Annotated in this window: 52 protein-coding genes and 2 pseudogenes (2 of these 54 running past the window's edge); 19 read left to right on the top strand and 35 right to left on the bottom strand. The window is 44.8% G+C overall.

The window, feature by feature from the left end; translation table 11 throughout:
- A protein-coding gene (locus HFELIS_RS07015) for an MFS transporter (protein WP_013469851.1) crosses the window boundary here: on the top strand, positions 1 to 515 show its final stretch. The gene continues 742 nt to the left of window position 1, outside the view; only the last 515 of its 1257 coding nucleotides appear in the window; the start codon falls outside the window, past its left edge; it ends in the stop codon at positions 513 to 515.
- On the opposite strand, the gene murA is transcribed toward HFELIS_RS07015, so the two are convergent.
- The 10 genes and pseudogenes from murA to HFELIS_RS06955 all read right to left on the bottom strand — a co-directional run.
- On the bottom strand, positions 504 to 1781 hold the full coding sequence (gene murA, locus HFELIS_RS07010; protein WP_013469850.1) for a UDP-N-acetylglucosamine 1-carboxyvinyltransferase: 1278 nt from the start codon (positions 1779 to 1781) through the stop codon (positions 504 to 506). The genes HFELIS_RS07015 and murA overlap by 12 nt on opposite strands.
- A gap of 8 nt (positions 1782 to 1789) precedes the next feature.
- Positions 1790 to 2188 (bottom strand): hypothetical protein, encoded by a 399-nt coding sequence (locus HFELIS_RS07005; RefSeq protein ID WP_013469849.1) that lies wholly within the window; start codon positions 2186 to 2188, stop codon positions 1790 to 1792.
- Positions 2188 to 3009 (bottom strand): UTP--glucose-1-phosphate uridylyltransferase GalU, encoded by an 822-nt coding sequence (galU, locus tag HFELIS_RS07000; RefSeq protein WP_013469848.1) that lies wholly within the window; start codon positions 3007 to 3009, stop codon positions 2188 to 2190. Before galU ends, HFELIS_RS07005 begins: the two co-directional genes overlap by 1 nt.
- 2 nt (positions 3010 to 3011) lie before the next feature.
- On the bottom strand, positions 3012 to 4649 hold the full coding sequence (locus tag HFELIS_RS06995; RefSeq protein ID WP_013469847.1) for a lytic transglycosylase domain-containing protein: 1638 nt from the start codon (positions 4647 to 4649) through the stop codon (positions 3012 to 3014).
- Positions 4650 to 4651: 2 nt separating this feature from the next.
- Complete coding sequence (locus HFELIS_RS06990; protein ID WP_013469846.1) at positions 4652 to 4945, bottom strand: YggT family protein; 294 nt, start codon at positions 4943 to 4945, stop codon at positions 4652 to 4654.
- The gene (gene gltX, locus HFELIS_RS06985) at positions 4945 to 6282 is read right to left on the bottom strand and encodes a glutamate--tRNA ligase (RefSeq protein WP_013469845.1); all 1338 of its coding nucleotides are present in this window, start codon (positions 6280 to 6282) and stop codon (positions 4945 to 4947) included. Before gltX ends, HFELIS_RS06990 begins: the two co-directional genes overlap by 1 nt.
- 726 nt (positions 6283 to 7008) lie before the next feature.
- Complete coding sequence (locus tag HFELIS_RS06970) at positions 7009 to 7218, bottom strand: hypothetical protein (protein WP_041302877.1); 210 nt, start codon at positions 7216 to 7218, stop codon at positions 7009 to 7011.
- A gap of 50 nt (positions 7219 to 7268) precedes the next feature.
- Complete coding sequence (locus HFELIS_RS06965; RefSeq protein ID WP_041302875.1) at positions 7269 to 8027, bottom strand: DNA-methyltransferase; 759 nt, start codon at positions 8025 to 8027, stop codon at positions 7269 to 7271.
- 132 nt (positions 8028 to 8159) lie between these two features.
- Positions 8160 to 11615 (bottom strand): hypothetical protein, encoded by a 3456-nt coding sequence (locus tag HFELIS_RS09240; RefSeq protein ID WP_049776965.1) that lies wholly within the window; start codon positions 11613 to 11615, stop codon positions 8160 to 8162.
- A gap of 323 nt (positions 11616 to 11938) precedes the next feature.
- A pseudogene (locus HFELIS_RS06955) lies at positions 11939 to 12676 on the bottom strand (hypothetical protein); the annotation flags it as partial.
- A 213-nt stretch (positions 12677 to 12889) separates the two neighbouring features.
- Here HFELIS_RS06955 and glaH point away from each other — a divergent pair.
- Positions 12890 to 13849 (top strand): glutarate dioxygenase GlaH, encoded by a 960-nt coding sequence (gene glaH, locus HFELIS_RS06950; protein ID WP_013469840.1) that lies wholly within the window; start codon positions 12890 to 12892, stop codon positions 13847 to 13849.
- Between the two features lies 1 nt (position 13850).
- Positions 13851 to 15053, top strand: a complete 1203-nt coding sequence (lhgO, locus tag HFELIS_RS06945) for an L-2-hydroxyglutarate oxidase (protein WP_013469839.1) — start codon at positions 13851 to 13853, stop codon at positions 15051 to 15053.
- Between the two features lie 18 nt (positions 15054 to 15071).
- On the opposite strand, the gene fliY is transcribed toward lhgO, so the two are convergent.
- The 14 genes and pseudogenes from fliY to fliI all read right to left on the bottom strand — a co-directional run bounded on the left by fliY (position 15072) and on the right by fliI (position 28355).
- Complete coding sequence (fliY, locus tag HFELIS_RS06940; protein WP_013469838.1) at positions 15072 to 15950, bottom strand: flagellar motor switch protein FliY; 879 nt, start codon at positions 15948 to 15950, stop codon at positions 15072 to 15074.
- On the bottom strand, positions 15947 to 17008 hold the full coding sequence (gene fliM / locus HFELIS_RS06935; protein ID WP_013469837.1) for a flagellar motor switch protein FliM: 1062 nt from the start codon (positions 17006 to 17008) through the stop codon (positions 15947 to 15949). Before fliM ends, fliY begins: the two co-directional genes overlap by 4 nt.
- Positions 17001 to 17714 (bottom strand): RNA polymerase sigma factor FliA, encoded by a 714-nt coding sequence (locus tag HFELIS_RS06930; protein WP_231844162.1) that lies wholly within the window; start codon positions 17712 to 17714, stop codon positions 17001 to 17003. Before HFELIS_RS06930 ends, fliM begins: the two co-directional genes overlap by 8 nt.
- A complete protein-coding gene (locus HFELIS_RS06925) occupies positions 17701 to 18012 on the bottom strand; it encodes a hypothetical protein (protein ID WP_013469835.1) in 312 nt (103 codons plus the stop codon). Before HFELIS_RS06925 ends, HFELIS_RS06930 begins: the two co-directional genes overlap by 14 nt.
- A gap of 10 nt (positions 18013 to 18022) precedes the next feature.
- Entirely contained in the window at positions 18023 to 18895 is an 873-nt protein-coding gene (locus HFELIS_RS06920; RefSeq protein WP_013469834.1) for a P-loop NTPase, read from the bottom strand.
- Positions 18892 to 20235 carry a flagellar biosynthesis protein FlhF gene (gene flhF, locus HFELIS_RS06915; protein WP_013469833.1) on the bottom strand — a complete coding sequence of 448 codons (1344 nt, stop codon included), beginning with the start codon at positions 20233 to 20235 and terminating at the stop codon, positions 18892 to 18894. The genes HFELIS_RS06920 and flhF overlap by 4 nt, the downstream gene beginning before the upstream one ends.
- On the bottom strand, positions 20232 to 20621 hold the full coding sequence (gene folK, locus HFELIS_RS06910; RefSeq protein WP_231844161.1) for a 2-amino-4-hydroxy-6-hydroxymethyldihydropteridine diphosphokinase: 390 nt from the start codon (positions 20619 to 20621) through the stop codon (positions 20232 to 20234). The genes flhF and folK overlap by 4 nt, the downstream gene beginning before the upstream one ends.
- Positions 20622 to 20718: 97 nt before the next feature.
- Positions 20719 to 21744: an aminopeptidase P family protein gene (locus HFELIS_RS06905; protein ID WP_013469831.1), complete on the bottom strand. Its 1026-nt coding sequence runs from the start codon at positions 21742 to 21744 to the stop codon at positions 20719 to 20721.
- A 3-nt stretch (positions 21745 to 21747) separates the two neighbouring features.
- Positions 21748 to 22236, bottom strand: a complete 489-nt coding sequence (gene aroQ / locus HFELIS_RS06900) for a type II 3-dehydroquinate dehydratase (protein ID WP_013469830.1) — start codon at positions 22234 to 22236, stop codon at positions 21748 to 21750.
- A gap of 47 nt (positions 22237 to 22283) precedes the next feature.
- Positions 22284 to 23921, bottom strand: a complete 1638-nt coding sequence (locus tag HFELIS_RS06895; RefSeq protein WP_013469829.1) for a methyl-accepting chemotaxis protein — start codon at positions 23919 to 23921, stop codon at positions 22284 to 22286.
- 26 nt (positions 23922 to 23947) lie between these two features.
- Entirely contained in the window at positions 23948 to 24721 is a 774-nt protein-coding gene (locus HFELIS_RS06890; RefSeq protein WP_013469828.1) for an HpaA family protein, read from the bottom strand.
- Between the two features lie 75 nt (positions 24722 to 24796).
- Positions 24797 to 25776, bottom strand: a pseudogene (locus HFELIS_RS06885) (iron-sulfur cluster assembly scaffold protein).
- Between the two features lie 14 nt (positions 25777 to 25790).
- A complete protein-coding gene (locus tag HFELIS_RS06880) occupies positions 25791 to 26960 on the bottom strand; it encodes a NifS family cysteine desulfurase (RefSeq protein WP_104578002.1) in 1170 nt (389 codons plus the stop codon).
- 84 nt (positions 26961 to 27044) lie between these two features.
- A complete protein-coding gene (gene fliI, locus HFELIS_RS06875) occupies positions 27045 to 28355 on the bottom strand; it encodes a flagellar protein export ATPase FliI (RefSeq protein WP_013469825.1) in 1311 nt (436 codons plus the stop codon).
- Positions 28356 to 28438: 83 nt separating this feature from the next.
- On the opposite strand from fliI, the gene tig reads away from it, so the two are divergent.
- The 8 genes from tig to HFELIS_RS06835 are packed head-to-tail and all read left to right on the top strand — an operon-like array spanning position 28439 to position 39273.
- Positions 28439 to 29746: a trigger factor gene (gene tig, locus HFELIS_RS06870; RefSeq protein WP_013469824.1), complete on the top strand. Its 1308-nt coding sequence runs from the start codon at positions 28439 to 28441 to the stop codon at positions 29744 to 29746.
- Positions 29743 to 30336, top strand: coding sequence for an ATP-dependent Clp endopeptidase proteolytic subunit ClpP (gene clpP / locus HFELIS_RS06865; RefSeq protein ID WP_013469823.1), 594 nt, complete (start codon positions 29743 to 29745; stop codon positions 30334 to 30336). The genes tig and clpP overlap by 4 nt, the downstream gene beginning before the upstream one ends.
- A gap of 1 nt (position 30337) precedes the next feature.
- Entirely contained in the window at positions 30338 to 30859 is a 522-nt protein-coding gene (gene def / locus HFELIS_RS06860) for a peptide deformylase (RefSeq protein WP_013469822.1), read from the top strand.
- On the top strand, positions 30859 to 32382 hold the full coding sequence (locus HFELIS_RS06855; RefSeq protein ID WP_013469821.1) for a YifB family Mg chelatase-like AAA ATPase: 1524 nt from the start codon (positions 30859 to 30861) through the stop codon (positions 32380 to 32382). The genes def and HFELIS_RS06855 overlap by 1 nt, the downstream gene beginning before the upstream one ends.
- A gap of 3 nt (positions 32383 to 32385) precedes the next feature.
- Complete coding sequence (locus HFELIS_RS06850) at positions 32386 to 34431, top strand: heavy metal translocating P-type ATPase (protein ID WP_013469820.1); 2046 nt, start codon at positions 32386 to 32388, stop codon at positions 34429 to 34431.
- Between the two features lie 9 nt (positions 34432 to 34440).
- Positions 34441 to 35736, top strand: coding sequence for a chromosomal replication initiator protein DnaA (dnaA, locus tag HFELIS_RS06845; RefSeq protein WP_013469819.1), 1296 nt, complete (start codon positions 34441 to 34443; stop codon positions 35734 to 35736).
- Positions 35737 to 35786: 50 nt separating this feature from the next.
- Complete coding sequence (gyrB, locus tag HFELIS_RS06840) at positions 35787 to 38087, top strand: DNA topoisomerase (ATP-hydrolyzing) subunit B (RefSeq protein WP_013469818.1); 2301 nt, start codon at positions 35787 to 35789, stop codon at positions 38085 to 38087.
- Positions 38080 to 39273 (top strand): epoxyqueuosine reductase QueH, encoded by a 1194-nt coding sequence (locus HFELIS_RS06835; protein ID WP_013469817.1) that lies wholly within the window; start codon positions 38080 to 38082, stop codon positions 39271 to 39273. The genes gyrB and HFELIS_RS06835 overlap by 8 nt, the downstream gene beginning before the upstream one ends.
- A 27-nt stretch (positions 39274 to 39300) precedes the next feature.
- Here HFELIS_RS06835 and HFELIS_RS06830 read toward each other — a convergent pair whose 3' ends face one another.
- Positions 39301 to 40014 carry a DUF2470 domain-containing protein gene (locus HFELIS_RS06830; RefSeq protein ID WP_013469816.1) on the bottom strand — a complete coding sequence of 238 codons (714 nt, stop codon included), beginning with the start codon at positions 40012 to 40014 and terminating at the stop codon, positions 39301 to 39303.
- 361 nt (positions 40015 to 40375) lie between these two features.
- Here HFELIS_RS06830 and HFELIS_RS06825 point away from each other — a divergent pair, with 361 nt between their 5' ends.
- From HFELIS_RS06825 to HFELIS_RS06810, 4 genes are all read left to right on the top strand, one after another.
- Complete coding sequence (locus HFELIS_RS06825; protein ID WP_013469815.1) at positions 40376 to 41392, top strand: branched-chain amino acid aminotransferase; 1017 nt, start codon at positions 40376 to 40378, stop codon at positions 41390 to 41392.
- A 25-nt stretch (positions 41393 to 41417) separates the two neighbouring features.
- Positions 41418 to 42452, top strand: a complete 1035-nt coding sequence (locus tag HFELIS_RS06820; RefSeq protein ID WP_013469814.1) for a PTS sugar transporter subunit IIC — start codon at positions 41418 to 41420, stop codon at positions 42450 to 42452.
- Between the two features lie 81 nt (positions 42453 to 42533).
- Entirely contained in the window at positions 42534 to 42761 is a 228-nt protein-coding gene (zapB, locus tag HFELIS_RS06815) for a cell division protein ZapB (RefSeq protein ID WP_013469813.1), read from the top strand.
- Positions 42758 to 42985 (top strand): hypothetical protein, encoded by a 228-nt coding sequence (locus HFELIS_RS06810; protein WP_013469812.1) that lies wholly within the window; start codon positions 42758 to 42760, stop codon positions 42983 to 42985. The genes zapB and HFELIS_RS06810 overlap by 4 nt, the downstream gene beginning before the upstream one ends.
- On the opposite strand, the gene HFELIS_RS06805 is transcribed toward HFELIS_RS06810, so the two are convergent.
- From HFELIS_RS06805 to HFELIS_RS06795, 3 genes are read right to left on the bottom strand one after another with little or no spacing between them, the layout of a single operon-like run.
- Positions 42986 to 43507: a DUF3972 domain-containing protein gene (locus tag HFELIS_RS06805; RefSeq protein WP_013469811.1), complete on the bottom strand. Its 522-nt coding sequence runs from the start codon at positions 43505 to 43507 to the stop codon at positions 42986 to 42988. It lies immediately after the preceding gene.
- Between the two features lies 1 nt (position 43508).
- Positions 43509 to 44897 carry an aminotransferase class V-fold PLP-dependent enzyme gene (locus tag HFELIS_RS06800; protein ID WP_013469810.1) on the bottom strand — a complete coding sequence of 463 codons (1389 nt, stop codon included), beginning with the start codon at positions 44895 to 44897 and terminating at the stop codon, positions 43509 to 43511.
- A complete protein-coding gene (locus HFELIS_RS06795; RefSeq protein WP_013469809.1) occupies positions 44879 to 45220 on the bottom strand; it encodes a histidine triad nucleotide-binding protein in 342 nt (113 codons plus the stop codon). Before HFELIS_RS06795 ends, HFELIS_RS06800 begins: the two co-directional genes overlap by 19 nt.
- Before the next feature lie 73 nt (positions 45221 to 45293).
- Here HFELIS_RS06795 and HFELIS_RS06790 point away from each other — a divergent pair, with 73 nt between their 5' ends.
- Together HFELIS_RS06790 and HFELIS_RS06785 are read left to right on the top strand one after the other, a co-directional pair.
- Positions 45294 to 45665: a hypothetical protein gene (locus tag HFELIS_RS06790; protein ID WP_013469808.1), complete on the top strand. Its 372-nt coding sequence runs from the start codon at positions 45294 to 45296 to the stop codon at positions 45663 to 45665.
- A 152-nt stretch (positions 45666 to 45817) separates the two neighbouring features.
- A complete protein-coding gene (locus HFELIS_RS06785) occupies positions 45818 to 46159 on the top strand; it encodes a hypothetical protein (protein WP_013469807.1) in 342 nt (113 codons plus the stop codon).
- On the opposite strand, the gene HFELIS_RS06780 is transcribed toward HFELIS_RS06785, so the two are convergent.
- The 3 genes from HFELIS_RS06780 to ureA form a co-directional block, all read right to left on the bottom strand.
- Complete coding sequence (locus HFELIS_RS06780) at positions 46156 to 48483, bottom strand: TonB-dependent receptor family protein (RefSeq protein WP_013469806.1); 2328 nt, start codon at positions 48481 to 48483, stop codon at positions 46156 to 46158. The genes HFELIS_RS06785 and HFELIS_RS06780 overlap by 4 nt on opposite strands.
- Before the next feature lie 184 nt (positions 48484 to 48667).
- A complete protein-coding gene (gene ureB / locus HFELIS_RS06775; protein WP_013469805.1) occupies positions 48668 to 50374 on the bottom strand; it encodes an urease subunit beta in 1707 nt (568 codons plus the stop codon).
- Positions 50375 to 50384: 10 nt separating this feature from the next.
- Complete coding sequence (ureA, locus tag HFELIS_RS06770) at positions 50385 to 51065, bottom strand: urease subunit alpha (RefSeq protein WP_013469804.1); 681 nt, start codon at positions 51063 to 51065, stop codon at positions 50385 to 50387.
- Positions 51066 to 51278: 213 nt separating this feature from the next.
- Between ureA and traF (HFELIS_RS09380) the strand changes: the two genes are divergently transcribed.
- Together traF (HFELIS_RS09380) and traF (HFELIS_RS06760) are read left to right on the top strand one after the other, a co-directional pair.
- Positions 51279 to 52454 (top strand): conjugal transfer protein TraF, encoded by a 1176-nt coding sequence (gene traF / locus HFELIS_RS09380; protein ID WP_013469803.1) that lies wholly within the window; start codon positions 51279 to 51281, stop codon positions 52452 to 52454.
- 47 nt (positions 52455 to 52501) lie between these two features.
- A complete protein-coding gene (gene traF / locus HFELIS_RS06760) occupies positions 52502 to 53902 on the top strand; it encodes a conjugal transfer protein TraF (RefSeq protein ID WP_013469802.1) in 1401 nt (466 codons plus the stop codon).
- Between the two features lie 32 nt (positions 53903 to 53934).
- On the opposite strand, the gene HFELIS_RS06755 is transcribed toward traF (HFELIS_RS06760), so the two are convergent.
- The 4 genes from HFELIS_RS06755 to HFELIS_RS06740 all read right to left on the bottom strand — a co-directional run.
- On the bottom strand, positions 53935 to 54657 hold the full coding sequence (locus HFELIS_RS06755) for an HpaA family protein (RefSeq protein WP_013469801.1): 723 nt from the start codon (positions 54655 to 54657) through the stop codon (positions 53935 to 53937).
- A gap of 174 nt (positions 54658 to 54831) precedes the next feature.
- Positions 54832 to 56271 (bottom strand): type I glutamate--ammonia ligase, encoded by a 1440-nt coding sequence (gene glnA / locus HFELIS_RS06750; protein WP_013469799.1) that lies wholly within the window; start codon positions 56269 to 56271, stop codon positions 54832 to 54834.
- A 62-nt stretch (positions 56272 to 56333) separates the two neighbouring features.
- Positions 56334 to 57041: a 1-acylglycerol-3-phosphate O-acyltransferase gene (locus HFELIS_RS06745; RefSeq protein WP_013469798.1), complete on the bottom strand. Its 708-nt coding sequence runs from the start codon at positions 57039 to 57041 to the stop codon at positions 56334 to 56336.
- On the bottom strand, positions 57031 to 57671 hold the 3' portion of the coding sequence (locus HFELIS_RS06740; protein ID WP_231844160.1) for an SH3 domain-containing protein. It continues 448 nt past the right edge of the window; 641 of the gene's 1089 nt are visible here — the last part of the coding sequence; its start codon lies off the right edge, out of view — the gene reads right to left on this strand; the stop codon is at positions 57031 to 57033. Before HFELIS_RS06740 ends, HFELIS_RS06745 begins: the two co-directional genes overlap by 11 nt.

Raw genomic sequence — 57671 nt, 5'->3', positions numbered from 1 at the left:
CCATCACCACTTACGCTAAAACTTTTTTAGAAAATGCGGGGATGTCCAAGGTAGGGGTGAACAATCTCTTCTTGATTGCCCTAGCGATCTTGATGCTGATCCAACCCTTTTTTGGCTATTTGAGCGATAAAATCGGCTATAAGCGATCTATCACTCTTTACACTCTCTTAGCACTCATAGGGATTTATCCCTTATTCCAAGCGATGGCATTTTATACGAGTCATCCGGGGCTTGTCTTTATTTTAGTTTTATGCCTGTTTGTGATTTTGAGTTTTTACACTTCCATCTCTGGGATTGTTAAAGCCCAACTTTTCCCCCAACATGTGCGCGCGCTGGGCACAGGTCTTAGCTTTGCAATCGCTAATGCCATTTTCGGAGGTAGCACGCCCTATGTCGCCTTGAAGTTCAAAAGCGCACATATTGAGAATGGGTTTTTTATCTATGTGGCTGTGATCATGGGGCTTGCGCTCGTGTGCGCCCTGTGTTTGCCTAAAGATAAAGATTTAGGATTTTAGGCGTTTGATTTTAGCCCCTAAGGCATGCATTTTACCCTCCAAGTTTTCATAACCGCGATCAAGATGGTAAATGCGGTGGATACGGGTTTTACCCTTAGCCACTAGGGCTGCCAAGACTAAGGCTGAAGAGGCTCTTAAATCAGTAGCCATCACATCTGCCCCCACGAGCGCGCTCTCTCCTTTAATGCGCGCTAGCGCGCCTTTGAGCGCAATATGCGCCCCCATGCGTTGCAATTCACAGACATGCATAAAGCGGTTTTCAAAAAGGCGTTCTTCAATCAGGCTTTCCCCCTCACATTGTGTGGCCAAAGCCATAAATTGGGCTTGCAAATCCGTGGGAAATCCCGGATATTCCGCTGTATTGATCTCAAAAGAGGTCCGTTTAGAGGCGGGTTTTAAAGAGATCGCATGCCCTAGAGAATCCATCTCTTCAAAAGTTACATAAAAGCCAATTTCACTTAACTTTGCTAACACCATTTCTAAGTGATGGGCGTTGGCATGGATACAAGTTAAGGGGGAATTTGTGATCGCAGCCGCGCATAAATAAGTCCCGCATTCAATGCGATCAGGAATGATGTTAAGAGGTTTGAAATTTAGGGTTTCTCCATCCGTTCCTCTGATATTGAGTTCGGCACTTCCAACCCCATCTATCTCCACCCCCGCTGCTTGCAAAAACTCGCAGAGTTGCACCACTTCGGGTTCTCTAGCCGCATTGATGATTCTGCTCTCTCCACGAGCCAAGCTTGCTGCCATCAAGATATTTTCCGTGCCTGTAACACTGATCTTGTCAAAAACAAGATCGCAACCCTTAAGTCCTTTTTTAGCTTTGGCCACGATATAGCCTTGATCGATGTGTATTTGTGCCCCCATCTTTTCTAGGGCTTTGAGGTGTAAATCCACAGGGCGCGCGCCAATGGCACAACCTCCGGGCAAACTCACTTTGCAACGCCCTAAGCGCGCCAAAAGAGGCCCTAATACCAAGATAGAGGCGCGCATTTTACGCACAATCTCATAGGGCGCGTCCATGTGGGTGATTTGGCTCGCGTCTAAATGAATTTCATGAGGGTTTTGCCACTCAAGTTGCACGCCCAAATGTGTTAAAAGAGTAGCCATAGCCTGCACATCAGCGACAGCGGGCAGATTAGAGATGTGTGCCGCATGCCCTAAAAGCGTGCAAGCCAAAATGGGCAAGGCAGCGTTTTTAGCTCCTGAGATGGGGATCTGTCCCTTTAAACTCTGCTGACCCTTAATCTCTAAATAATCCATGATAACCCTTAATCTTTTTTCTTATGTTTGAGGGCTAGGCCTACCGTATTTGCAATATTTTTTTGCAATTTTGGATTGTCTCCCTCAAGATCATGCCCGAATTTGATCGTCGAATCGATGTCTATATATTCACTTTCAGCAATCTCTTCTATAAGACTTAGCCAGTCTCCCTCTTTGGCATTTTTAGGCAGAATAGAATAATGCTGGGTGAAAGTCTGAAAGAGGGTGTCAAAATCCTCCTGTGTCTGTAGATTTTTGACCCTATCGCTGAGTTCCCTAATGGAAGGTATTTGAGCGCGAGGAGCAGGAGGTTGAAAATAAGTGTAGATAAGCCCGATGATAAAAATAGGAAAAGCTAAGAAAAAACCCACGCTCCAATAGATCGCATAAAACCAAATATCGCCCATCAATCCCTCATAAGTTGATAAAAATCGTTGGTGGCTTGTATGAATCCATCCATACTGCCACAATCATAGCGTTTACCTTGAAATTTATAAGCCAAAACTTGTTTATGCTGGGCCTGTTCTAAGAGCGCGTCTGTGATTTGAATCTCTTGATTTTTCCCCGGTTTGGTGTGTTTGAGCACGCTAAAAATATCAGGTGTGAGGATATAACGCCCAATGATGGCCAAATTACTAGGGGCTTGCTCTGGCTTGGGTTTTTCCACCATATCGATGACTTGATAAACTCCATTGGCAATTTCTTGCCCCTTGATCACACCATATTTGTGCACTTCCTCCATGGGCACTTCCTCGATAGCCACAATGCAACATTGATACTTGCCATAGAGCTCCACCATCTGTTTAAGCACGCCCGGGCCTTGATTAAGGCAAAGATCGTCAGCCAAAACTACACAGAAAGGTTCATTGCCAATGAGAGTTTGAGCGGTGTAGATGGCATGCCCTAAACCCTTCATTTCATTTTGACGGGTATAGGAAAAACTGCAGGTTTGCATAATGGCGCGGATACTCTCAAGGTATTGTTCTTTATTTGTGCCGCTAATTTGATGTTCTAGCTCATAACTAATATCAAAATGATCCTCAATGGCGCGCTTGCCCCTTCCTGTAACAATAGCCATGGCTTGACACCCTGCCTCTATCGCCTCCTCAACACCATATTGAATTAAGGGTTTATTGACAATGGGCAACATCTCCTTTGGCATCGCTTTTGTGGCCGGCAGGAAGCGCGTTCCATAACCTGCCGCAGGGAAGAGGCATTTTTTAATCATTTTTATCTCCTTGTTTGCAATGTGGCATTAAAAAAACTATCAATATCAAAAGGCTGAGTCTTAGAACCTAAAATCCACTGGTAAAGAATGTAATTCGCCATAACTTTTTGCCCATAAAGACGGGTTTCTTCATAGGGAATGCGCTCCATGCTCAACCAAGGTTCAAGGTGTCCGCGCCTAAAAAAATGTCGTTCATACAAAAGACGCCTAAAGAATCCGGGACCAGCGTTGTAACAATAGGCGATAAAAAGAGGGTGTTTAAATTCCTGTTTGAGAAAATTAAGGTAGTGATTGCCAAAAGGAAGGGCAATTTTTGGGTTAAACATGTCTGTCAATTTAGTAGGTCCTACTCCCATTTGTTGGGCAAAATGATCCACATTGAAAGGCATGATCTGCATTAACCCCAAAGCATAAGAGCGCGAAATGAGTGCGGGTAATAACAAGCTTTCTTGGCGCGCGATAGCATAAGCCAACGATCTTTCTTGTAAAGAGCTCCATGAAATGATATTTTCATAAGGGGTTAAAAAATAATATTGATTGCTATGTGAACGGCTGAGAAAATAAGCTAGATGTGGGAGAGTTGCTGGGGTTTTAAGACTCTCTAATCTTTGGCGCAGTTTGTCTTTGTTTTTGAGCGCGAGGGTTTTATCCCTAAAAATTTGCCAAGCGAAGGGATCTGTAATGTCAAAAGGGGGGGTTTTGTGAGAAATGGGCAAGGAAGTAACCAGTCTATAGTCTAGTTTTTTCTTAAGACTAAGCCGTGCATACAGACTAAAAAGATTGGGATCAGGGCTTTGGCTTAGGGTTTCAAGAGTAGCTTTATCCTGACTGACCAAGTATTGCCAAAAAAGGGCTTTGTCTCTGAGAAAAACACTAGAAGCCTGATAGGCAGCGCGTTTAAAATAATCAAGGGCTTTTTCGTATTTTTTATGCATCACGGCGTTTAGTCCGAGCGCAAAAAAAGTTTTATCATCGCTATTGACAATGTTGGCCCGTGCCAAAGACTTCTTGAAGTGCAAAAAACGGCTATCATAAATGATGCGTTGGATGATTTGATTGAGAGTGGAATTATTTTGATTGAGGGATTTTTCTAAGAGTTTTGGATTGATATGGTGATCTAGAAGTTGGAGGCGTTGTTCATAGGGGAGGGCTTTGTAAATGAAGGCTAAGGTTGAGGCCGTGGTGCTAAAGAGTGCTTTGGGGAGGTCATGGCTGAGTAAAATCCCTATAGAAGTGCTAAGTTTGGCATGTTCTTTGGTGAGTTTGGCGCGCATGGTTTCTAAGAGGGCTCGCTTAGAATGATGTTTGGCCGCTTCAAAGATTCTAGTTATCTTGAGACCTAGGGCAATACAAGAAGCGTCCCTAAGGGCGAGTTCTTTTAAGGGAAGGTGTGTGCAGAGATCAGTTGGGCCTAGAGGGAGCGCTTTTTTAGCGCGCATGGCCTCTTGAATCGCCGTGTTATTGTACCGCACGAGCGGGTAAACAGCTTTAGCATCTTGAGTGGTGGTTTTAGGGTCTTTGAGAAAAAGCCAGATATAAAAATCCCGCGCGATGCCCGGGGGCTTACTTTTAAGAAAAGCCAAATTGATCTCTTGTGCTCCTAGAGCACACACCAAACCCAATAAACATAAAAGACGCACTATCAACCTTGTGCGTAAACAAAGAGGAGTTTTACTAAGGTCATATCTATGAATTGTAGGGCAATAACGATTGCTAAGGGTGAGAGATCGATGCCATTAAAGACTAAAAAGGGCAACCAAGCGCGCGCTTTAGCAAAAAGAGGTTCTGTGAGGCGGTAGAGCATTTGCACAATAACATTATTAGGGTCAGGGCGCAAGAAACTTAATAAAGAGGCGATGATAATAACCCACATATAAGTGGTGATGAGACCATGTAAAATAGTCGCAAAAGCTGAGAGAATCGTGCCCATAATCATTAGAGGCCTTTTAAAGTGAGAATATCTTGGGCGAAATGGCGCACAAAGGGATAAAGTTTATTGAGTTCAACTCCTTGTGTTGTGCCGGTGAATAAGATTCGTAGGGACTTGAAAAAATCCTTGCCCTTGAGTTGACTCTTTTGCATGGCTAATTTTTTAAACTCCGTAAAATCCTCTAGGGCTTCTAGGGGCAGACTCTGCAATGTGGCGTGCAGGCGCAAACAGCGGTCGTAGAAATTTTCATTTTCGTAGTCTTTATGAATATCCTTAGGAGCTAGCATGGCTTCTAATTTGACGCGCAATTCGTTTAAGGTGCTAGATTCCTCTAAGAAAATTTGAGCGAGTTGGGCTTTTTGTGGCGAATCTAAGCCCAAAAGTTCTTGAAGCTGATGAATCTCTAAAGCTTGGAGGTGCGCATGGTTGAGGTGGCGCAAATAAGAGAGGTTAAAGCGTGCGGGCGCAGCACTGAGTTTGTGCAAATCAAACCATGCACAACTTTCTTCTAGGCTAAACACCTCGCTAGGAGGCGCATATCCTAAAGAAATCAGATAATTGGCAATGCTCTTAGCTAAAAATCCCTCTTTTAAAAGCCACACCACACTAGAAGCTGCGTCCCGCTTGCTCATTTTTTTACCACTCTCTTGATCAAGAATAATAGGCAAATGGGCGTAAGCTATGGGTTTGAATGGTTGATCAAGCACCTTAGCTAGGGCTTGTTGGATAAGAATTTGTTTAGGAGTGTTGCTTACATGATCTTCGCCACGAATAATGTAGCTGATCTTGTAAGTGAAGTCATCACACGCGCAAGCAAAGTTATAGGTAGGGGTTTTATTGGATCGCAAAATCACAAAACTATCAAGTTCATGGGGTTCAAAATGGATTTTTCCCTTAATGGTGTCTTCAAAGAAAAGACTTACAGAGCTCCCTCTCAAGCGCACCACCGGATGAGGGTTACTCTTTTCTTGCAAACGCGCCCAAGCATCGTGGTAACGAAAAGGGCGTTTTTCACGCAGAGCTTGCTGTTTTTGTTCCTCTAAAAATTCAGGGGTGCAATGGCAATAAAAAGCAAACCCTTGATCTAAGAGTTTCTGCGCATATTCTTGGTGTGTGGGCAGATTTGCGCTTTGATAAACTAGCTGATCCCAAGAAATCCCCACCTTGCGCAAAAGATCTAAGATTTCGCGATCTTTATTGGGAATATTGCGTTCAGTATCTGTATCTTCAATGCGTAGCATGAGGGGTTGATCTAATTGTTTGGCCACGAGCGCGTTGAGCAACGCCACGCGTAAATTTCCAATATGCATATCCCCAGTGGGTGAAGGGGCAAAACGAAGCATCTTAAAAAAGCCTTTTTATATGTAAAATAACAGCATTATACTAAAATCCCCCTGTAAGGGGCAAATTATGCATTTGCAAAGCAAAACACGGCACAAGCTTGTTCACTAATTTGCCACTCAAATGCCATGGGGCTTAAAGTTGTTTGAGCCGTAGAATGTTCTAGGATTGTTTTGGAGGTGTAAGTGTATGGTGTTTGATTTAGTCGGCGGTTGTAGGGGATTTGAGCGTGGTGTTTGTCTATCCACTTTTGCAACTCTTGCGTATTCTTGAAAACATGCACGAAACACCAGGGATATTTTGATTTAGAATGACCGAAACAAGACATGATTTTTTCCATGGAATTTTAAAATAAAATAAGTTTTATATAAAAAAGTGAAAGGGATAAGACAAAAAAATCGTTTTTTGAGGTTTGACATAGGTTTTCACATATATTATAAGCGGATGCCTCCTCTTTAAAATCGCTTAAGAGGGCTTGAAGCTATATACACGCTTCACTTGCAAGCAACAAAACATGCACCTTATATCCCACAGCTAAAGCTAGGGGCTTTACGACGCGAGTAGGGTAAAGTTTGTTCCACCGCGCCCATAAATCCACCTTGTACATTTTAGTGTGCCCTTCTTGCTCAAAGTCTATCTTATGGGTTTTAAGATACTCGCGCTTTTGCAGAGTGTAGGCCATATCCAAATAAAGTGTTGGGACTTGTGGTTAACTTTTCTGGGCTTAGCTAGGGAGCTTTTGTGCAAAACTCTAAATCCTTTTCTAACTCCTCTGTGTAGGCTAATAGCTCTCTTAAATACTCCAACACCTCTAAATCTTTGCTAGGTCTAGCAGGCCTGACAATCTGGCACTTGGTAGGAATGTAAACCTCCTTATACACCACGCGCGGCGTGCAACCTAAGCAAAACACGCCCAAAACCACCACAAGAACACGCATGAACACCCTTTTTAGGGCATTAAAACCATAATGCGCGCTTGAAACAAGGGTTAAACCACAGCATCAAACAAAGAAGCTTTATTTTTAAAAGCCCTTTGTAAATTCTCTTGAGCGATTTGAGCATATTGGGCGGACTTTTCTACACCGATAAAATCTAGCCCCATTTGCGCACACGCCACTCCTGTACTCCCTGAACCACAAAAACAATCTAACACTATCCCGCCCTTAGGCACAATCTCTAAACAATGTTTTAAAATCTCTAAGGGCTTTTGCGTGGCGTGTTGTTTGGTATTGGGGTGGATTTTGGCCTCCTTGTAGCCGTAGCCGTAAAACTCTTGGGGTTCTAGCACCCCCTTAGTGCCCCAAACAATAAACTCACATTGTTGCCTAAAGCCATTAGCAAAGGGTCTAGCAGAGCGTCCCTTATCCCACACAATCGCACCTCGCCAAGCCAGATCGGCTAATTGCACGGCATCGCTGAGTGCGGGCAGCATGCGCCAATCAATGAAACTAAAGAAGTAACTATTAGGCTTTAACACGCGCTCAATTTGGGCAAAGATAAAGCCCATCCACATGGTGTAAGCCCGTTGGTCTTTGCCATCGCCTATAAATTCGGGGTAAACTTTTCCATCTTTGCGCGTTATCAAATATTTGTCATTGGTGCTTTTGCGCCGATCTGACAAAGACTTCACACCCCCACTACAATAAGGCGGGTCAATCAAAACACAATCTATAGAGTTTTCAGGCAAGCCCTGCATAAACTCTAAAGCGTCAGCATGAAAGATTTGGTTAAGATAGGGGGTTAGCAACTGCTCTCCTTTTTTGTGGATTTAACGCCTTAAACACAAAGAAAAGTTTTCTTCATTTTCAAGCCTTGTTTTAGGTTTAAGCCACTTTTAAGACTGGTTAAAGTAGCCTAGCAATGCAGGCCACTCAACGATTTATCGTTTTTGGTTGCTCGGCGGAATGAAAGAGTGGATAATGTCCGCATGTTGTATCCGTCCTCTGACATATCCTTTTTTAGCATCTACGATCCCAGTGATCAAAAGCGCATCATCATCCTTAGTAACCAACAAATAGACTAGGTCTTTTTTACCCTCTTGTCTAAATGTTTTGACATACTCTTTTTTTGCGGGTGCTTTAAAGATAAGTTCAATATCTGGATTCTTTAATGTAGGCTCTACTAAGTACAAGTATTCTAAACGCCTTTGCCCATCGGTACGGCTTGCCAAATGCTCAATAAAGTTTTTATGATTTTTAACGCCCTCTAATGTCTTTAAAAACCCTTCCACATCTAAACTTACAGGTATAGGCGTAGCATGCGCGCTCAAATCAAGGCTTTTAATAAATGCCTCTTTGTCCTCTGCTTTTTCAATGACAGCAATGGGTTTAATCTCCCCATCACCATCTCTATTGGACTTCCCTCCTCCTTTATTAGGTTCTGCGCTAGAAGGACTAGGCTCCTCTTTTAGTGGCATTCCTCCCCCTCCATCATCCGGTGGTAATCCCCCCTCAATCTCTCTAATAAGGGCTTTGGTGGCGTTGTCAAACTCCACGCGTTGGCCTAGAGCGCGTAGGTGTTGTTTAAAATCTCCTACGCTAACACTCTTATTCAGCGCGGCTTTGATGTGGTATCTTAGGGCCGCTTGGCTGACCTTGCTATTGATGCTCTTAGCAAAAGGAATATGAAACATTGTGCGCACTACAAGCCCAAAGAGTGCCTTTGTAACTTGGTATTGTACAGCCCCTGAAACACTGGTGGCAATCGAAGAGCCTACTTGCTCGCCCGTGTTGGCTTTTAGGGCGGCGGCAATCTTAGCATCTTGGTTAAAAAGGCGGTTAAACCCGCTGGCAATATCGATAAAGTCCTTAGAAGCTTGGCTAGAAAAAGTCCCCTCTTTAAGCCCCTCTAATCTTTTAAAAAAGGCTTGACTATCAAAAACCCTTAGCCCGTCATTTTCAAACAAAGAGCTTTTAAAAAGCCGATCTAGCATGTTGAGCTCTAGCACTTCTCTATTAGCTGGGCTTAAGCCCTTGCTTAGGCGCGTGAGGTTATCTAGCCCTGCTTCTCCCTGTCCTTGTGCGTATTTGAGCAAGCCCTCTAAGGCCTTTGCCTCGCTGCGTTTGGCATCTCTTAGCTTTAATCCTCCCCCATCCACCATCTTGAGCGTTTCTTTCATGGTGGCGTAGTCTTTGAGAGTGGTGTGATAGAGTTCTTGGTATTTTTTCCCTATTTCTGTAGGGAGCTGGCTAAAAAGGTCATCAATGCCCTCTTTAATGTCATGACGGAAAATATTTTGCGTGGTGTTGCGGATATAATCCTTTAGCCCCGGATTGCTGGCGTGTTTGGCGTGGCTATTGAGCGTTTTAAGCGCGTTGTTAAGCTGGGTGAAGCTTACCCCCTCTGGATTGTAGATATTGTTCTCAATGTGCTTTAAAAAGGGACGGGCTTCTAGCATAAGTCCCTGTTCTTCTAGCTCCTTGTAGATGTTTTTGACTTTGCTAGGCTCAAGTGTGGTCTTAAAGCCCTCTAACACCTCGGGGATAATGCGCTCTGTAGCCTCTGCATAACTCTGCCTAGTGCCCTTGTCTAAATCCTCAAAGATAGTCTTAATGTCTGCGGGGTTTAAGTGCAGTTGCTCTAATTGGGCTTCTAGGTTGCGCGTGGTTTTGTTTAAAATGCCTTTGAGCGTGTTGTGCGCGCGCGGGCTAGAGTTAGCCGCCTCGCTCATAAAGGCCAATAGAGTCCCACTATCATCCGCGCGTATGGCTCTAATAAAGGCCTCTTGTTGCTCGCTCTGCTTGCTTAGTCTAAAAATATCCTCTATGGTTTGGTAAGCCTTGTAGGTCTTGGAATCCTCCCCAAAGGCGTTTTTGACTTTTTGGGCTAAAGGGGTGCTTTTGGCATCAATAGATAGCTCTCCACCGAAGTTTTTAGCAAATTCTTTTAACGCTTGTTCTTGCTCTGGGGTATAAACCTCTGCTAGCACCTTTTGGGCGGCTTTGACATTGCCATTTAGAAACCTTTGAGCCATTCCAATGCCCGGAATGTAGCCTGCCACAGCACTCACTCCACGCGTGATGCCATCGGCGTGTTTGCCCAGTGTAGCAATAGCCTTAGCCCCTCCTAAAAAAAGCGCATCGCCTACGACATTTAATGCCCCTTGTTCGATCATATGACGCGCCATATCGCTAAAATTTTGCTCGCGATTAAGGGTGTAATTACTCAGCGCGTGATCTAATCCTGCGCCTAGTCCTGCCCCTAGTGCTCCTCCAATAATGGCCCCGGGTATCCCTCTGGTTGCCCCCTGTGCTGCGCCTACAATAGAGCCGGCTAAAGTCCCCGCATTGCCCAATATATGCGTTTGGAAGTTGTCAAAAAAGTTGTCATTGATGCGGTAGGTTTTATCTCCTTTAGTCCCGTAAATGTGTCCATCTTTAAAAGCTGCGCCCTCAAAGCCTGCAGCTTGTAACACATTCTTCACCGCATTCTCATAACGCTCTTTTTCTTTAGGGTCGCTAGCTTTAAAAAGACTAAAAAAGCTTTTATGCGCGTCAATGTTATTGAGTAGGGTGATATCCCTTGAGGCTTTGGCAGCGATTTGACGGCTTTCTAAAAGCTCTTGGTATTCTTCTAGGTCCTGCTGTGGCTTTAAAAAAAGGCTATTGCTTAGGGTCGTCCACAGATTGCGGTCTTTGTAGATTTGACTCTTTTGGGCATCTGTGAGCTCTTTGGGGTCTTTGAGCTTTAAGATGCTTTGGCGTATGGCTTGGGCTTTGTATTCGCTCTCCCCGGGGGGTTTGAGCGTGTCTATGGGGTGTAAGAACAGATCAAGGGTTCCGGTTTCTCTTTGGCGCTTTTCTGCCAAGAAGGTTTTAACATTGGAAGGCAGTTTAGCATAGGGGACATTTGCCTCTAGGGCCTTGTTGATGAGCTCTGTGTAGTCAGCCCTGCGCGCGCTCTCTGCCTTGTCCAAATAGTTAAAATTTTCTAAGAACTCCCCTAGTCCTCTTTTAAAAAAATTAGGGTCTTGTTTTTCTAGCTCTTTGGCCTCTAGCTCAATTTCGCCTAGCTTCTGCTCAAAACTCTTAGGGGGCGTGCTTAAAGGCGTGCTAGGCGTGTTTTCTTGTGTAGGGGTGTTGGAAATAGGGGCGTTAAAAATAGGGCGCGCTTGCTCTTTTAGGGCTTCTTGCGGGCGCTTAAAGCTAAAGCCCTGCATGTTGGAGAGATCGTAATAGAGGGCGCGCTCTACTTGCTCCTCATTAAAGCCATTGTCCTTGTAATACTTGCTCAAAGCTTCAAGGTTAAAATTATGCTCCGTGCCTTTGACAAAGTTTAACACTTCTTTGGGTTGCACGCCTTGCTGGGCTAATTTCTCAAAATCTAGGGTTGCCATAGAGCTAGATTAGCTTTTTGGGGGGTGTAAAACAAGGGTTAAAGAAACTTGAAGCGAGGTTAAGGAATAATAGCGTTAGTGTTTAGGGCGGGTTGCCCCGCCTATGATCTAGTTAAGCCGCGTGACCAACACAGCCAAGATCACTAACACTATCATCAATCTCTGCATGGTGTCCTCCTTTCTGGAGTATCACCCGCTACACTCCCAACCCCTAGATCAAAAGCCTAGTTCTCCAAATTGCGGTCAAAAGGAAATCACCATGTCCTTGACAAGATTATAGGTGTTTTTCGCTGTATAAGAATTAAAGGCGCAAACTAGCCGCCCTAAATCCTCCAAGTCCTTTTAGCAAACCTGTTTCTGTAGTTGTGGTTCTGTGTGTTTGGCGGAGCTTTGTAGGGGGGTTTGACCTCAGGGTGGTTGATGCAACTAGCCAGCGCGTCAATACAATCATCTTGTTTAAAAGGTCTATCGGGGTTAAAACTAAAAAGTTCTTTTTTAAGCTGTTTGAGATTTTGGCAGGCGTGAGAAAAGAGCAAAAAACCCGTATTGTAAAAAGGGCGCATGGCCTTAATTTTGGTAACCTTGCTAACTTTTCGGCTAGGCGTGTAGCAATAGATCGCATCGCTCAAAGGCTCTTTATAGGCCTCTTTGGCTCTTTGGTTGTATTTGGCCAATTCTACCATTAAAAGGCGGTGTAAGACTAATCCACCGCCTTCACTCTCAATATAAGTCTTAGCCTCTGTGTATTGCGCCTTAGCCTGTAAAATGTGCTTGATGGTGTCCTCCTCGCTCCAAATCCCACAATAGCAATCTAGCACGATATAGCGCGCGTTTTGCTGGTAGTCTTCTACCCCCACTACAATGAGCGCGCGGTTGTCCGCGCTCTCTTTGAGGCTTAGGGCGTTATCCACAAAGATATAGGTGTTGAGTTGGCCTAATTCGTGCGTAAAGATTTGCTTATAGTATTGGGGTTCAAAGTAACCCCCGCTGCTAGCTAGGGGTTCTTGTTGGTATTGCGCGCTAAATTCGTCATTACCCATCTGCGCGCGTAGGTTTTCTAACCAAAACTGGTCGGCCCACCATTAGTAAGGACTATTTTATTAATATGTATCTCTAAGAGAAGTGTTAGATTATTCTAAAGTGGCTAGATTATGCTAAGATTATTGCGAGTGGATTTGTAAAGTTCGCCTTTTTTGTTGTAGATTTGTTGGCGGCTTTAGCTTCCATTCTAAAGCGTTTTAAGTGGCCTTAAAATTTAAGCACAAGGAGAACAAATGGCTTACAATATTCAAACGGACGCTTTTAGTGTGAAACCAACCCCTTATTCCAACAGACTTTTGCAGGTTACTATCCATGAAGCGACTATGACTCAGTTTTTAAAAGATATTGCGATTTATCCCGTGCAGGCGTTGGAATACAAATCTTTCTTGCGTTTTAGAGTGGCTCAAGTCTTAGACAATCTTTGTGAGCGCAAACTCAAACCTTTTTTAGAAAAAGCCTTGGGCGATCGCAATACGGGGGCGTTGTTAGTGAATCCAGAGGGGGTTAATCGGGCTGAACAGGGCGATGAAATGGTCAAGATCGCGACAGCGTTTGTGCATTTAATTGGGCGTTCAAACTTTGATCAAATGACGGGGCAGTTTTACGCCCGCTGGGCGGTGCTCAATACCGACAACTCGGATAGTTATTTAAGAAAACCTGATAAACCCTTAGAATTGCACAATGATGGGACTTTTGTCAATGAGGTTACAGACTATGTGTTGATGTATAAGATCGATGAGCAGAACATGCAAGGGGGCGATTCGCAACTTTTGCACCTTGATGATTGGGAGGAATTAGACAAGTTTTATAACCACCATTTGGCTAAAAGGGTGATGCGCTGGGCAGCCCCTCCTAGCAAAAAAGTTACTAGCGATGTCTATCATCCCGTTTTTGAGGCCGATAGCCACGCTAACCCTGTGATGCTCTACATCGATCAATTTGCCCAGCCTAAAGACTATGAAGAGGGCGTGTATTTGGCAGATTTGGGCGATTCGCTAGAAAACTCGAAGGCTAAGCTGTCCTTCCCTGTGCCAGTGGGGCAGTTCTTGCTCATCAATAATCTCTTTTGGCTACATGGGCGGGATAAATTCCAGCCCCATGAGGGTTTGCGCCGCGAGTTGATGCGCCAAAGGGGTTATTTCTCCTTTAGCACGAATCCCTTTAGCCGCTATAAAGACTTCAAAAACTTTTAGTATGGCTGTCATTTACGATTTTATTATTATAGGTGGGGGGATTTTGGGGCATTCTGTCGCGATGCAATTATTGGACAAATACCCAGATGCCAAAATTGCCCTTTTAGAAAAGGAACCCAGCAGTGCCCTACACCAAACCGGGCGCAATAGCGGGGTGATTCACGCTGGGGTTTATTACACCCCAGGCACTCTCAAGGCTAATTTTTGCTACGAGGGCAATAGGGCGACAAAGGCTTTTTGTGAAGATAATGGCATTGTGTATGAGCAGTGTGGGAAATTATTGGTCGCTAGCAATGCGCTAGAACTCCAGCGCATGGAGAATCTGTGGGAGCGCACTAAGGAAAATGGTTTAGAGAGGGTGCGTTTGAACGCCCAAGAACTCCAAGAGATGGAAAAAAACATTGTGGGCTTAGGGGGAATCTTTTTCCCTACTAGCGCGATTGTGAGCTATGTAGAAGTTACTAGGGCGATGGCTAAGCGTTTTCAAGAAAAGGGAGGGGAGATTTTTTATAACACCCAAGTGGTCGCGCTCAGCGAACATGCTAGGGGGGTGAAGATCCTTAGTAAAAACGGGGTTTTTGAGACAAATTACCTCATCACTTGTTGTGGCTTGCACAGCGATCGCATTGTGAAGATGTTAGGGATCATGCCCAAATTCACCATCTGTCCTTTTAGAGGCGAGTATTTTAAACTTGCTGGGCACTGTAATAAAATTGTCAAGCACCTTATTTACCCCATTCCTGACCCACAAGTGCCCTTTTTAGGCGTGCATTTAACGCGCATGATCGATGGGAGTGTTACCGTGGGGCCCAATGCGGTTTTGGCTTTTAAAAGAGAGGGGTATGCTAAAAGCGATGTGAGTTGGGGCGATCTCAAAGAAATGTTGATACACAAGGGGGTAAGGCAAGTGATCAAAACCCACTTTAAAACGGGTTGCTCCGAGTTTAGACATTCCTTTTGTAAAAAAAGTTATCTCTCTTTGGTGCAAAAATACTGCCCTTCTTTAAAATTAGAAGACTTGAGAGCGCACCCTGCAGGGGTGCGCGCACAGGCAGTGAGCGAGAATGGAGAATTGATAGAGGATTTTCTCTTTTGTAATACAGAGCGGAGTGTGAATGTGTGCAACGCCCCCAGCCCAGCTGCCACCTCAGCCCTGCCCATAGGTAGACATATTCTTGAACGCTTGGAAAATATTTTAAAGTAAAATTATGAGAAGAGAGACTTAGCTATCCTTAAGTTGTTCTAGGCGATCTCTTTTACTCCCAATGTCGGTAATTTGAATCCCAAAGTTACCATCTACGATCACCACTTCACCCTTAGCAATGACTTTATCATCTACAAGTATCTCTAAGGGGTCATTGACCATTTGATTGAGTTCGATCACGCTCCCAATATCCATAGAAACCACATCTTTTAAAATCATTTTTTTCTGTCCAATGCGCACCCTTACATTGAGCTTAATATCCAAAAGCATGTTGATATTGCGCGCTTCTAGCTGCTCCAAGTGGCCATCGCTCTCAGTGCGTTCTGTAGGCACTACAGGAAGATTAGGCATAGAGGGCGCGTTTCTAGGTTTAGAAGTGTTTTGCGGAGCGACTTTTTTCTTAAATAGATCAATGAAAACTCCCCCACAGAAAATAAAGAAGCTCGATTTGACCTGTTCAAGCTCAAAGCCAAATTCATACCCATCGCTATAAGGATCTAATAAAGAAGCGTCCTGAGCGTCCACCGCCTCACTGACCTCAAAAGAGAGTTTGGGGATGACCTCTTGAGCCTGCAGGGCTGTCGTAAGGGCTCCAAAAATATTAGAGCCGATTTCTTTAATGGCATCTAGGTCATCTTTTTCCAGAGTTTGTTTGCTCGTACCTTCTCCGCCCACCATCAAATCCGCTAGAGCGGTCGCCATAGGCACGGGAACGGCTAAAGTGATGGTTACATTGGTTTGAGGTTTAACCTGCACCACCACAGAAGCATGTTCGATAAAAATAAAATCCCCCACAGAAATTTCATTTTTAAGTTCGATGGCAGGAGTTTTGCCTAGCAAGCCCCCCAAAGTTGAAGTGCATTCTTGGACAAAAAGTTTTAAAAAATCCTCAATCATTCTTCTTCTTCCTTGATATTGCCAATTTTAAGTTTGCGTTGGTTTTCTAGGACTTCCAACACTTCTTTGACGCGATCTTTTTCAGTGTGGATCACCTCTTTAATCTTAATGGTTTTGCGATAACCTTGATAGCCTACGGTGGCTAAATAGCGTTCTTTTTTATCAATATTGACAACCACCGTGTCATTAGCCACTTTGTTAAGACGAATGGTATCTCCCACTACTAAATCTAACACCTCTTTTAAGGTGAGGCGCACACTCCCCAAAAAGGCCGACACATCCACACTAGCCCCACCTACTAAGGCCTGCAATTCTTTATTACGGCTTTTCTTAGAGCTAGTTTCTGTGAGCATCACATCGCGATTGCCCATTTTGGATAAAATCCCTTCAATAGAGATCACAGGGTAGCATAGATTCATCATGCCTCGAGAATGCCCGATCACAATCTCCATCACCACCATGATCACAATCTCATTTTGCGCTACAATTTGCACAACATTCGCGCTCGATTCCTTAGCGTCAATGGTGGGGAAAAACTCAGTTACCGGATTCCAAATATCTTTGAGAATCTGCATGACTTGCTTTAAAATGGTGTCTAGTAAATTGAGTTCAATATCGCTAAATTCGCGGGTTTGATCGTAGGAACTGCCTTTGCCCCCTAGCAGGCGATCGATCATGGGAAAAACGATACTAGGATTGACCTCCAAAACCCCCGTGCCTCCTACAGGTTTCATGGAAAAGACATTAAAACTTGTGGGGCTAGGCAAGCTCATCAAAAATTCCCCATAGGTCATTTGATCCACGCTGTGTAATTGAATTTCTACGATGCTGCGCATGATTGCTGAAATTTGACTAGAGAGGCTACGCGCCATTTTGTCATGGATACTTCTAAAGGATCGTAATTGTTCTTTGCTAACCCGATTGGGGCGTTTGAAATCATAAAGCGTGATCTGCTTTTGGGGCATGATCTCGCGTTTTTGAAGGGTGTTGACATCCTCAGACTCATCCACCACCTCTAAGAGGGCATCGATCTCTTCTTGACTTAAAATATCAGCCATGTAAACCCCCTAGATTGATACGGATTTTTTTAATCACCTCCTTGATGATCTGAGAAATCCGCGATTCTGTAACCCCCAAAATCTCCCGAATTTCACTCAAATTCAGCTCTTCAAAAAAATAAAGCTGGATGATGAGTTGTTCGCGCTCAGACATGGTTTTAAGAATGGCATGGATGTGGGCGATAAGCTCTTCAAATTCAAGTTTTGCGTTGATATTGCGCTGTTCAATGGCATTAAACTGCTCATCAATGGGCACACTCGCATAAATGTCCGAAGCCATCTTAGCATCGCGGATTTTAGAAATGTCTTCTCCAAGCACTTCAGCCAAATAGGCATCATCGGGTTCTTGACCATGCTCGTTATAATATTTAGAAACCTCGTGATCGATCTTTTTGATCAATTTTCTAGACGCGCGCGACACGACATCTAAGGAGCGCAAATAATCTAACATCGCTCCGTTCACACGGGTTTTAGCATACCCCCAAAACGAATCGTTCAAAGAAGTGTCATAGCGGCGCGCTAATTTGATAAGCTCTTCTGTGCCTACAGAAATTAGATCGTTAAAATCCACACAACTAGGGAGCCGCTCTTTGAGGCGAAAAGCCATTGCACGCACGGCAGGGAGGTATTGGATCGCCAAAGCGTCCTGAGAGCTCTGAATTTGGGCATCGTAACTAGATTTTTTGAGCACTCTATTTCTCGTCAAATTCGTAATTATGCACATACTTTAACAACGCCTCTACCTCGCGCTCTCTTTCTACAAATTCCTTATTAAAATGGGTAAGACGGCGTTCTAAATCCGCTTTATTGAGGAATTTTTTGCGTGGATAGATAAAGTTCATAAAGATGGAAGCAAAAAGAAGCATGATCATATAAAAGCCAGCCGTAGAAACTAAAGTTCCAAAGAGAACATACTCCGGCTCATCAAACTTGATGAGAGACAAAATCAAGCCGATAAAAAACCCCCCCACGATGGAAAAGTTTACAAAATTCTCAACTTTCATGGTGGCCACCTCACAGATATTTTAGTAAACGCTTAAAAAATCCAATGAAATTGTCCTTAGGTGTTTCTAACACATTGTGTTCCATTTTCATGGTTAAAATCTTCGCCACTTGCTCCATAGTGAAAGAAAAAGTGTTAAAGGGTTCGCTTTTACAAAGAAGCTTGCGGTTTTTAATCGCCTGTCTGAGCGCATTGCTATTTTGGATATAGCCCAAGTAATTCAAGGTCATATGTGGAATATTTTCTTTAGCTACGCGTTGGATACCTGAGAAAATTTGTTTGCTTTTATCGGCGGAATCAACCATATTGACCAAAACAAAGACATCATTTTTGGTTTTAGAATTGATTTTAATCGTGGTGTAGGCATCTGTGATAGCTGCTGGATCGGAAGTTGTGATCACCACCACACAATCACTCGCGCGCAAAAAAGCTTGTGTAAATTCCCCAATGCCAGCCCCCGTATCAATGATCATGTAATCAAGGTCGTCTAAGACATTCTCTTCATCTACAAAGCTATCTAGGATTTCTTGACTGACATACTTAAAAATTTCCTCTCCACTATCCCCGGGCACTAGGTAAAAATCTTTTTCAATAGGATAGATCACATCGCTAAAGCGCACCTCACCTCGCAAAGCGTGTAAAATATTTTTATTGGTTTTGATACCAAAAATAATATCCAAGTTAGCTAGGCCAATGTCTGCATCCAACACACCAACTTTATAGCCAGATTTAAAAAGGCTATAGCCCAAATTCGCGCTAATGGTGCTTTTACCCACTCCGCCCTTACCGCTTGTAATGGCAATAAACTTCGTTTTACCTTTTTTGCTAAAAATGCTTCTAGGCTCCATGATATGTTCCAAGCCACTTGCCTGATTTTGAGTCATGTCTGTGTCCTATCTGGGTGGGTGAATCCATCTAACATACAATCTACTAGGTAGTCATTACTAGCCACTAGCAGATCCATAGGCACTTCCTGCCCAATACAAAGGTAGCTAATAGGCTTTTTGCTCTCATAAACCAAAGAAAAGAGATTGCCAAATCCCTGACTCTCATCTAACTTAGTAAAAATCAAGCTATCTATATCTAGGGGGCTAAAGGCGTTGTAAATATCCTTCAAATCCTCGTATTTTGTAGTCAAAGAGAGCACTAGGGTTGTGTCAATTTTGTAGCCATTTTGTGTAAATTTCTTTAGGGCTTCAATTTTCTTTTTATCGCGTTGGGAATGCCCCGTTGTGTCAATCAGCACCACATCGCAGTATTCTAAGGCTTTCATCTCCTTAGTAAAATCCTCAGAATCCATCACAGTTTCAATGCTAATTTTCATTTTTTTGGCATACCAATTAAGTTGCTCCACGGCCCCGATGCGGTAAGTGTCCAAGGTTAAGATGCCTACTTTATATTTTCTGTCCAATAACTTAGAATAGCGTGCGGCTAATTTTGCTAATGTGGTGGTTTTGCCCACTCCAGTAGGCCCTACTAGCATTAAAATTTTCTTGTAGTTGGGGTCTAAATTTTCATGACGGCAATAGATCATCTTGCGCAAAACCTCTCTAAAATAACGCTTCACGGTTACGGAGTTTTCACGCATTTTAACAGGCATGAGCTCTAAGCTCAAGCGCATAATTTCATCTAGGTGTATTTTGTGCATCCCGCTATTTTTAGCCAAACGATAAATTTCGGCAAATTCATGCGGGATGACAAAATTTTGCCCCTTTTCCTCGCTCCAAACCATGTTTTGGATGAGCTTGAGATTGTCATTAATTTTATTGAGCTCTCCTTTAAGAGAGTGTAAACCTACATCCTTCTCTTTTTTATCTTTTTTGATAGGAGGGGGCTCTTTGAGATTATCCTCTAGCTCGTGCACCTGTGTGGGTAGAGGGGGAGGGGGAGGGGGGGGAGGAGGTGGTGCAGACACCCCGGCAAGTTTGCGCATTTCTTCAAGGGTTTTAGAGAGTTCAATACTCACCTCTTCTTTGAGAGGGGGAGGGGGTTCAGGCGTGCGTGCTTGCCGTGCACTATCTAGGCGTTCTTGCATATTATTACTTTTTTTAGGCTCTTCTGGGGGTTTGTCTACGGCCACAACCACCTCATAAAGACCGGGCTCTGTGAGACTCTTCTTGCGAATCTCTTGGGCTTTTACAACCAAAGCATTGTGCCCATGTTCACTTTGGGCTCTTTTTAAGGCTTCGGCCGTTGTTTCTCCACTATAAGTATAAAGTTTCATGCTGGCCCCCAAATGGCATGTTGCAAGCTTAAAGGAATCAATACAGAGGCGCGTTGATTCCATTGTGGATGGGGCAAAGTGAGATAATCTTGTCTATAAACCATGCGATTAAAAAAGAGCAGATCGATGTCAAGAGTTCTAGGGGCATTTTTAAAAGGGCGTTTGCGCTCCCTGCCCCAACGGCGTTCTAAGTAAAAAAGCATGCTAAAGAGTTGCCCAACACTCAAAGGCGTTTGGAAAGAGAGGGTTGCATTTGTGAAATCCCTTTGATTTGTGTAGCCAAAAGCAGGGTTGATATAAAGAGGTGAAGAGCATAATCTTGAAACTAACCGGTGGCGTGCCAACCATCCCCACAAGGCCCGAAAAACCTTTTTAGAATCGCCCACATTACTCCCTATTCCTAAAGTTACTGCATTTTTAAATGCATGGCTACGCCCACACCACCCCGGAAAACAAGAGGTGTAAACAAGCTTGCCCCGATCTTCATAACACTGTGGCTTTAGAATTTTGCACCACCACAAGGTCTTCGATGCGCACTCCATACTTGCCCGGAATATAAATCCCCGGTTCAATAGAAAACACCATGCCATCCTCAATCACTGTTTCACTGCGCGCAGAAATAAAGGGCAGTTCATGGATATCTAACCCAATGCCATGTCCAGTGCTGTGAGAAAAAAATTCTCCATAGCCACTCTCAGTAATCACTCCCCGTGCGATCGCATCAATTTGCTTGCCAGTCATACCAGCTCTAAGACGCTCAATAGTGGTCTCCTGAGCCTTGCGCACGACATCATAAATTTTTTGCAACTCTTTGTCTTTAAAGTGCTGATCTTTGCTAAAATTAAAACCCGTATCTGCAAAAAAGGCTGTGCGGGTGCGATCGGCGCAATAACGCTTATATTTAATCCCCATATCAGCCAAGAACAAATCCCCGTGTTTGAGATGCACACTTGGACTAGGCAGAGCGTGCGGTTTAGCCGCATTAGCATTGATCGCCACAATAGGCTTAAAGCTTAAATCCAACTCCCCAAGTCGCGTCAAAAATTCCTTGCTCTTGAATTGCAAATAGCGTTCGCTCTGTCCCTCTGCGCCAACAAGGTATTTAGCAAAATCATCAAAAGCGTTCACATTAAGTTGTTGGGCACGCTTGAGCAAAGCGATCTCCTCCTCACTTTTAACTAGGCGTTTTTTTCTATGATAGTCTGCTACGCCTACCAATTTTGTTTCTGGCAAGCCTGCTACAAGCCGTTCATACACTTGCACGCTAATTTGATTTTTATCAAAATAAAGTTGTGAAGTCTTGCGCGCTAGGGCGAGCACGCTTGCCCATAAATCAGAGGACTCTAACACCTCCACCTCCGCACGCACATTCTGGCGCGCCTCCACGGTGTAACGGGCATCGGTGATAAAAAACGCCCGATCTTCTAATTGCAAAAAGATACCGTGATCGCAACTGTAACCACACTCAAAATATTGAGCGTTTTCGTCTGTGGTGAAGTGTGTTTCCACGCCTTAGCCCTGATCTTGAGAAATAGCTTGGGCCTGATTTTCTTTAATCATTTTGAGTTCGGCTAAAATCTGCATCATCGCAATTAAGGCCACATGGTAACCAAAAGCCCCAAAACCTGTGATCACGCCCGCGCTCACAGCCCCCGTATAGCTAGTCTTCCTAAACTCTTCGCGGGCAAGAATATTGCTCAAATGCACTTCAATTACAGGCATATCTGCAAGCATAATCGCATCGGCAATTGCGATAGAAGTGTGGGAAAACGCCCCGGGATTAATGATAATACCCTCAAAATCACTCCCTACGCATTCTTGAATGCGATCGATGATCTCGCCCTCAAAATTTGTCTGAAAAAATTCTAACTCGAGATTGTTTTGTTTGGCAAAGGTTTCCATGTTTTCATGGATTTGATCGAGGGTAATAGGTCCATAAAGTCTAGGATCCCTATGCCCTAGCATGTTCAAATTAGGCCCTTGAATGACCAAAATTTTCATTAAAACTCCTTATAGTAACTTGTAGCGGATGGTAGATTATAGCACAATTAGAGTCTGAAATTATGCACGATCTTTTGGAGGTTTTGCGCCGTGAGCTTAAGGGTGCTGATTTCTTGGCTATTTGAGCTCATAGAAGCGACCACTTCTTTAGCAATGTGTGCGATGTGATCGATCTCACTAGCAATACGGGCGATGTCCTGATACTGACTTTTTGAGTGCACCACAACGCTTTTAGCATCCTCTAAAGAACTGGCCGCTTTGTTGTAGATAGCCTCTAAGGCACAAGAAGCTTGGTTAGCGTATTCTTGGCTTTTATCAATTTCAGAACCCATGCTCTCTATGCTAGAGACCGATTTTCGTGTTTCATCCTGAATGAGCTTGATCACTTGATCGATCTCTTTGGTTGCGTTGCTAGTGTGCTCGGCCAATTTGCGAATTTCATCGGCCACCACTGCAAAGCCTCGTCCATGCTCGCCTGCGCGTGCCGCCTCGATGGCCGCATTCAAGGCCAAAAGATTAGTTTGATCGGCGATACCTTGTATGAGTTCAGCACTATGACCGATGTTTTGTGCATGTTTGTCTAAGAAGTGAATCTGCTCCGCACTCTCAGATGCCCGTTGACTAATGAGTGCCATTCCTTGAGCCGTATTTTGCACAGCTTCTTTACCTTTTTGACTCAAATCCACGCTCTGCAAAGAGTTTTCCTCTGTCTGAGCAATAATGGTGTTCACACCCTCAATACTTCCCTGCAAATGCTCCATTGTCGTGATGAGCTCGGCTGTCATGTTTTCTTGTTTGGCGGCATTTTCTTGAGAAATGCGAGATAGTTCTGAGGCTTGGGTAGATTTGTGGTAAATATCCATAGAAGATTGGCGGATTTCTTGAATAATAGTTACCATAGACGCTTGCATGTGTTGGATCGCATCCAAAGCACTGTTTTTAAACTTAGTGCGTATTTGATTAGAAAGATCGCCCTTAGCAATCGTGCTAATGATTTCTTTAATAAAGACAGGTTCAGACCCCAAAGAAGCTCCTACATCGCGCACCACTGCAAAGGCGATTCCTAAGCCAATTACAAGCGCAATGAGAGTTAAACTCACCATCAAATAGCTAAAATCTCTAGTGATGTTCCTAGCTTTGGTGGTGAGGCGTTTATTAAGCTTCTCTTCATGATCGATGAAAGCATTGATAGAGGCGAGCCACCTTACAATATTCTGTGCTAAACCTTGTTGTAAAAAGGTTGCAACATTGGTGTTGCCAGCAAGTTTGAGGTCAATAAGTTTATTGATTTGAGGGAGAGCTATGGCTTCGATACCATTGATGGTCGCATAAAGTGTCCGCTCTTCATCACTAATATGGTTAGGAAAATGCGTGAACATTGTCTCCATCAATTTCTTAGCTTCCTGGTAATCCCCATGAAGTTTGCGAATTAGGGCGATTTGCACCCCTAACATCTCTTTATCCTGCGCGATCACCACATCGCGCACGGCAATAGCACGATCGTGCACACTGCCACGCATATTGATGGTATAGCGTTGTTTTACCGCGTTGTAGTCGGTGATCTCTGTAAGAGTTTGGTTAATGGTATGCACACGAATCACTCCCACAACACTTAAGATCACCATCAAAATGATGACAATTCCAAAGCCCCCATAAAGCTTTTGGGACATCCTCAATCTATGCATTCCACCACCTTAAGCGCCACAGACAATTATTTCTTAATTTTTTCTATAGCGTCTCTATAGCGATTAATATTGGCATCAGTGAGTTCTGCAACAAGCTTCTTCATGACCTTGACATACATTTTATTTAGAATTCTACGGATCGCATCGTCTTTATCCTTGAGCAACTGCTTGGGATCAACCTGAGGCGCGCGATCTCCATGATAACTATAAGTGTGTGTCGTGGCCTGATCACCGCCCACATCTATGCCAAAATTGTGAATAACACGCCCTGTTTCAGGTTCAAAGAAATTAAACCACACCGATCCAGAGCTCTGATCCACCATCACATCTAAGTCCTGTTTGGCCGGATCGCTGGTGTTCATCTTCACATCTTCTAAAACCCCCACCCAACCGCTCAAATTCAAAACCGCCCAAGTCTTGCGTTTCTCTTCAGCTGTAAGAGCATCCTTGCTCGTGAAGCGCAGAACTTGATAACCGCGTTTTTGAAAAATCTCTTGTATTTGGTTCAACAAGGCGTCTTGGAATTTTTGCACATAGGACTTGAGATTGTCGCTCACTTGCATATGCGGGGCAAGCAGACCCACAAAGCGATTATTAATGGGTTCTTGGACAATATTAATAGGATAGCTAAAATCTAAGATTGTATCACCTACAATAGGTTTGGGTTTCTTTTGAGCAGTAGAGTTAGGAGTTTGAGGAGTTTGAGGAGTTTGAGGAGTTTGAGTGCTCGAATCGGCCACTAAAACCCCAAAACCCCCTAACAACATCCATGACAGCCAAATTCTTAGTTTTTTACCCAAAATAAACTCCTAAAAAATAGTGCGCAATTATAGCATGGGAATCCAAATACCCTCCCCCAAATTCTCATCTTTAAACTAAATTGGCAAAACGCGGATATGCTCATCTAAATGTTCTTGTAACACTCCTTCGATAGCGTATAAAGTTCCCGTACTCGCGCTCGCGCACCCATCGCATGCGCCCATGTAACGGATATACACATCTACAAACCCCCCCCCTCTTTAATGTCTAGGATTTCTAAATTCCCTCCATCCATCATGAGCATAGGGCGGATATGCACATCGATAGTTTGATCGATCGCCTTGACTTTTTGCACCATCGTCATATCTACAAAGGCTAGATTCCCACTCAAAGATTTTTGCGCCTTTTCTTTGAGCTGTTGTTCTTCCATCTCGGCGCGCACATCTCTGAGAATATCTACTAGGTAATATTCTCTAGCTTCATGCCCACCGGGTTTTACACAGCTTTTACAAAAGCCCCCCGCTTTGGTGTATTGGGTGATTTCTTCCACACTTTTAAGATCGTTGAGTTTAATCACCTCCTTAATTGTGCCCAAACTCACCCGCGCGCACTCGCACACGATGATCTCGCTCTCAAAATCCTCGGGGTTTTTGCCCAAATACTGCGCAGCGGCTTGCTTGATCACATCATAAGCCATCACCGAGCAGTGCATTTTTTGCCCGGGCACAGCGGGCACATCGGGGTGATCTCTTAGGCTGTGTTCTACATCTAAGTTTGTGATTTTAACCGCATCTTGCACCCGCTTACCCAAACAGAGTTCAACCATCATGTCCGAGCTAGCGATCGCGGTCCCACACCCAAAACTCTTAAACTTCGCATCAATGATTGTATCTGTCTTGGGATCAACCAACCAATAAAGGCGCACCGCATCCCCACACGCCTCCGCGCCATAATCTGCCACAATGAGCTTAGCCCCCCTAGCCTGCGCCTCTTCCTCCGTAATGACTCCTAAATGGGTGGGGTTGTCCATGCGTCTGCTCACCTCTTTAGAATACGCATCCCAAAGAGCCCCGCCTAATAAATTATGCTTTGCCATGCTATCTCCTTTCTTTAAAAGCCATAAGAGCTAGAAATATTGCGCAAGCGTTTCACGGCTTTATTGAACACTTCAATCGTATAATCGATTTCTTCTGCCTTATTAAAACGGCTTAGAGAAAAGCGGATCGCCGTGTGGGCAAGTTCCTTATCTGCCCCAATGGCGACCATCACCGGGTTAGCCTCTAAATCCTCGCTTGCGCACGCGCTCCCCGTAGAAGCAGCGATGTTAGCGCGGTTCAAATCCCAAAGCATCGCCTCGCCCTCGATTCCACGCACGCTCACTAAAGTCGTGTTAGGCACGCGATGCACGCGATCCCCAATCACAAAGACATCTTGGATATTGAGCAACGCGTCCTCTAGTTTGTCGCGCAATTCCCCTACGACCTTTTTTTCATATTCTAAATGTTCCTGAGCCAAGCGCATCGCCTCGCCCATGCCCACAATGTAGGGCACATTCAAAGTTCCGCTACGCCGTCCGCGCATGTGCTCTCCCCCGTGTAAAAGTGGGGTCAATTCCACCCCTGAGCGGATATACAACCCCCCCACGCCTTTAGGTCCATGAAATTTATGTGCTGAAAAAGAGAGGAAATCCACATTAGCCCGTTGCACATCGACCGGGATTTTCCCAATCGCCTGCACTCCATCGCTGTGCAAGAGAACCCCCCTCTCCTTGCACACCGCCCCGATCTCTTCAATGGGGAAGATCAAGCCTGTTTCGTTATTCGCCCACATCACGCTGACTAAAGCGGTTTTATCTGTGATCGCCTCTTTAACTTGGTCTGCGCTAATCGTGCCCTGCGCGTTGATGGGTAGATAAGTTACCTCCATCCCCACGCTCTCTAAAAACTGACAAGTAGCATGCACAGCCGGGTGCTCTACTTCGGTCGTGATGATGTGATTCTTGCCGTGTTTGAGATAGGCATCAAAATACATGGACTTGAGCACCCAGTTATTGCTCTCAGTCGCGCAGGAGGTGATGATAATATCGTCCTCATTGCGCGCGCCCACGCCCGCATAGAGTTTATCCAGTGCCTCTAGGATCGCTGGGTGGGTTTCTGTGCCAAATTTATGCAAAGAATTAGGGTTTCCATACTGCGCGCTAAAATAAGGAGTCATTAGACTCTCTACTGCAGGGTCGACCTTAGTCGTGGCATTATTATCTAAATAAATCCGTTCCATCAAAAATCCTAAAAAAGTAGAGTTTGGATATATAAAAAATCATTTTCATAGTAAAAATGGATATACCACGCTATCCTTTGCGCAATCTTAAGATTCTTGCATAAGCGCGATCAACTGCTGGATACTGGTATTACTGGGTACAATCTCCTCTTCTTCTTGTAACATAAAAGCTTCCATGCCCGCCTTTTTGGCGATTGCTTCATCTAGGTCTGCATCAAACCCGGGTTGGTAAGAGCCTATGCGAATCAAAACCTCGTTTTCTTTGAGCAAGGCGTGAAGTTTGCGGAATTTGCGCGCAGCTAACATGTGTTCTGTCGCACTCACCTCTTTGCTCACCCTAGAGGCGGAGTTTAAAATATTGATGGGGGGGTAAATGCCATGATCGGTGAGCTCACGGCTCAAAACAATATGCCCATCTAAAATACTGCGCGCCTGATCGGCAATGGGATCAGAGAGATCATCGCCTTCAACGAGAACGGTGAAAAACGCCGTAATGCTCCCTTTATTTTTCTCCTTGCCCGCGCGTTCCATCAGCTGGGGTAGTAAGGTGAGCGCAGAGGGGGGATAACCCTTGCTAGTAGGAGGCTCGCCCATCGCCAGTCCGATCTCGCGTTGTGCCATTGCAAAGCGCGTAATAGAGTCCATCATAAATAAGACATCATGCCCTTGATTTTTAAAATACTCCGCCACACTCATCGCGCAGAACGCGCCGTATTTGCGCATTAAAGGGGAATCATCGCTAGTAGCGACCACAAGCACGGTATTATCCAAATTACCTTGCAGATTTTTATGGATAAACTCCGGAATCTCACGCCCCCGCTCCCCAATGAGGGCGATCACCTTGATGGGCGCACTGCACCCGCGCACCACCATGCCCATCAGAGTAGATTTGCCCACCCCACTCCCTGCAAAAATGCCTAGTTTCTGCCCCTTACCACAAGTCAGCAAAGCATCAATGCTCTTAACCCCTACCCCAAAGGGTTCATCGATCACGCCCCGATCTAGGGGTTTCATAGGTTCTACCATCACGGGCGCAAAAGCACTGGCGCGCACAAAGCCTAATTCATCTAGGGGATTGCCTAGCGGATCGAGTACGCGCCCTAGCAAACCCTCCCCCACAGGGAAACTCAAACCCTCTTTGACAAAGAGTACGCGATCCCCCACCTTGCACCCCTCCACAAAGGAAAAGGGCGCAAAGCCAAATTGTGTTTGCTCCACCACCACCACCATGCCTAAACATTCCTTGCCATCGCCCCGCTCCACCTTGACCACATCCCCTACAGAGGGTAAAAACCCCTGCACAAAAACCATATTGGGTAAAATTTTGCAAACCATGCCATAGCGGGGCGAGAGATCGCGCACAAGTTGCAGGCGGGCTTTGAGGGATTCTAAGGACATTGACACTCCCAGGGTTTAATTATCGCTTAACACAGATTTAGCTAGAATGACCCCTTATTATACTCAAACCCAAGGAGTTATGAATGGTTTTAGAAACCAAAAAACTAGATGGAGCCAATGCGCGTGTATACGCCAAGTCCTCCCTTGAAGATTTTCAACAAAGAGCGCAAAAAATTGCCAAAAGGATCGCCCAGAAAACAAAAATCGATGGTTTTAGAAGAGGCAAGGTGCCTATTGATATTATCAACCAACGCTACCAAGCGCAGATTCAAGAAGAATCTCAAAAGGAACTTTTGGATTCTGTGCTCAAGGCAGGGGTAGAAGAGCTCAAACTTGCCCCCCATGAAATGATGGGCAATCCGGCAATTATCAAATTTGAAAAACAAGATCAGCACTTTGATATTGAACTTAACATCGGTCTTAGGCCCCAAATCGATCTCTCTGGCATTGAAACTTGCATCCCTAGCTTTTCCGTGGAAGCTATCACGCCTGAACAAGTTGAGGAACGCTTAAAACAATTAGCAAAGGAAAAATCTACCTTTTCTGACGCGCCTGAACACACTAAGATTAGTGAGGGACAGGGTGTGGTGCTGGACTTTGAAGGCTTGTTAGAAGGGAAACCTTTTGATGGCAATAGCGCTAAGGATTTTGCCCTGATTGTGGGTGAGGGGCGTTTGCTCAAAGATTTTGAAGATCAGCTTATAGGGATGCAAGTAGGAGAGGAAAAGAGCTTTTCTGTGCATTTTCCCAAAGATTACGCTAGTGCCGCTCTAGCAGATAAAGAAGTGGTATTTCGTGTGAAAATCCATAAAATCCAAAACCGAGAAATCCCTGCCATTGATGAAGAATTTGTCAAAACCGTGCTCAATCAAGAAAAAGAGCCCACTTTGGACATGCTCAAAGAGAGGCTTAAAGATCAGCTTTTTATGGAAGCCAAAATCAAACTTTATAACCAAGAGCTCAAGGATCAATTAGTAGAAAACTTAGAAAAAGCACTAAATTTTGATCTACCCCATACGGTGGTTGAGCAAGAAATGGATTTAGTCCTACGCCAATCCTTACAGAGCATGTCTAAAGAGGAAATTGAAGAATTGCAAAAAGACCCCTCTAAGGTGCAGGAAAAACGAGAAAGCTTAAGGGAAAGAGTGCTCAAAAGTGTCAAAGTTACTTTCATCATTGACGCCCTAGCTAGACAGGAGGATATTCAAGTGGATGATAAAGAAGTTTTTCAAACTCTCTATTATGAAGCGATGATGACCAACCAAAATCCCCAAAAACTCATTGAGCATTATGAAAAAAATTTCATGCTTCCAGCTGTGAAAATGACTCTCATTGAAGATCGTCTGCTCACATTCTTACTCGATCGACAACTGGCCAAGGCGCAGGCATGAATCATATCCCCTTTGTGATCGAAAAAACTGGGCGGGGGGAGCGCAGTTATGACATTTACTCGCGTCTGCTCAAAGACCGCATTGTTTTACTCAGTGGAGAAATCAACGACGCAGTCGCCTCTAGCATTGTCGCCCAACTCCTTTTTTTAGAGGCTGAAGACCCTGAAAAAGACATTAATCTATATATCAATTCCCCCGGGGGGTCTGTAACCAGCGGTTTTAGCATTTACGACACCATGAATTACATCCATCCGGATATTTGCACCATCTGCATTGGGCAAGCCGCCTCGATGGGCGCGTTCTTGCTCAGTTGTGGGGCTAAGGGCAAACGCTTTTCTCTACCCCATTCAAGGATTATGATCCACCAACCCCTAGGAGGCACGCAGGGGCAGGCGAGCAATCTAGCCATTTATACTAAGGAAATCTTGCGCCTGAAAGATTTACTCAATCAAATCATGGCAACTAACACCGGGCAACCCCTAGATAAAATCGAGCAAGACACCGATCGCGACTTTTTCATGAGCGCGCTCGAAGCCAAAGAATACGGGCTTGTGGATGAGGTCTTAGTTAAAAGCTCCAAACAGGCTTAGAATGGCAATCTTAGAAGTTCTGCAATATCCTCATAAGAAGTTGCGCACGCGCTCTAGCGAGGTGCGTGTGTTTGACGCGCAACTGCATGCGTTTTTAGAGGATATGCATGAAACCATGTTAGCGCGTAAGGGTATTGGTTTAGCTGCCATTCAGGTAGGCGTGCCTAAGCGCATTCTTATTATCAACCTGCCCCGCGAAGAGGACGAAACCCAACACCCAGAAGATCGCCTAGAGATCATCAACCCTGTGATCACCCACACGGAGGGGAGCATTCTTTGGCGCGAGGGGTGTTTGTCTGTGCCCGAGTTTTACGAGGAGATTGAGCGGCATGCTAATCTCACTCTAGCCTATCAAGATCGCCATGGGGAATCTAAAATGTTGCAGGCTAGCGAGTTATTGAGCGTGGCAATCCAGCACGAAATGGATCACCTCAATGGGATTTTATTTGTAGACAAGCTCTCCATGCTCAAGCGTAAAAAATTTGAAAAGGAATTTAAAAAAGCCCTCAAGAGTGAGGATTAATGCGCGCCCAAGCGCATGTCAATACTCTTTATTGTGCCACCATGCACGGGGCACATGCCAAAATTGTAGAGGTGGAGGGGAGTTTTACACGCGCCCTGCCCGCCTTTGTGATCGCTGGACTGCCCAATAATGCTATTCAAGAATCCAAACAACGCGTGCAGGGGGCTTTGCAAAATAATGGCTTTGCTTTCCCGCCCTTGAAAATCACTATCAACCTCTCCCCCTCCGATTTGCCCAAAAGCGGGAGTCATTTTGATCTGCCCATGGCACTCTTGATCGCCTTGCAGAAAAACCCCTTAAAACATGTGTGGTTTGCCTTTGGGGAATTGGGTTTAGATGGTAAGATCAAGCACAGCGATAGCATTTTTCCCATGCTCTTAGACATTGCCCTGCAAGCCCCTAATGCCCATGTGATCCTCCCTAAAGCCGGGCATGAACTCTTTAGCTTGATTCCTAATTTACATCTGCATTTTGTAGAACATCTAAACCAAGCCTTAGAGATCATCACCCAAGACACCCAACCCTCCCGCTCCCATGCCCCTAAATTGCCCTTTGATTCTTTGCAGATCGGCGATACACCCTATTACTACACCCAAGAATTTGAGCTAGATTTTACCGATGTGCGCGGGCAAGAACACGCCAAACAAGCCGCCTTAATTGCGGCAAGCGGAATGCATAATATCCTTTTTGAAGGCTCTCCGGGCTGTGGAAAGAGCATGATTGCCAAGCGCATGCGCTATATTTTGCCCCCCAGCACCCTAGAGGAGATGATCGCCTCTACCAAATTGCGCATTTTAAGCCATCAAGAGGGCAACTACACGCCCTTAAGAAGCTTTAGAAACCCCCACCAGAGCGCGTCCAAATCCAGTATTTTAGGCTCTATGCAAGCCAACAATCCTAAACCCGGAGAGATCGCCCTAGCCCACAATGGGGTTTTATTCTTTGATGAACTCCCCCATTTTAAAAAGGACATTTTGGAAGCCTTGCGCGAACCGATGGAAAATAACCAACTGGTGATCTCTAGGGTGGCTAGCAAGATCAGCTATGACACCTCTTTTCTCTTTGTAGGGGCGATGAATCCCTGTCCTTGTGGCAATTTAATGGATAATTTTAAGGTCTGCCGTTGTTTAGAAAAAGACATCATCGCGTATAAAAACCGCCTCAGTGCGCCTTTTTTAGAGCGCATCGATCTCTTTGTGCAGATGAGTCCTACAGAAATACACGCCAAAAGCACGCACAGCTCCACATCCATGCACCAACAAGTTTTAGAGGCTTTTAAAATGCAAAAATCTAGGGGGCAAGCCCGTTTGAATGGCAAGCTGAACGAACAAGAGATCGCACAATTTTGTCTTTTGGACTCCCAAGCCGCGCAAATATTGGATCAAGCAATTTTGCGCTATGGATTCTCTGAGCGCGCCATCAACAAGATGAAGAAAGTGGCGCGCACCATTGCCGATTTAGCAAGCTGTGCTACTATCCAGAAAGCCCACATGCTCAAGGCACTCCAATTTAGAAAGGTTTGATCCATGCAAAAATACCATTTCACCGGGTTAGATTGCCCCGATTGCGCCAACAAACTAGAAAGCGCACTCAATAAACAAAGCTATGTCCAAGAGGCGCGCGTGGTGTTTAACACCAACACGCTCTATCTTAAAACCCAAGACATGCCCAAAGCCCTAGCCCTCATCAAACAATTAGAACCCGATATGGAGCTCTCAGAGCAAGTCCAAAGCGAGGCTAAACCCAGCGCGATACCTTTACTTCTTAGTGTTGTGCTCTATTTGATTGCGGTAGCCACCATCCACTTTAGTGCCCAAAATTGGGCGCTTCATTTGAGTTACGCGCTCTTGGCTGGGGTGTATCTAGTAGCGGGCAAAGATGTTTTTTTGGGCGCACTGCGCGCCATTAGAAATAAACAATTTTTTGATGAAAACACGCTCATGCTCAGTGCCACTATTGCCGCCTTTGGGGTGGGTGCGCATGAGGAAGCCGTCTCTATTATGGTCTTTTACTCCGCTGGGGAGTTTTTACAACAACTTGCCATCGCGCGCTCCAAACAATCCCTGCACGCGCTCTTAGATGTCGCGCCCAACCACGCGGTGCGCAAAGTAGGGCAGGAATTACAAGAGGTCGAACCTAGCGCATTAGCAATCGGAGATGTAGTTATCGTCAAGGTGGGGGAGAAAATCCCCACCGATGGTGTGGTGCTCCGTGGGGAGAGTTTGCTAGATCAAAAGGCCCTTACAGGCGAATCTCTACCCGTGAATGTCAAGGAACACAGCGCGGTGTTAGGGGGAAGCATCAATCTTAAAGGGGTGCTAGAAATCCAAGTCAGTAAGCTCTATGCAGATTCTTCGGTGGCTAAGATTGTGGATTTAGTCTCTAATGCGGTGAGTCAGAAATCCCAAACCGAGAAATTTATCACCACTTTTGCGCGCTACTACACCCCTGCGGTGTTTGCAATCGCTCTTTTAATCGCCCTTGTCCCCCCCTTGCTAGGACATGGGGACTTTGACACTTGGATTTATCGCGGGCTCTTTGCCTTGATGGTGAGTTGCCCTTGTGCTTTGGTAATCTCTGTGCCTTTGGGATATTTTGGGGGCGTGGGGGCGGCTAGCCGTGCGGGCATTTTGATTAAAAGTGTGCAAACTCTGGAAGCACTTAGTCAGGTGAAAAATATTGCCTTTGATAAAACGGGCACTTTGAGTAAGGGAGAGTTTAATGTCATAGATGTCGTGCCCATCGCGCCCTTTAGTAAAGAAGATGTACTCCAACACGCCACCTGTGCGCAAATTCTCTCCACCCACCCCATCGCGATCTCCATTCAAAAAGCCTACAAACGCCAATGCCAGCACGAGGTCAAGGACTACCAAGAGATCGGCGGGCTAGGCGTGCAGGCTAGTTGCCACTCCCACCTTATCATTGCGGGTAATGATAAGATGTTGCACAAATACAACATTCCCCATGACACCTGCAGTTTAGAGGGCACGATCGTGCATGTGGCTGTGGATGGGAAACATATAGGCTATATCGTGGTAGCAGACACGCTTAAAGACAATGCTAAAGAGTGTTTAGATGGACTCAAGCACGCGGGCATTGAGCACATGTGTATTTTGAGCGGGGATCACGAATACAGCACTAAGCGCGTGGCTAAGGAATTGGATTGTCCCTATTATGCAAACCTCTTGCCTGAGGACAAACTCAACGCCTTTAAAGACTTCCAAGCCCAGCACGCCCATAAAAGCATGTTTGTGGGCGATGGAATCAACGATGCGCCCACGCTCGCGCGTGCGGATGTGAGCATGAGCATGGGGAGTGCGAGCCAAATTAGCAAGGAGAGCGCGGACATTGTGATCACCAATAACTCCTTAGAATCTGTGCTCAAAGTCTTTAAAATCGCCAAAAAGACCAAGCGAATCATCATTGAAAATATTATCTTTGCGCTAGCAATCAAGGCGATGTTTATTGTCTTAGGTCTTTCTGGCGATGCTTCTTTATGGGAAGCGGTCCTTGGAGATGTAGGCGTAACCTTGATCGCGCTGGCTAATTCTATGCGCACCATGCGTATTTAAAGAGTGGGCTTGATCGAACAGATTTGGGACGCGCTCAAATTAGGCGTGAGTGAGTACGAGTTTAAAACCTATATGCGCCTCTTGCATTATGACGCGCACGCCTCTAAAGCCGATCTCTTTGTCTTTTACGCGCCCAATGTGTTGCTATGCCACTATATCAGCACCAAATACCGCACGCTCTTAGAGGATACCATCGGCGCGCACAAGGGCTATAAGGTGCAGGTGCAGGTGCGCCCTAAAAGCCAACAGCAAACCACCCCCCCCAAACCCCTTATGGTGGCTAAGAATAACCCCACTCTTAACCCCGTTTTCCGTTTTGATACCTTGGTAGTGGGGGCGTGTAACCAAATGGCAGTCAAAATCGCTACCCAAGTGGCACGCCAAAGCGGGGTCTATAACCCTGTGCTTTTCTTTGGGGGCGTGGGTTTGGGTAAAACCCATTTGCTCAATGCCATTGGCAATCACGCCTGCGATCAACTTAAAAGCGTGCTCTATGTTACAGCCGAGCAATTTCTCAATGACTATGTCTCAGGTCTAAATAGCCGTAGCATGGACAAATTCCAAGAAAAATACCGCTCCTGTGATTATCTCTTAATCGATGATGTGCAGTTTTTTGCGGGCAAGGAAAAGGTGCAAGAGGAGTTTTTTCATACCTTTAACGCTTTGCACGCCCAAAATAAGCAGATTGTGATAACCTCAGACAAACCTCCCAAAGATATTAAGGGACTAGCCGAGCGACTCCTCTCGCGCTTTGAGATGGGCATGTTGGCTAGCGTGCATCCCCCTACTTTAGAGACCAAACTTGCCATCATTGAGCAAAAATGCGCCCAAGATCAGATAGAACTCCCTCAAGAGGTGTTGCACTATTTAGCCAGCCATTTAAACGAGAATATCCGCCAAATTGAGGGCACGCTTTTAAGGCTGAACGCTACGGCAACTCTGAGCCACCAACCCATTAGCCTACAGATGGCACAAAGTGTGGTGCAAGAAACATGTAAAGAGCGCGCCCAAGAGATCAGCTTAGAGCGCATTTTGCGCGTGGTCGCCTCTACCCTCAACCTCAAACCCTCCCAAATTCAGAGCAACGCGCGCACGCGTCAGGTCAGTTTGGCTAAAAAAAGCGTGATCTATCTAGCGCGCCAGCTCACCCCCAACTCCTCCAGCGTGATCGCGCAGTTTCTAGGGCTTAAAGATCATAGTGCGGTGAGCAAATCTCTACGGCTGATTCAAAAGGCGATGCTAGAGGATACACAAATTAAACTCCTCTTAGAAGAGATGGCACACAAGCTCCAAACCCATAACTAGCTATGTTATAATAGTTCCCTTATTTCATCTTCTCTTCAATAAGGCAAATGATGCACTCTTACATGGGCGATAAAATCAAAGTACTCAAAGGACTTGAGGCGGTCAGAAAACGCCCGGGCATGTATATTGGCGACACAGGGGTCAATGGCTTACACCACATGGTTTATGAGGTGGTGGATAATGCGGTCGATGAGAGCATGGCGGGCTTTTGCGATCACATCAAGGTAACTTTAAGCCAATATGGATCATGCATTGTAGAGGATAATGGGCGCGGAATCCCCGTAGATATCCACCCCACAGAGGGAATCCCCGCTGCCACGGTGGTGCTCACCATCTTACACGCCGGGGGCAAGTTTGATCAAGAAAGTTATAAAGTCTCTGGAGGGTTGCATGGCGTGGGGGTGAGTGTGGTCAATGCGCTCTCTATCAAGCTCATCATGACCATTTACAGAGAGGGGCAGATTTACCGCCAAGAATTTGAAAAGGGAATCCCCACCACCCCCCTAGAAGTGGTGGGCACGACTAAAAAGCGCGGGACCACTATTGAGTTTTTTCCCGATCCAGAAATTATGGAAGTGGTCCAATTTGATAGCGGGGTGCTCAAACGCCGTTTTCAAGAAATGGCGTATCTCAACAATAAAATTACCCTAGAGTTTCACGACCAGCCCGCCCAAGTGCATGAAAGTTACCACTATCAAGACGGCTTGAAACAATTCATTATAGACACCCAAAAAACCCCGCTCATCTCTGAGATCATCGCCTTTAGCGCGCAGGTGGAGGGCATGGAGGTGGAGGTCGCCCTAGCTTATAATGAGAGTTATGAAGAGCAGACCTTTAGCTTTGTGAATAATATCCGCACCATCGAGGGGGGCACGCATGAGAGCGGGTTTAAAATGGGCTTGAGCAAGGCGATTTTAAGCTACATCCAAGAGAGCAATAGCAGGGAGGGCTCTAGCGTGGTGCAAGAGGATGTCAGGGAGGGCTTGAGCGCGATCATCAGCCTTAAACTCTTAGACCCCCAATTTGAGGGGCAGACCAAAGCCAAGCTAGGGAGCTCCTTTGTGCGCCCCATCATCGCCAAACTGGTCTATGAAAAGGTGGCTAAATACTTTGAGGAAAACCCCAGTATCGCGAAGGCGATCGTGCAAAAGGTGCTTTTAGCCGCGCGCGGGCGCGAGGCTGCCAAAAAGGCGCGCGAGATCACGCGCAAAAAAGATTCTTTGAGTGTGGGCACTCTGCCGGGCAAGCTGGCCGATTGTCAGAGCAAAGACCCCAAAGAGTGCGAACTCTACTTAGTGGAAGGGGATAGCGCGGGGGGTTCAGCCAAACAGGGCAGGGATCGGGCTTTTCAGGCGATTTTGCCTTTAAGGGGTAAAATTCTCAATGTAGAAAAAGCGCATTTGGGCAAAATTCTTAAATCTGAAGAGATCAAGAACATGATCACCGCCTTTGGGTGCGGGGTGGGTAAGGAATTTAACTTAGAAAAATTGCGCTACCACAAGATTATCATCATGACGGATGCAGATGTGGATGGGAGTCATATCCAAACCTTGCTGATGACTTTCTTTTTCCGTCATCTAAAACCTTTGATCGAATATGGGCATGTCTATATCGCCCAACCTCCTTTATACCGCTTTAAGAAAAAGAAAATCGAGCGTTATTTGCGCGATGAGCGCGAACTCAACCATTTCTTGATCGAACATGGGATCGATAGCATGGAGATTGAAGGAATGGGGCGTAATGACCTTTTAGATTTGCTCAAAACCTTGAGCGCGTACCGCTCCATCTTGCAGGAGCTAGAAAAACGCCCCATCTTAATGGAAGTGTTGCGCTACCTAGTCGAACATGACATAGAGGGCTTGAGTTTCCCCACATTAGCTGAGCGCCTAGAAGCACTTTTGCAGGGCTTGCAATACCGCATTTTGACTAAACAGGTTTTTGAGCAGGGCGCGCATTTCTTTGTGCAAACCGCTTTAGGGCTTGTGGAGATCAATATTGAAGAAACCCTACTTCAAGACGCGTTATTTTTAGAGGCCAAGGCGTTATTTGCGCGCATTGCTGAAATCGATACAGAGGTCTTGGGCATGGACGCGTTGGACTTTTTACACAAGGTGGAGCAAAGCGCAAAGACAGGGGCCTATATCCAACGCTATAAAGGCTTGGGCGAGATGAATCCCGATCAACTTTGGGAAACCACGATGGCGCTAGAAAACCGCGCCCTTTTGCGCGTGGCTTTAGAAGATGAGGCAAAAGCCGATGAAGCCTTTAACTTGCTGATGGGCGATGAGGTCGAACCCAGACGCGAATACATTCACACGCATGCCAAAGATGTGAAGCATTTAGATGTGTGAATCTAAGAGCGCACTTGCTACAAGCTCTCCTAAAAGTATGCTGGTGCATATTTGTTGCTCGGTGGATAGCCATTATTTCCTCCAAGAGCTTCAAAAGCTCTACCCAGACACCCGCTTAATGGGCTTTTTCTATAATCCCAATATCCACCCTTATGAAGAGTATCTTTTAAGATTGCAGGATGTCAAACGCTCATGTGCGCGCTTGGGGATTTCTCTTATAGAGGGCGATTACACTCTGCAAGATTGGTTAGAAGCCATCAAAGGTTTAGAGGAGGAGAGGGAAAAGGGGGCGCGGTGCAATGTGTGTTTTGATGTGCGTTTGGAAACTAGCGCGCAAATGGCACTTATGCTAGGGGTGAATCATTTTAGCACTACATTACTCTCTAGCCCCATGAAAGAACAGGAAGTTTTAAGAAAACAGGGGGGCGCGATTGGAGAAAAATATGGCTTGGAATTTGTCTATCTGAATGTGCGCGCGCAAGGGGGGGTAGAAAAACAAAACGCTCTAGCCAAGAGAGATAAGCTTTATCGGCAAAATTATTGTGGGTGTAAGTTTGCTCTTAACGCTCAAAGAGAAGCGCAAAATAAACCATGTATGGAGCTAATAAGCTCCCTAGACAAACAAATCCACCCAGCTAGCATTGCCCAACGCTTAGAACTCTTTGCCCAAAGGGACAAATTAGAGTCGCAGGAGCAAAATTACCACTTATTGCAACAAAGTTTACAAACCTACTTGCTTTTAAGGGGAGTGGTGCGCATGGGCCATAAGACTCTTAAGAGTCTTATCTTAAAGCGTTCCATGTCTAAAAAGATCACCCTCAAAGATTTAGAAGTGCACACCATCACGCTAAAGCCTACCCTTGCTGAAGAAATTCTAGGGGCGCGCTATTCAATCCCTATTGAGGATACGCGCATTGCGCTAGGATTGAGTGTGAAAGATGAAACTCTATTTTTGGACACTGAAGGCGTAGCGCGCTTATTAGACGCGCCTTTAAAACCCCTTGAACAGCTTACGTTAAGTTATGCGCAAGAACTCTATATTCGTGAAAAACTTGTAGGAGCGGAGAGTATCCAGCCTATTGTCATCATTCAAGACCTCGATCTTCTCAAAAACGCTCATTCTCCTATCATTTTAGAGATTGTCGCAGAGTTTTTTACCCATAAAAATTTTTATCTTTTAAACTGAGTTGCCCCCTTAGGAGCTTGTGAGAAATTAAGAGTGGCGACCTTGAGGGGCATCTCCTCTAGGATTGCTTGCTGGGGCTTGTGCGTGGGGCGCGCCTCTCATTTGCTGACCTCCCATTTGTGCATGATCGCCTCTCCCATGGGGTGTTTGGCCTGGTTGTTGAAAGTTGCCCATGTGTTGGGGGTGTCCCATATGGTGGAAGTGATTCATATGTGCATGGTTGCCCATGGGAGAAAATCCGCCCATATGTGCATGGTGGTGTTGGAAACCACCCATAGGGAATCCATAGAAAGGCACAAAGCCCCATACAAACATGCCACAAACAGGGGGGAAACCATGAAAGGGCATCCCAAAACCGGCATGGCCAAATCCGTGCGCAGGCCCGTGTTGGTTAAAGGGCATTTGACCTTGGAAACCGCCTGCTTGAGGTCCAAAGTGCGCGTTAGGATCGGCATTTTGGAAACCTTGTGCATGGGGGGCCTCTTGGGAAGCTTGGGCATCAATACCTAGCATAGAGATGAGCGCATCCCTAATTCCTTCAAAGTTTTCTAGTTTTTTAGGGAATTTAAGAGTAAGAACTTCTTGTTTGCCCTCTTTGCTGTAAGCAATTTTCATCTCTGTGAGATTCAAATCCTGCACCTGCACCTCTGTAGCGTTGTGAACACCTTCTTTTTCAAGCAACTTAACCAAATTAACGAGTTGTTTGGAGTTTAAAATCTCCATCGCATGTTTTTTGTCCATTTGGACTCCTTTTAACGAATTTTAAAGGCATGCGCATGCTATTTAAAATAAGCTTAATTAATTATTAAATTAATATTAATTAATTCTTAAATAAAAGTATCCTGTCAAAACATCTAAGCAATAAATCACATCTGAAGAGAAAAATCTAAATTGTGTGTTTTATTGATGAGCGATTAACTCTATACAAACACACAGAAAAAGAAAAGACATAATGATAGTGTGAATAAAAGTTACAAAAAGACAAAAGAAAGTAATTTGCAATTTTAAAATAGGTGTTAACTTAAATATAGCTTACTATCAGTCGATAGTAGATTGTTTTTTGTTCAAAATCGCCTTGTAAATATTAGCATTAAGGAAGGTCATGGTCAATTTAGATTGGAATAATTTGGGTTTTGAGTATGTTAAAACAGATTTTCGTTTTGTAGCGCATTATAAAAATGGCGCATGGTCAGCGGGCGATTTAGTTAAAGATAACCAAATCACTTTGCACGAGGCCTCTCCGGCACTGCATTATGGGCAACAATGCTTTGAGGGTCTAAAAGCCTACCGGTGGCAAGATGGTTCGATCAATTTATTCCGCCCTGAGGAAAATGCCAAACGGCTTCAAAAATCCTGCCAACGCTTGTTGATGCCTCCTGTGCCCCTAGATTTGTTTCTCCATGCATGCACCCAAGTGGCTAAGGCCAATGCAAAATGGGTAGGGCCTTATGGATCGGGAGCGACACTTTATATCCGACCTTTAGTCTTGGGTGTGGGTCAGGGGTTAGGTCTACGTCCTGCGCCTGAATACATGTTTTTGGTTTTTTGCGCGCCTGTGGGGCCTTATTTTCAAGGGGGGATGCGCCCGGCTAATTTTGTTGTGTCTGAGTTTGATCGCGCCGCACCTCATGGCACGGGAGCTGTTAAAGTAGGAGGCAATTATGCGGGGAGTTTGCTCCCGGGCAAGTTGGCTAAAGAACAAGGTTTTAGCGACTGCGTCTATTTAGACCCCGCCACGCATACCAAGATCGAGGAAGTGGGAGCGGCTAATTTCTTTGCCATCTCTAAAAAAGGGGCTTTTGTTACCCCTTCTTCTCCCTCAATTTTGCCCAGTATCACGCGCATGTCCTTAGTGCATCTTGCTAGAGAAAAATTAGATTTAGAAGTGGTAGAGGGAGATGTTTTTATCAACGCGCTGGAGGATTATAGCGAGGCGGGCGTGTGTGGCACGGCGGCGGTGATTTTGCCCGTAGGAGGCATTTCTTATCAGGGTAAATTGCATGTATTTTATAGCCAAGAGAAGGCCGGACCCATTACCCAAAAACTTTATGAAACTTTAGTGGGCATGCAATTTGGCGACTTAGAGGCACCGCAAGGTTGGGTAGTTAAGGTTTCTTAGCATATGAATTAGTCAAGGAGGTTTTGTGAAGGATTTCCTGCTTAAGCTTTTATATGGAATGGCTTTAGCAGTGGTGATCGCTTTGGCTCCCAATGCGATCTTAGGGGCTCTGTTAAAGCCTTATCATCATATCCATGTCATCGCTTTATTTTTAGACGCGTTGGTGATTTTGCAGGCCTTAGTGTCTCTCATTACAGGCGTGTTGGTAGGGCTTGCCTTTCAATTTGATGCCAAAAAGTCTGCGATGATTGGTGTGGCGACTTTTGTCGCCTCAGGGGTTGTCAAACACACCCAGCATGGATTTATGCTAGTTGGTATTGGCGATCTGCTCAATGTGCTCATCATCGCTACACTAGCTGTTTTGTTGACTAAATGGTTGGGTGATAAGCTTGGATCTCTCATAGCGATTTTACAACCCATTGTAATTTCTGCCTTTTGTGGGTGTTTGGGGCTTTTGATTTTGCCTTACACGACCCAGATCACCAAAGAAATTGGCCACTTGATTGTATATTTTACGCAACTCCACCCATTACCTATGAGTGTGCTCATCTCCATGTCTTATGCAGTCATCATCATTTCGCCTATTTCCACGGTAGCTGTGAGTTTGATCATTGGTATCAATGGTCTAGCCTCAGGAGCGGCTAATTTGGGCGTTACAAGCACGACCGCCGTGCTTATCATTGGTTCTTTGCTAGCGCGTAATAAAATTGGCGTAGGGTTAGCCCTTTTGCTTGGCGGAATGAAAATGATGATCCCCAATCTTTTTAAGGCTCCCATCATGTACACTTGCATTATTGCTAATGGCATTGTGGGAGGGGTTATCACTTATGTTTTTCAAGTTACCGGAGATGCTAAAAGCGCGGGGTTTGGTATTGTAGGGCTCATCGGTCCTATCAAAGCCTATGAAGAAGCCTTAATCCATAATTTGGATCACCCTTTTATGCGCGTGCTTTTTGTCTATGCACTGTTCCCCTTTTTAAGCGCACTAATTTTACATTTTGTCTGTTGTAAACTTTTTAAGGGCTACAGCCACCGCATTTATCATTTCGAGACAACTTAAAGAATTGGGGGAATCTCCCTCCCCCACTTAGCGCACATTTTGCTATAATACGCCCTTACTAGATTAGCACAAAGGATGCCAATGGGGCAGGATATTCTAGATCAAATCCACGAAAAAATAGATGATTTGCTAGTCAAGATCGCTCTTTTAGAAGAGGAAAATAAGGAATTACAGCTTAAAAATGCGACTTTAGCTACTCAGCATGAGGAAAAAGATCGCCAAATTAATACCCTTTATGAGGAGATCGCAAGCAAGGATAAGCGATTGCAAGAACTCTATGATAAGGTTTTGAAAGCGTTTGAAACATGAGTGATGTCTTGCCCGCTCAGGTTATCGAAGTGAATATCGGTGGCAGGCGCTACAAAATCACTTTGGATGCAAGTTTTAGCCAAGAGGCTATTGATGAAATCAAAGACACTTTTCATCTCAAGGAGATCGCCCCTTTGGAACTTTTTAAGGCTTATCTCAACAAGGTGCGCGACACCTCCGAGCTTAATGCCCAGCTTAGGCAACTTTTAAATAAAATTCCCTAACTATTTGACATTGCCCATATCTGTAACTTTACCCCACATCAGGCGGTATTTGCGCTTCATAAATTCGATCTCCTCGCGCAACTTGGTGAGCTCATCTTGCAAAACTTCGATGGTGCGCTTGTCCTCATCATAAACCTCTTGCATCGAGATCACTGCATCTTTTAAAAAGACATTCTCATTTTTGAAAGCGTAAATCGCCTCATCTTTAGCCCCTATCACTTTGTCATGCAGACTTAAAATAGTGTTGATCGTTTTTTCTACAAAGATGGGATCGAGCGCATTGGTTCCCATGTTTTCTAACACAGCTGGATAGCCCGTTTTAGGCACAACATTTTTACCCACCATGCGTTTAGCTAGGACTTGAGTTGCGCTGTGCAAATCAACCCAAATATGCTCTTCATCGTGTTTGCTCAAAATGCTTTGATCTTGAATGAGAGTCAAAACCCTTTCTTTGGGCAACTTGGAAACTTCCAAAAACTCTTCTAATTCCATCCATGTTACTTCTTGTACCACTTCTTCCATTTCAACCTCCACGCAATATTTGGATTGCTTTTGCAATTCGATCTATTAAAAAATCCACATCTTCTAAGGTATGGCTATAGTGTAAACTCACACGCAACCAACCCGGTTTAACTCCCCTCTCTTGCAAAACACAGGAGCTGCTATCCTCCATACCAAGCAAATCATGCCCATAAGGTCCTGCGCACGAACACCCCGCTCGCGTTTCAATACCAAATTGGCAACTGAGCAAGCGCGCTAGGGCATAGCAAGACACCCCACTTGCATTAAAAGCTACATTGCCTAGCCGCAACGCATGAGGGTTGCCATAAATTTGCACGGCAGGAATCTGCCCTAGAGCATGCATAAACACTTTGGAGAGCATACTCTCACGCCGTCTAATAAAAGAAGTGCCCACTTCATTGCGCAGTTGCAAAGCCAAAGCCGCTCGATAGAGCTGTATAAGTCCATAGGTGCCCACCTCCTCGCGCGCATCTAGTGCCTCTGTGTACTCCTGTGTGCTACGACTCACATAGGTAACCACACCTCCTCCACTGAAGCTAGGGGGTAGAGTTGTGTCAATCAAATACTTTTTGAGGGCCAAAATCCCACACGCCCCAACACCTCCTAAGAGTTTGTGTGCTGAAAGAAAGAGCGCGTCAAAATCTGCGCCTACCAAGTTATCATGCGGACTAAAAGCTGCTGCATCAAAGGCCAAATGCGCTCGATAGCGTGCACAAAGCTTGGAAATCTCTTGATAAGGCACAATCATACCCGTAACATTAGAAGCCACACCCACAGAAACAAGAGTTTTAGATTTGCGTGGATGTTTTTGCGCCTCTTGTAAAGCCTCTTCTAGTTTTTCCAAAGAAAAAAGCCCTTGAGAATCCAACTCCAAACGCACCACCTCACACAACCCCTCACGCCAAGAGATTTCATTAGAGTGGTGCTCGTAAGGACCAATAATAACTTTTGGCAGGGAGAGACCCTCAAATTTACCTAAAATTTGACGGGTTTTAGGGGGGATATAAATCCCTAGAATTTCTTGAAAGCGTTTGATGGCATGGCTGGCCCCAAACCCGGAAGTTAAAATGATAAAATCCTCGCTCAAGCCTAAACTTTGTCTGATACGCTTCTTGCTCTCTGTATACACACACTGCATCAGGGCAGCGTGTTTTGAAAACTCTGAGTGCGCGTTTGCATAAAAGGGTAGGAGTTTCTGCACGCGTTTTTCAATCAAAGTGCTGGCCAATCCTGAAGCTGTCCAATCAAAGTAGCGCACACCCTCTTTTAAGATAAGACTTTCACGCACACAAGCAAGCTGTTGGATTTTGGGTTGTTTTTTGAGCAGGGGTGCGAAGGCCCTGTCTAAAAAGTGTTGAGTCTGTCTAGTTTCTAGTGGAGTTTGGGCCATGTGAGTTTAGCTCCCCCCAAAATATGAAAGTGCAAATGAGGCACTTCTTGCCCGCCATCACCACCAATATTAGTAATGAGGCGGTAGCCCTTTTGATCAAGTCCCAAAACTTTTACGACTTCTAAAATAAAGGCGTTAATATTTGAAGAAAGTTCGGGGGTGATGGCGTTAAAGTCTTTGACTCCCACTTTGGGGATCACGAGCACATGCACGGGAGCTTTGGGGTTAATGTCCTCAAAAGCCAAAAAATCCGAATTTTCTAAAACTTTCTTGCAAGGCAACTCTCCAGCGATAATTTTCTCAAAAACATTCTTTTCTGCCATGCGCATCCTTAACAATTTTGGGCGTATTATAGCTGAATTTGAGCGTTTAAAGTTAGGACACTTTTGTGTTACAATGCCCGTATTTGAAATTAAGGAATATGGAGTGGCAGGAAAAGTAGTTTTGAGAAACGAGGCAGGGGAAAGCAAGGTCTGCAAGGTGGGTTTTAGTTGGACCACTTTGTTTTTTGGCTTCTTCGTGCCTTTGTTCCGTAAAGATTGGAAATGGTTTGGGATTTTTTTAGCCGTAGGGATCATCGTTGGTGTTATGGCGGGTGAATCCTCGCCGGGCTTAGCTGCTTTGTCTTGGATTTTTCAAATTGTGATGGCTTTCATTTACAATAAAATCTACATCAACGGGCTTTTAAGCAAGGGCTACGCCCCCCTAGAGGAAGCCGATCGCAGTGTCTTAAACCTCAATGGCTGGCGTTTTTCTGAAGGAAACTAGAAATTGTAGCTTACAAGCATTATATACCCAAAAGTTACCTATTTTCTCAAGAGGTGTTGTTTATATTGTGAAAATGATAGCGTGCGGAATACTGGCGGGCATAGCTTGTCTTTTGTGTTATACTGCCCGCATTTAAGAATGAGGAGCTTGCAGTGGCTGGGAAAGTGGTCTTAAGAAACGAAGCTGGAGAGAGTAGAGTTTGCAAGGTGGGTTTTAGTTGGACCACTTTGTTTTTTGGCTTCTTCGTGCCTTTGTTCCGTAAAGATTGGAAATGGTTTGGGATTTTTTTAGCCGTAGGGATCATCGTTGGTGTTATGGCGGGTGAATCCTCGCCGGGTTTAGCTGCTCTGTCTTGGATTTTTCAAATTGTGATGGCCTTCATCTATAATAAAATCTACATTAACGGGCTTTTAAGCAAGGGCTACGCTCCCCTAGAGGAAGCCGACCGCAGTGTCTTAAACCTCAATGGTTGGCGTTTTTCTGAAGGAAACTAGAAATTGTAGTTTAAATACACTGTAACCGAACGCCCCGGTCCGGGCTCCCTGCCTGTGGGGCTGGTGCCAATCCCTCGAAAATAGTATTTCATATCAAAGATATTATTCACCTGCAAACTGCCCGTAATTTGATGCCGCCCGCTTTGCCAAAACACTTGGCTGAGTTGCACATTCCACACCCAATACCAAGGCAAGAGTCCCACACTATTACAACCATAAGTCGCCCCATCAACACTATAGCCCACAAATTTAAAGCAGGCGGTTTTAGGGGTGGCTTGGTTAAGCACAGAGGAATAAGCGCGGCTATAAAAATAGCTAGAAAGCCCAAAAGTGGTTTTCTTATAAGTATAGCTCATGTCAAAGATGAATTGATTAGGACTGACATAGGGGAGTCGCTTGCCTTTAAGATTAAAGGGATGATTGACAATGCCTTGAAAATAGTTCGCATTATCCTGCGCGTTGTTGGTGATGCGCGCATCGACATAAGTATAAGCCACATGGAATTGCAAACCCCTGATGGGGGCGTAGTAAAGCTCCAATTCCACGCCCTGACTCTTGGCATTAATGTCTAAAGCATTGCTTCCATACCCGCCACTATAATAGTGGTTGGCAAGAATCACAAAGTAGTTCGCGTTAAAACTCAAGAGATTTTTATAGGAGTAGCGCGATCCTACTTCAAACTCGTTAAAGATTTGGTTGTAGTTAGTGGAAAAAATGCTCACTGATTTTGCTTGAGGTGGGATGAAGCTACGGCGGTAGTTGAAATACATCACCCAGCCATCCAAGGGTTTATACCCCAAATTGAGTGCTGGACTCCATTGGTTGTCTGTCTTTTTAATGGTCTGAGAGGTGCTAAATTGTCCATTGGCAGGGTTGACATTTTGGGGCAATACTTTTTTGTAATCTAGGAAAGTGTAGCGAAACCCGGGGGTTAGCACCAATTTGCCTTGAAAAAATTCCCATTTATGACTCATATAAAACACAACATAATTGTTAAACATCTCTAAATTTTGACTTGGCTTTTTGACATAAGTGAAACCAGACATGTCGCATGTGCCATTACTAAGCAAAGTGCATTTGTTTTCTAAAAACCGAAACCACATATTGCTAGACATATAGCGCATACCAATTTTAAAAGTGTGTTTAATATGCTTGGTCTGCCAAACTATATTGGTGTTAGGCTCGATAGCGTTGATAAGATAACGGCGGGGGTGATCGCCAATATTAAAACCATTGTAATTTTGGTTGGTATAGACCTCTCCTAAACTAGGGTTTGTATTGACATTGAGAAAGTTCGAGTCGAATTGGAAATCCCGACTGATGTCATGCCCATAGTAGCTAAGGGTGAAATCCCCACCTACTTTAGAGGTGTCGCCAAAGAAAGTTTGATACACCGCTCCCCAGCGCATCGCTTTACCGCTTTTGTCATTATTGGGGCGGTTGTTTTGAAAACGATTTTGCTCGTAAGCCTGCACACCTAGAGATCCCGGATCGGTCAAGAAAAACTTGTAATACTGATAATAAGCCGTGATCTTGTGGTTTTCGTTAATTTGATAGAGCGCGTCTAAAAGGTAGTTTTGGATATTGGTGGGACTCTTGGCACGGAAACCCTGCCCAGCAATGTAGTTAGCCTGCACCTGCACGCCAATGTGGTTATTAAACATCCCTCCGCTTTTTAAATAGGTGTTGTATAAAAAGTTATTGGCTAGAGTTTTGATCAAGGATTGTCCTTGAGCCGGTCCGACAAACCCCCCATTGCTCGCGCGCCCCCACGCGGTCATGCGCTCAGAAATTTGGTTTTCCCACTTATTAGGAATAGGCTTAGTGATGATGTTGATCACGCCTCCAAAGGCATTAGGTCCATACTGCACACTCTCCCCACCCTTGATCACGCTGATACGATCGACCGATTGGAAAGTTACCGGGAAAATGGGCATGCCAATATCCACATAGGGCGCGACATATGCTGGAATCCCATTGATTAAGATCAATCCCGTATTGCTATGCCCTGAACCCCCGCCTCCAAAGCCTCTTACAGAGAAACTAGGCACAGCACCTACACCGGTAGCGTTGCGGATATGCACCCCGGGCACATTTTGCAGGGCTTCTTCGATGCTTTGATTAGCTTGTTGGGTGAGTTGTTTGTGCGAGATGACGGTTTGGCTACCCAGATAGTTTTTCACCTCCGGGCTGCGCCAGCTTTTGGGAGCTTCTTCATTGAGTGTGGCTCCTGTGGCTTCTACTTTTTTGAGGCGATGGGTTTCAATACCCTTTGCGCCCAGCACCAAACAACCCCCACATAGCAATACCAAAGACCTACGCATAATTCTCCTTTAAAAATGAGGGGGCATAATATAATATTAATTATAAGAATTAAATTAATTAAAAATGGCGATTGCTTAAAGATGAAAAGTTGTTTTAAAGCGACACGATCGCACACGCAAGACCGATTGCAGGTGCGTTTGAGAAGATTCCTAAAATAACCTGCCCCCAAAGGGGGCATTGTGCCTAGAAGAAAGTGTAGCGCTGGGCTAGAGGCACTTGCGAGGTGGGTTTAGAGGTGCAGAGTTTGCCATCTACAAAGACCTCGAAGGTTTTCGGATCGACGGTGATTTTTGCCGTTTTGTCGTTGAACTTGAAGTCTTTCTTGGTGATGTTACGGCAGTTTTTGACCGGTAGAACTTGGCGCTCTAAGCCCAGCTTTTCTTTCACGCCATTTTCATAGGCGACTTTGGAAACAAAAGTGATGCTGGTGTCAAATTTCGCCTTGCCGTGATGCCCAAACATTTCGCGGTAATAAACCGGTTGGGGAGTGGGCACAGACGCGTTAGAATCGCCCATTTCAGAGAAGACCACCATACCGCCTTTGATCACGATTTTGGGTTTTACGCCAAAAAAGGCAGGATTCCACACCACCAAGTCGGCGATCTTGCCCTCTTCCACAGAGCCGATATACTCGCTCACGCCGTGGGTCAAAGCGGGGTTGATAGTGTATTTGGAGATGTAGCGCTTAATGCGGAAATTATCGTTATCTTTGCCATCTTCAGGAAGCTTACCAAATTCTTTTTTATTCTTATCCGCAGTCTGCCAAGTTCGAGGAATCACTTCGCCTGCACGCCCCATTGCTTGCGAATCCGAGCTTGTCATCGCGATCACACCCATATCATGGAGCACATCTTCAGCCGCGATAGAGCCGGGGCGGATACGGCTTTGAGAAAATTGTAAATCCTCGCGGATGCGTTTGTCTAGGTGGTGGCATGTCATGAGCATGTCTAAGTGTTCTGCAACCGTATTAATGGTATAGGGAATAGTGGGGGTGGTGGAGGAGGGTAGAATATTGAGCTCGCCTGCCATGGTGATAACATCAGGTGAGTGTCCTCCACCCGCTCCCTCAATGTGGTAGGCATGGATGGCGCGCCCGTTCATTGCATTTAGGGTGTCATCTACATAACCTGCCTCATTGACTGTATCGGTGTGGATACAAACTTGCACATCGTATTCATCTGCCACGCTCAAGCAGTGATCGATCGCACTTGGTGTTGTGCCCCAGTCTTCATGCAATTTAAAACCAATCGCGCCCGCTTCTACTTGTTCTACAAGTTGTTTTTTGCTAGAGCTATTGCCTTTGCCCAAAAAGCCCACATTCATAGAATACTCTTCTGCTGCGCGCAACATGCGGTGCAAGTTCCATTTGCCCGGAGTGATAGTAGTCGCATTCGTGCCATCTACAGGACCTGTGCCGCCTCCAAACATGGTTGTAACGCCATTGGCTAGAGCGGTAGGGAATTGTTGTGGAGAAAGGAAGTGGGTGTGTGAATCGATTCCCCCAGCGGTAATAATCATACCTTCCCCTGCTAGTGCTTCTGTGCCCACACCCACGACCATATGAGGGCTTACGCCATCTTGCATGTCCTTGTTTCCTGCCTTGCCAATGCCATGGATTTTGCCGTTTTTAATCCCAATGTCGGCTTTGTAAATCCCGGTGTAGTCGATAATCATCGCGTTAGTGATGACTAAATCTAGGGTGTTTTCATCAGGGCTATTGCTCTGACCCATACCCTCACGGATAGTTTTACCCGCGCCAAATTTAAGTTCTTCGCCATAGGTGGTATAGTCATGTTCTACTTCTGCCCAAAGATCGGTATCTCCTAAGCGCACTTTATCGCCTTTGGTGGGTCCGTAGGTATTTACATATTCTTGTTTTTTCATTTTCATGGGAGTCTCCTTACTTGATAAATCCGTGAGATTTCGCCTTGTCAAGCGCTTTATGTTTATGGCGTTCATCCGCGATGTTATTCACAAGCCCGTTCATGCCAATCACTTTTTTACTGCCACCAAGAGGAATCAACTGCACTTTGCGGGTTTGTCCTGCCCCAATGCGTAGCGTGTTGCCAGAGGGAATATCTAGGCGTTTGCCATAGGCTTTTTCACGATCGAATTTTAGTGCCTTGTTAGCTTCAAAGAAGTGGAAATGGCTACCCACATGCAAGGATTTAGGCCCTTCATTAGTAACCTCAAGTTCGGTTACTTCTTTGCCTGCATTGAGCTCGATGTCTTTATCGCAACCAAATTTCACTTCGCCCGCTTTGAAGTGCTCATCTGGTTCGATGGGCCAATTCACAGTTACAAGTTTCGTACCATCAGGAAAGGTGGCTTCTACACCTAGATCGGGAACCATATTACCCACCCCGGGCATTACTTCATCTTTTTTCAAAAAGTGCATGCACTCTTCCATAAGCTGGGCAACGGTTTTTTTTCCACGGCGCGCTTCGTCCATAATATGGGCACTAATGTAAGCAATGGCTTCGGGTTGGTTGAGCTTTAAGCCCTCTGCTTTGCGCTTTCTAGCCACTTCGCCCGCATAATATAACAAGAACTTTTCTTGCTCTTTGGGTGTGAGTTTCACCTATTACTCCTTGTGTTAAATTTTAAAGGCAATGGGATTATAGTCCTAATTTCGTTACTTTTTATTAACTTTTTAATATAAGTAATAATATTATTATATATGATAATAAGAATTATTAAAAAATTAATAATAGTATTAACAAGTTGTAATTTACCACCCACAAAACGGATCAATATGTGCTTGAAGTGTTGGAAAATCTTCTAGGGGTTTTGGATGACTCGACCCATGCGCTTGGTAGGGTTGTGTGCCTTGATTTATGCGAGCGGAGAAGCGTTAGAATTTGGGCAAATGGGAGGCGTTAGCCCGGCAATGGGCGGAGCGGGGGTTGCCCTAGAAGATTCTGCATGGGGGCTTTATTATAACCCCGCCTTGTTGGACATAGACACGCGTAAAACGATCAAGATTGGAATTAGTGTTGGGGCACGCGCTAGCGGGCACAATTTGCCCAGTTTGGTTGGAGCTACAGCAAGGGATGGTGTCCCTTTTAGTATTAAAAATGGGCTTTATATGAGCACTCAAGATGGCGTGGCGCTTCAGTTGCGCATGGACCACAAAGACAAGAAAACCAAAGTAAGAAAGGGACTTGGGGCTGTTGGAATAGGCTTGTTTATTAACGCCTTTGGACAGGCCCAATCCCTAAAATCTAGCACCAATGCGATGGCTTTAAAAGCACTAGGTTTAGGAAGTCTTAATGTGGGGTATGCCAAAGCTTTTGATTTTAAGAAGGGTGGCACGCTCGCATTAGGTGCGAGTGTAGGCTACATGTATAGCATGTCCTTAGAGGCCTCAGGGCAACGCTTTAGCAAAATTAAAACCTTATTATCTCAAAAAAACTTCAGGGAAAAACAAAGTCATTTTCTTTTAGACTTGGGCATGGTGTATAAAATTGTGGGTTTGAGCGTGGGAGTGGTGGTTAAAAATGTCAATAAACCTACCATACGCTACAAAATGGGTAACATGACGAAACAAGCAGTGATCGGACCTCAAGCCCGTCTAGGTTTGGCTTATCGTTGGCGTTGGTTGGACCTAGTTGCAGATATAGATCTCACTTCCAATAAAACCCTTGCTTTTGATGGTTATAGTCGTATGGTGGGAGGGGGGATTGGATTCAATTTCCCCTTTGGTTTGGGATTGCGCTTTGGAGCGATGGGCAATATCGCTAAACAACAGGTTTTGCAACAAGGCGTGATCTTGACCGGAGGTTTGCGCTATACAATTTTAAATCTTGTAGGGATTGATCTTTCTGTGCAATCGGGTTTAAAACGCATGGGTGGTAACAAAGCGCTACAAGGCGCTGTTCAAGAAGCCCTATACGCTCAACTTGTCCCTGCCACACTGAAGTTCCCTAATTATTTTTCCCTCAGGCTTGGGTTGAATGTCGAGTTTTGATTTGATGTGTTAGAATTAACGTTCAATTAAAAGTAAAGGATTGGTTAATGAAATCGGCGCGTTTGTTAGGTTTATGCGCTTGCTTATATGGTCATTTGGGAGCGTTGGAATTTGGACAAATGGGGAACACCAGTTTTGCGATGGGCGGAGCGGGGGTTGCCCTAGAAGATTCTGCGTGGGGACTCTACTATAACCCCGCCCTACTCGATTTGGACGCAAGAAGTAAATTGGGCTATAGTTTTGGCGCGTCTGTAGGGTCAAAAAATATTTTTCCATTAGTTTCTGCGTCCTCTTCTGCTGCAGCATTGAGTGGCCTTGATCTTACAGATTTGCTTAAGGGAGGCCAACAAACAACAGGATCAAACACCACCAGCATACAAACGCCAATCACTTTTAAAGCGAACGAGGATGGAAAGATAAAAGATATCATAGCGCTTGCCAATGCGACATCCAACCTTTTTAAAAGCAATGGTGTGTTTTTAAATTCTCAAAATGGGTTAGTTCTACAAATCCATCCTCGTGTTAAACGCAGAGGCGGTATAGGCACTTTTGCCTTTGGTGTGTTTGCTAGCGGTTTTATAGGTGGCAGTCTCAAAATTGATCCGCAATATAACCAACTCATCGCAAATGTATCAATTCCTCCTACTTCATCAAATGGAGGCACTCAATATAAGGTGAGCGCTACGTCTGACAGCCTCACTCTTAGCGCAAGCTCTCAACAAAATTTTAATGACTCCTCCTTGTTTTCACCAAATGCTAAAGATATTCTTGCTCTGCGTGCTTTAGTTTTAGGAAGTGTGCCCCTTGGTTATGCAAAGGGGTTTGATTTTAGAAGAGCAGGCAAACTCTCCGTAGGGATTGATGCGCGCTATATTTACACCATGAGTTATGGCGTTTCAGCAAGCGGTAATCTCAATACCCTCGTAAATAAAGGAGACCAACTTATAGGCGATCTCACCTCGTTTAGCATGAATTCCATTGTGCGCCAAAGCACTTTTGGTATTGATTTAGGACTTGCTTATCGCATCAAGGGCGTGAGTGTGGGGTTAGTTGGCAAGTATCTCAATGCTCCCAAGATTCGCTTTAATGATGGCTCTTCTATGCGCATCGATCCGCAGGTGCGCTTGGGGCTTGGGTATCGTTGGAAGTGGCTAAGTTTGGCTTGGGATTTGGATTTGACTTCTAATCAAACTATGATGCTAGGCAGATATAGCCGCATGACCGGCGGGGGGATTATGGCACATTTTAAATGGTTTGCTCTCAAATTTGGCGCGATGGGCAATATTTCTGAAAAAGGCTTGCATCAGGGGATCATTTTGACAGGTGGGATTCGCCTCTTTAAAGTCCTAGATATTTCTGTCCAATCTGGGCTACAGAAAACTGCATTGGGAGGAATTAAGATCCCCAACTACATGGCCCTGCGCTTAGGCGGGGGCTGGGAGTGGTAAAGATTGTTGGCGGGAAACCGCCAATAAAAATATTACTTTTGTTCAGCTTGCTCGGATTTTTTGAAGTTTTTTACCAGCCGCTCATAGGACTTGAAATTTTGCGTGTGTAAGTCTTGAGCGATTTTTTGCATACTCTTGGCATAAATTTTTGAAAGCACTTCATCAATGTTTTTCTCAAATTTTGCGCCGTGCACAGGGGTTACATGGCTGATGGGCATGAAACCTCCTGAGCTAGTGCGTTGTTGGCTCACGCGCACATGGGTTCTAACTTTATAGCTAGGCAATTCCATACTGGACATGTGAAAAGCACTTTTGCTCTTAGGTTCGATGAGTTTAAGGCGCATAAACCCAGTTGAAATGTCGGTAATGTTTTCTTCAATACTCTTTTTATTTTTAGAAAGCGTCATGTCTGTATCTTCCAAAATATCAATAAAAGCGCTCACATCTACAAGAGCAAAAACGCTCTCTTGTTGTTCAGGGCTGAGTTTGTCTAAAGGGGCGACCACCACCGAACAGCCCCGAGCTTTGAGCATGCTCGTAATTTGGGCCTGCAAAGATTTTACAAATTTATCACGCAAATCTGTAGGCACATTTTTGCTAAAATCAATACTCAAAGGGGCTAAGGCTAGAGTGTAGTGATTTTTAGGTTGTGCCTTTTCGTGCAGATCGTAGACATATTTGCCTGCAGGCGCGGTGGCAGCATAAGTCAAACTAGAAAAACCCAAAAATGCACATAGGGCGAGCCTTTTATACATACAAAAGTTCCTTTTTAAAAAAAATTTTTAGGATACTAACTTAAAAACTATGAATGCTAGCTTAACGCTTTTTTAAAAAACGCATCGCCAACTTGAGCATCCGCATCACCAAATTAAATTTTTTACGGCTATCCCAAAAAGAAGCCCCACGGCGACGCTTGGCCATCTTTTACCCTAACACGAATAGGTGGTCGCAAATTCCACAGGATGGGGTTTGCTCTCCCAAGGAAAAACTTCAGATGTAAACTTAAAGCTTTGATAGGCCTGAATAAATTCCTCGCTAAAAACCTCGCCTTGCTTGAGATAATTTTTATCGGCCAACATCTCCTCTAGGGCACTTCTTAGCGTGTGTGGCAATTGCTTGATCCCCTTATCACGGATTTCATCTAGGGTCAATTCAAAAAGGTTGATGTCCATAGGTTCACCCGGTTCACTTTTTTGAGTGATGCCATCCAAACCAGCCATCAAAATAGCTGCAAAAGCTAGATAAGGATTTGAAGAGCTATCTGGAAAACGCAACTCAAAGCGCGCACCCTTACCGCTCACTCCATAGGGAATACGCACGCTAGCACTCCTATTTTGTGCAGAGTAACTCAAAATGCTAGGGGCTTCAAAACCCGGAATCAAGCGTTTATAAGAATTACTAGAGGCGTTAGTAAAGGCAGCCAAACTCCTAGCATGTTTGAGAACCCCTCCTAAGAAATGCAAGGCTTGTTGGCTAAGGTTTTTGTAAACATTTCCGCCAAAAAGATTCACATTGTTTTTCCAAATACTCACATGGGTGTGCATCCCGCTCCCGTTATCTCCATAAAGAGGTTTGGGCATGAAAGTCGCTGTTTTTCCATTGAGATGGGCTACCATTTTAACGACATACTTGAGTTTTTGCACATTGTCTGCTGCTTCTACTAAATCCCCAAAACGCACCCCCACTTCGCCTTGCGCTTGTGCGACCTCGTGATGCACCACATAAGTTTCTAGCCCCACTTGATTTAATACCTTGACAATCTCGGCCCTCAAATCCATCATGGTGTCTGTAGGTGGTGTGGGTAAATACCCTCCTTTATGTCCTGTTCTGTGTCCAAAATTCACCCCTCCCTCAAAGCTTTTATCGCGATTCCATTCGCCCTCTTCACTATCGATCTCATAATATTGGCAATTTGCACTGTCTTTAATTTTAATAGAGTCAAAGATAAAAAACTCATTCTCCGCCCCAAAATACGCCATATCTCCCATACCAGATTCTTTGAGGTAACGGAGCGCTTTTTTAGCAATACTGCGCGGGCATTTTTCATAATCTTGTTGCTTGTAAACATCCCAAACATCACAAAATACAATCACCGTGATGTCCGCACTAAAGGGATCTAAAAAATAGCGGATGAGATCGGGACGCAGGATCATATCAGATTTATCAATGCTCTGCCATGCCTTAATAGAGCTTGCATCAAAAGGAATGCCCTGTTTTAGCAAATCCGCATCCACGGCTCCCATTGAGTACCCCATATGATTCCAAGTCCCCTTGACATTGGTAAAACGGAAGTCTACAAACTCTACCTCTTTCTCTTTGCAAAAGGCAAAAAACTTTTCTATATCTGTATCGCTGTTATGGATGTCCATGTCCACCTTTCTTAATTTTGACTTATTTTAACATGTGCAGACTAAAAAACGCCACGCTAGGTCTAGGCCTTAGAATTGGGGTTAAGTTCACAATAGTGTGTGTGATAATGAGAGGTCATCCGTGCCTCTAATTCTGCGTACCAATCCGTGCTAAAATCTGGCTCATAAGCTTCCAACAGGACCATTCTAAGGCGAGTGGCCTGCGATCTTAAGGGTTTTGTGTCCAAAATTTTACGAGTATTGAGCAATAAAACGGGTTGAATCTTGAGTTTAAAGCGCTCGGCTAACACCTTAGCACCGGGTTTAAAGGGCAATAAATTCTCCATACCCTTCCCTCGCGTGCCTTCTGGAAAAATCACCAGAGGGCGGTTTTGATCAAGTTTTTCTTTCGCCATTTTAAGCAAAGAAGCCAAACCTCGCCGATCTTGGCGATCGATTAAAATCATCTCTGTAGTCTTGAGCGCGTGGCCATAATAAGGAACTTCTCCTAGTTCTCTTTTGGCGATCCAGCAGATATTACGAGGATGATAGGCTTCTAAGCAAACAATATCAATAATGCTTTGGTGGTTGAGCACAATCAAGGTTGCGCTAGGGTCAAACTCCCCCACTTTTTCTAAACGCGTGCCCATTAAAGGAAAAAATATTTTACACCATCTGCGCGTCCGCATCGAGTTATTTTGTTTGCGGGTAAAAAAATTGCAGATAATGATTGCACCTAGTCCTAAACCCACCACTAGGAGGGCATACACCCCGCGTATTTTACTCCACATCGCTTTTCTTCACCCAGCCAATTTTTTCATCTTGAGTCATGATTTTATAATACCCTCCATGCGCGCCGATGATCTCTACTTTTAAGGCATTTTTAGAAGTTCCTAGCAAGGTGGAGTTAGCCGTAGGGAGAATTTTGATCTCTTTATTGGCCAATAACACTCCGCTACGATAGGTAAAGAAAATATTCCATAAAAGCACCCCTACTAAAATCGCGGCCACTCCTAAAACGCTCTTTTTGTAAGGAATGAGAAAAAAGAGGGCTAGAGCTAAAAGGATAAAGAACAAGAGCACAAAGTTAGAGAAAAGCAAGAAATTATTTTTGGGTTTGAGATTACTTTGGGTGCTCACGGTTTCCTCTACAGGAATCACCGCAAAATGCACTTCTTGAAATTGCCCACTCTCTAGGGAAAAATAGTTAAAGGATAGCTCACGCCAACTCTTTGGCACAATGCAATAGTAAATCCCTTGCGCATTATCTAAGGAAAAATGCGCGCTCTCAAAGCCTTGTTTCATCCCACCTGCAATCTTTAGATCTTCCAAGTTTGCGCCCTTGGCGTTCACTTCAAAGACCACAATATTGTGAGAAGCATCATATTCTTTAGTCTTATAACCCACAATCTTAAAATTTT

Origin of the sequence: Helicobacter felis ATCC 49179, from assembly GCF_000200595.1 — a bacterium.
GTDB lineage: Bacteria > Campylobacterota > Campylobacteria > Campylobacterales > Helicobacteraceae > Helicobacter > Helicobacter felis.
The sequence above is the reverse complement of the archived record's forward strand: the minus strand, read 5'-3'. Positions and strand labels throughout refer to the sequence as shown.

Excerpts from the sequence above, each read along its gene's own strand:
- fliY (WP_013469838.1), bottom strand. The coding sequence starts at position 15,950 with ATGATTGAGGATTTTTTAAAACTTTTTGTCCAAGAATGCACTTCAACT.
- HFELIS_RS06795 (WP_013469809.1), bottom strand. The coding sequence starts at position 45,220 with ATGGCAGAAAAGAATGTTTTTGAGAAAATTATCGCTGGAGAGTTGCCT.
- HFELIS_RS09240 (WP_049776965.1), bottom strand. The coding sequence starts at position 11,615 with ATGGCAACCCTAGATTTTGAGAAATTAGCCCAGCAAGGCGTGCAACCC.
- flhF (WP_013469833.1), bottom strand. The coding sequence starts at position 20,235 with ATGAAACTTTATACTTATAGTGGAGAAACAACGGCCGAAGCCTTAAAA.
- murA (WP_013469850.1), bottom strand. The coding sequence starts at position 1,781 with ATGGATTATTTAGAGATTAAGGGTCAGCAGAGTTTAAAGGGACAGATC.
- ureB (WP_013469805.1), bottom strand. The coding sequence starts at position 50,374 with ATGAAAATGAAAAAACAAGAATATGTAAATACCTACGGACCCACCAAA.
- HFELIS_RS06920 (WP_013469834.1), bottom strand. The coding sequence starts at position 18,895 with ATGACTCAAAATCAGGCAAGTGGCTTGGAACATATCATGGAGCCTAGA.
- gltX (WP_013469845.1), bottom strand. The coding sequence starts at position 6,282 with ATGCTTCGTTTTGCCCCTTCACCCACTGGGGATATGCATATTGGAAAT.
- lhgO (WP_013469839.1), top strand. The coding sequence starts at position 13,851 with ATGGCTGTCATTTACGATTTTATTATTATAGGTGGGGGGATTTTGGGG.
- HFELIS_RS06755 (WP_013469801.1), bottom strand. The coding sequence starts at position 54,657 with ATGTATAAAAGGCTCGCCCTATGTGCATTTTTGGGTTTTTCTAGTTTG.
- HFELIS_RS06970 (WP_041302877.1), bottom strand. The coding sequence starts at position 7,218 with ATGCGTGTTCTTGTGGTGGTTTTGGGCGTGTTTTGCTTAGGTTGCACG.
- HFELIS_RS06825 (WP_013469815.1), top strand. The coding sequence starts at position 40,376 with ATGGTCAATTTAGATTGGAATAATTTGGGTTTTGAGTATGTTAAAACA.
- HFELIS_RS06810 (WP_013469812.1), top strand. The coding sequence starts at position 42,758 with ATGAGTGATGTCTTGCCCGCTCAGGTTATCGAAGTGAATATCGGTGGC.
- HFELIS_RS06790 (WP_013469808.1), top strand. The coding sequence starts at position 45,294 with ATGCCCGTATTTGAAATTAAGGAATATGGAGTGGCAGGAAAAGTAGTT.
- galU (WP_013469848.1), bottom strand. The coding sequence starts at position 3,009 with ATGATTAAAAAATGCCTCTTCCCTGCGGCAGGTTATGGAACGCGCTTC.
- glnA (WP_013469799.1), bottom strand. The coding sequence starts at position 56,271 with ATGGACATCCATAACAGCGATACAGATATAGAAAAGTTTTTTGCCTTT.
- HFELIS_RS06780 (WP_013469806.1), bottom strand. The coding sequence starts at position 48,483 with ATGCGTAGGTCTTTGGTATTGCTATGTGGGGGTTGTTTGGTGCTGGGC.
- HFELIS_RS07005 (WP_013469849.1), bottom strand. The coding sequence starts at position 2,188 with ATGGGCGATATTTGGTTTTATGCGATCTATTGGAGCGTGGGTTTTTTC.
- glaH (WP_013469840.1), top strand. The coding sequence starts at position 12,890 with ATGGCTTACAATATTCAAACGGACGCTTTTAGTGTGAAACCAACCCCT.
- HFELIS_RS06800 (WP_013469810.1), bottom strand. The coding sequence starts at position 44,897 with ATGGCCCAAACTCCACTAGAAACTAGACAGACTCAACACTTTTTAGAC.
- HFELIS_RS06855 (WP_013469821.1), top strand. The coding sequence starts at position 30,859 with ATGCGCGCCCAAGCGCATGTCAATACTCTTTATTGTGCCACCATGCAC.
- zapB (WP_013469813.1), top strand. The coding sequence starts at position 42,534 with ATGGGGCAGGATATTCTAGATCAAATCCACGAAAAAATAGATGATTTG.
- HFELIS_RS06895 (WP_013469829.1), bottom strand. The coding sequence starts at position 23,921 with ATGCATAGATTGAGGATGTCCCAAAAGCTTTATGGGGGCTTTGGAATT.
- HFELIS_RS06805 (WP_013469811.1), bottom strand. The coding sequence starts at position 43,507 with ATGGAAGAAGTGGTACAAGAAGTAACATGGATGGAATTAGAAGAGTTT.
- traF (WP_013469803.1), top strand. The coding sequence starts at position 51,279 with ATGACTCGACCCATGCGCTTGGTAGGGTTGTGTGCCTTGATTTATGCG.
- HFELIS_RS06830 (WP_013469816.1), bottom strand. The coding sequence starts at position 40,014 with ATGGACAAAAAACATGCGATGGAGATTTTAAACTCCAAACAACTCGTT.
- aroQ (WP_013469830.1), bottom strand. The coding sequence starts at position 22,236 with ATGAAAATTTTGGTCATTCAAGGGCCTAATTTGAACATGCTAGGGCAT.
- traF (WP_013469802.1), top strand. The coding sequence starts at position 52,502 with ATGAAATCGGCGCGTTTGTTAGGTTTATGCGCTTGCTTATATGGTCAT.
- gyrB (WP_013469818.1), top strand. The coding sequence starts at position 35,787 with ATGCACTCTTACATGGGCGATAAAATCAAAGTACTCAAAGGACTTGAG.
- HFELIS_RS06835 (WP_013469817.1), top strand. The coding sequence starts at position 38,080 with ATGTGTGAATCTAAGAGCGCACTTGCTACAAGCTCTCCTAAAAGTATG.
- clpP (WP_013469823.1), top strand. The coding sequence starts at position 29,743 with ATGAATCATATCCCCTTTGTGATCGAAAAAACTGGGCGGGGGGAGCGC.
- HFELIS_RS06745 (WP_013469798.1), bottom strand. The coding sequence starts at position 57,041 with ATGTGGAGTAAAATACGCGGGGTGTATGCCCTCCTAGTGGTGGGTTTA.
- def (WP_013469822.1), top strand. The coding sequence starts at position 30,338 with ATGGCAATCTTAGAAGTTCTGCAATATCCTCATAAGAAGTTGCGCACG.
- HFELIS_RS06850 (WP_013469820.1), top strand. The coding sequence starts at position 32,386 with ATGCAAAAATACCATTTCACCGGGTTAGATTGCCCCGATTGCGCCAAC.
- HFELIS_RS06925 (WP_013469835.1), bottom strand. The coding sequence starts at position 18,012 with ATGAAAGTTGAGAATTTTGTAAACTTTTCCATCGTGGGGGGGTTTTTT.
- fliI (WP_013469825.1), bottom strand. The coding sequence starts at position 28,355 with ATGTCCTTAGAATCCCTCAAAGCCCGCCTGCAACTTGTGCGCGATCTC.
- tig (WP_013469824.1), top strand. The coding sequence starts at position 28,439 with ATGGTTTTAGAAACCAAAAAACTAGATGGAGCCAATGCGCGTGTATAC.
- fliM (WP_013469837.1), bottom strand. The coding sequence starts at position 17,008 with ATGGCTGATATTTTAAGTCAAGAAGAGATCGATGCCCTCTTAGAGGTG.
- HFELIS_RS06990 (WP_013469846.1), bottom strand. The coding sequence starts at position 4,945 with ATGATTATGGGCACGATTCTCTCAGCTTTTGCGACTATTTTACATGGT.